53 protein-coding genes (2 of these 53 cut by a window edge) are annotated in these 55,259 nt (G+C 69.3%); 18 read left to right on the top strand and 35 right to left on the bottom strand.

The annotated features are described in order from the left end of the window. The 11 genes from E3U26_RS07235 to E3U26_RS07185 all read right to left on the bottom strand — a co-directional run. On the bottom strand, window positions 1-824 hold the 5' portion of the coding sequence (locus E3U26_RS07235; protein WP_116221825.1) for a cyclodeaminase. Its footprint begins 154 nt before the window's first position; 824 of the gene's 978 nt are visible here — the first part of the coding sequence; the start codon lies at window positions 822-824; its stop codon lies beyond the left edge, outside the window. Then, the gene (gene eutB, locus E3U26_RS07230) at window positions 821-1,771 is read right to left on the bottom strand and encodes a hydroxyectoine utilization dehydratase EutB (protein WP_116221826.1); all 951 of its coding nucleotides are present in this window, start codon (window positions 1,769-1,771) and stop codon (window positions 821-823) included. Before eutB ends, E3U26_RS07235 begins: the two co-directional genes overlap by 4 nt. Then, window positions 1,768-2,511 carry an aspartate racemase/maleate isomerase family protein gene (locus E3U26_RS07225; protein WP_116221827.1) on the bottom strand — a complete coding sequence of 248 codons (744 nt, stop codon included), beginning with the start codon at window positions 2,509-2,511 and terminating at the stop codon, window positions 1,768-1,770. The genes eutB and E3U26_RS07225 overlap by 4 nt, the downstream gene beginning before the upstream one ends. Continuing rightward, window positions 2,508-3,167, bottom strand: a complete 660-nt coding sequence (gene ehuD, locus E3U26_RS07220) for an ectoine/hydroxyectoine ABC transporter permease subunit EhuD (RefSeq protein WP_243784751.1) — start codon at window positions 3,165-3,167, stop codon at window positions 2,508-2,510. Before ehuD ends, E3U26_RS07225 begins: the two co-directional genes overlap by 4 nt. Window position 3,168: 1 nt before the next feature. Next, a complete protein-coding gene (gene ehuC / locus E3U26_RS07215; RefSeq protein ID WP_036749849.1) occupies window positions 3,169-3,825 on the bottom strand; it encodes an ectoine/hydroxyectoine ABC transporter permease subunit EhuC in 657 nt (218 codons plus the stop codon). A gap of 59 nt (window positions 3,826-3,884) precedes the next feature. Then, on the bottom strand, window positions 3,885-4,706 hold the full coding sequence (gene ehuB, locus E3U26_RS07210) for an ectoine/hydroxyectoine ABC transporter substrate-binding protein EhuB (RefSeq protein WP_036749852.1): 822 nt from the start codon (window positions 4,704-4,706) through the stop codon (window positions 3,885-3,887). 23 nt (window positions 4,707-4,729) lie between these two features. After that, window positions 4,730-5,515, bottom strand: a complete 786-nt coding sequence (gene ehuA, locus E3U26_RS07205) for an amino acid ABC transporter ATP-binding protein (protein ID WP_499104658.1) — start codon at window positions 5,513-5,515, stop codon at window positions 4,730-4,732. Between the two features lie 97 nt (window positions 5,516-5,612). Continuing rightward, window positions 5,613-6,998, bottom strand: a complete 1,386-nt coding sequence (ehuR, locus tag E3U26_RS07200) for a MocR-like ectoine utilization transcription factor EhuR (RefSeq protein WP_036749858.1) — start codon at window positions 6,996-6,998, stop codon at window positions 5,613-5,615. Window positions 6,999-7,511: 513 nt separating this feature from the next. Then, entirely contained in the window at window positions 7,512-7,808 is a 297-nt protein-coding gene (locus E3U26_RS07195) for a hypothetical protein (protein WP_499104657.1), read from the bottom strand. Window positions 7,809-7,832: 24 nt separating this feature from the next. Then, a complete protein-coding gene (locus tag E3U26_RS07190; RefSeq protein ID WP_499104656.1) occupies window positions 7,833-8,258 on the bottom strand; it encodes a hypothetical protein in 426 nt (141 codons plus the stop codon). Between the two features lie 347 nt (window positions 8,259-8,605). Then, window positions 8,606-12,004 carry a Hint domain-containing protein gene (locus E3U26_RS07185; protein ID WP_499104655.1) on the bottom strand — a complete coding sequence of 1,133 codons (3,399 nt, stop codon included), beginning with the start codon at window positions 12,002-12,004 and terminating at the stop codon, window positions 8,606-8,608. 473 nt (window positions 12,005-12,477) lie between these two features. Between E3U26_RS07185 and E3U26_RS07180 the strand changes: the two genes are divergently transcribed. Together E3U26_RS07180 and E3U26_RS07175 are read left to right on the top strand one after the other, a co-directional pair. Continuing rightward, a complete protein-coding gene (locus E3U26_RS07180; RefSeq protein WP_499104654.1) occupies window positions 12,478-13,608 on the top strand; it encodes a LytTR family DNA-binding domain-containing protein in 1,131 nt (376 codons plus the stop codon). A gap of 112 nt (window positions 13,609-13,720) precedes the next feature. Next, entirely contained in the window at window positions 13,721-14,191 is a 471-nt protein-coding gene (locus tag E3U26_RS07175; RefSeq protein WP_036749867.1) for a MarR family winged helix-turn-helix transcriptional regulator, read from the top strand. A gap of 16 nt (window positions 14,192-14,207) precedes the next feature. Here the strand turns inward: E3U26_RS07175 and E3U26_RS07170 are convergent, their stop codons facing one another. The 6 genes from E3U26_RS07170 to E3U26_RS07145 all read right to left on the bottom strand — a co-directional run bounded on the left by E3U26_RS07170 (window position 14,208) and on the right by E3U26_RS07145 (window position 20,856). Further along, window positions 14,208-16,169, bottom strand: a complete 1,962-nt coding sequence (locus tag E3U26_RS07170) for a TonB-dependent receptor plug domain-containing protein (RefSeq protein ID WP_449043664.1) — start codon at window positions 16,167-16,169, stop codon at window positions 14,208-14,210. 102 nt (window positions 16,170-16,271) lie between these two features. After that, complete coding sequence (locus E3U26_RS07165; protein ID WP_449043663.1) at window positions 16,272-17,030, bottom strand: iron ABC transporter ATP-binding protein; 759 nt, start codon at window positions 17,028-17,030, stop codon at window positions 16,272-16,274. Beyond that, complete coding sequence (locus E3U26_RS07160) at window positions 17,027-17,986, bottom strand: iron chelate uptake ABC transporter family permease subunit (RefSeq protein WP_499104653.1); 960 nt, start codon at window positions 17,984-17,986, stop codon at window positions 17,027-17,029. Before E3U26_RS07160 ends, E3U26_RS07165 begins: the two co-directional genes overlap by 4 nt. Beyond that, the gene (locus E3U26_RS07155) at window positions 17,976-18,932 is read right to left on the bottom strand and encodes an ABC transporter permease (RefSeq protein ID WP_499104652.1); all 957 of its coding nucleotides are present in this window, start codon (window positions 18,930-18,932) and stop codon (window positions 17,976-17,978) included. The genes E3U26_RS07160 and E3U26_RS07155 overlap by 11 nt, the downstream gene beginning before the upstream one ends. Before the next feature lies 1 nt (window position 18,933). Further along, window positions 18,934-19,839, bottom strand: coding sequence for a siderophore ABC transporter substrate-binding protein (locus E3U26_RS07150; RefSeq protein WP_036749876.1), 906 nt, complete (start codon window positions 19,837-19,839; stop codon window positions 18,934-18,936). A 111-nt stretch (window positions 19,840-19,950) separates the two neighbouring features. After that, a complete protein-coding gene (locus E3U26_RS07145) occupies window positions 19,951-20,856 on the bottom strand; it encodes a LysR family transcriptional regulator (RefSeq protein ID WP_499104651.1) in 906 nt (301 codons plus the stop codon). Window positions 20,857-20,949: 93 nt separating this feature from the next. Here E3U26_RS07145 and E3U26_RS07140 point away from each other — a divergent pair, with 93 nt between their 5' ends. Then, window positions 20,950-21,390, top strand: coding sequence for a PACE efflux transporter (locus tag E3U26_RS07140; RefSeq protein WP_499104650.1), 441 nt, complete (start codon window positions 20,950-20,952; stop codon window positions 21,388-21,390). On the opposite strand, the gene E3U26_RS07135 is transcribed toward E3U26_RS07140, so the two are convergent. Further along, a complete protein-coding gene (locus E3U26_RS07135; RefSeq protein WP_036749882.1) occupies window positions 21,387-22,271 on the bottom strand; it encodes a LysR substrate-binding domain-containing protein in 885 nt (294 codons plus the stop codon). The two genes, E3U26_RS07140 and E3U26_RS07135, sit on opposite strands and share 4 nt — an antisense overlap. A gap of 104 nt (window positions 22,272-22,375) precedes the next feature. Between E3U26_RS07135 and E3U26_RS07130 the strand changes: the two genes are divergently transcribed. Further along, on the top strand, window positions 22,376-22,633 hold the full coding sequence (locus E3U26_RS07130) for a DUF1127 domain-containing protein (protein WP_036749884.1): 258 nt from the start codon (window positions 22,376-22,378) through the stop codon (window positions 22,631-22,633). Window positions 22,634-22,716: 83 nt separating this feature from the next. Here E3U26_RS07130 and E3U26_RS07125 read toward each other — a convergent pair whose 3' ends face one another. The 6 genes from E3U26_RS07125 to E3U26_RS07100 form a co-directional block, all read right to left on the bottom strand. Then, complete coding sequence (locus E3U26_RS07125; RefSeq protein WP_157034044.1) at window positions 22,717-22,881, bottom strand: hypothetical protein; 165 nt, start codon at window positions 22,879-22,881, stop codon at window positions 22,717-22,719. Window positions 22,882-23,093: 212 nt separating this feature from the next. Continuing rightward, complete coding sequence (locus E3U26_RS07120; protein ID WP_166435514.1) at window positions 23,094-23,249, bottom strand: hypothetical protein; 156 nt, start codon at window positions 23,247-23,249, stop codon at window positions 23,094-23,096. 146 nt (window positions 23,250-23,395) lie between these two features. Then, on the bottom strand, window positions 23,396-24,913 hold the full coding sequence (locus E3U26_RS07115; RefSeq protein ID WP_116221838.1) for a tripartite tricarboxylate transporter permease: 1,518 nt from the start codon (window positions 24,911-24,913) through the stop codon (window positions 23,396-23,398). A gap of 3 nt (window positions 24,914-24,916) precedes the next feature. Beyond that, a complete protein-coding gene (locus E3U26_RS07110) occupies window positions 24,917-25,411 on the bottom strand; it encodes a tripartite tricarboxylate transporter TctB family protein (protein WP_036749888.1) in 495 nt (164 codons plus the stop codon). Further along, window positions 25,408-26,349, bottom strand: a complete 942-nt coding sequence (locus E3U26_RS07105) for a Bug family tripartite tricarboxylate transporter substrate binding protein (protein WP_036749889.1) — start codon at window positions 26,347-26,349, stop codon at window positions 25,408-25,410. Before E3U26_RS07105 ends, E3U26_RS07110 begins: the two co-directional genes overlap by 4 nt. A 172-nt stretch (window positions 26,350-26,521) precedes the next feature. Then, a complete protein-coding gene (locus tag E3U26_RS07100) occupies window positions 26,522-27,601 on the bottom strand; it encodes an ABC transporter substrate-binding protein (protein WP_052095686.1) in 1,080 nt (359 codons plus the stop codon). 78 nt (window positions 27,602-27,679) lie between these two features. On the opposite strand from E3U26_RS07100, the gene E3U26_RS07095 reads away from it, so the two are divergent. The 5 genes from E3U26_RS07095 to E3U26_RS07075 all read left to right on the top strand — a co-directional run bounded on the left by E3U26_RS07095 (window position 27,680) and on the right by E3U26_RS07075 (window position 32,695). Then, on the top strand, window positions 27,680-28,351 hold the full coding sequence (locus E3U26_RS07095; protein ID WP_036749890.1) for a response regulator: 672 nt from the start codon (window positions 27,680-27,682) through the stop codon (window positions 28,349-28,351). After that, entirely contained in the window at window positions 28,348-29,778 is a 1,431-nt protein-coding gene (locus E3U26_RS07090; protein ID WP_072463560.1) for a sensor histidine kinase, read from the top strand. The genes E3U26_RS07095 and E3U26_RS07090 overlap by 4 nt, the downstream gene beginning before the upstream one ends. A gap of 134 nt (window positions 29,779-29,912) precedes the next feature. Further along, a complete protein-coding gene (locus E3U26_RS07085; protein WP_052095687.1) occupies window positions 29,913-31,007 on the top strand; it encodes a DUF475 domain-containing protein in 1,095 nt (364 codons plus the stop codon). Between the two features lie 90 nt (window positions 31,008-31,097). Then, entirely contained in the window at window positions 31,098-32,048 is a 951-nt protein-coding gene (locus E3U26_RS07080) for a cupin domain-containing protein (protein ID WP_499104649.1), read from the top strand. Window positions 32,049-32,182: 134 nt separating this feature from the next. Continuing rightward, a complete protein-coding gene (locus E3U26_RS07075) occupies window positions 32,183-32,695 on the top strand; it encodes an AmiS/UreI family transporter (RefSeq protein WP_499104648.1) in 513 nt (170 codons plus the stop codon). On the opposite strand, the gene E3U26_RS07070 is transcribed toward E3U26_RS07075, so the two are convergent. From E3U26_RS07070 to E3U26_RS07055, 4 genes are all read right to left on the bottom strand, one after another. Next, window positions 32,696-34,780 (bottom strand): NAD-dependent epimerase/dehydratase family protein, encoded by a 2,085-nt coding sequence (locus E3U26_RS07070; RefSeq protein WP_499104647.1) that lies wholly within the window; start codon window positions 34,778-34,780, stop codon window positions 32,696-32,698. A gap of 9 nt (window positions 34,781-34,789) precedes the next feature. After that, the gene (locus E3U26_RS07065; RefSeq protein WP_499104646.1) at window positions 34,790-35,752 is read right to left on the bottom strand and encodes a glycosyltransferase family 2 protein; all 963 of its coding nucleotides are present in this window, start codon (window positions 35,750-35,752) and stop codon (window positions 34,790-34,792) included. 89 nt (window positions 35,753-35,841) lie between these two features. Continuing rightward, window positions 35,842-37,026 carry an HPP family protein gene (locus E3U26_RS07060; protein WP_214273575.1) on the bottom strand — a complete coding sequence of 395 codons (1,185 nt, stop codon included), beginning with the start codon at window positions 37,024-37,026 and terminating at the stop codon, window positions 35,842-35,844. Window positions 37,027-37,132: 106 nt separating this feature from the next. After that, the gene (locus E3U26_RS07055; RefSeq protein ID WP_208021300.1) at window positions 37,133-37,810 is read right to left on the bottom strand and encodes a GntR family transcriptional regulator; all 678 of its coding nucleotides are present in this window, start codon (window positions 37,808-37,810) and stop codon (window positions 37,133-37,135) included. Window positions 37,811-38,106: 296 nt separating this feature from the next. Between E3U26_RS07055 and E3U26_RS07050 the strand changes: the two genes are divergently transcribed. The 7 genes from E3U26_RS07050 to E3U26_RS07020 all read left to right on the top strand — a co-directional run bounded on the left by E3U26_RS07050 (window position 38,107) and on the right by E3U26_RS07020 (window position 46,010). Continuing rightward, window positions 38,107-39,342 (top strand): NRAMP family divalent metal transporter, encoded by a 1,236-nt coding sequence (locus E3U26_RS07050; RefSeq protein WP_036749907.1) that lies wholly within the window; start codon window positions 38,107-38,109, stop codon window positions 39,340-39,342. Between the two features lie 68 nt (window positions 39,343-39,410). Continuing rightward, window positions 39,411-40,184 carry a LamB/YcsF family protein gene (locus E3U26_RS07045; RefSeq protein ID WP_499104645.1) on the top strand — a complete coding sequence of 258 codons (774 nt, stop codon included), beginning with the start codon at window positions 39,411-39,413 and terminating at the stop codon, window positions 40,182-40,184. Next, window positions 40,181-40,972, top strand: a complete 792-nt coding sequence (locus tag E3U26_RS07040; RefSeq protein WP_499104644.1) for a putative hydro-lyase — start codon at window positions 40,181-40,183, stop codon at window positions 40,970-40,972. Before E3U26_RS07045 ends, E3U26_RS07040 begins: the two co-directional genes overlap by 4 nt. A gap of 2 nt (window positions 40,973-40,974) precedes the next feature. Beyond that, window positions 40,975-42,528, top strand: a complete 1,554-nt coding sequence (locus tag E3U26_RS07035; RefSeq protein ID WP_499104643.1) for a 5-oxoprolinase subunit B/C family protein — start codon at window positions 40,975-40,977, stop codon at window positions 42,526-42,528. Next, complete coding sequence (locus E3U26_RS07030; RefSeq protein ID WP_499104642.1) at window positions 42,525-44,288, top strand: acetyl/propionyl/methylcrotonyl-CoA carboxylase subunit alpha; 1,764 nt, start codon at window positions 42,525-42,527, stop codon at window positions 44,286-44,288. The genes E3U26_RS07035 and E3U26_RS07030 overlap by 4 nt, the downstream gene beginning before the upstream one ends. 79 nt (window positions 44,289-44,367) lie before the next feature. Then, a complete protein-coding gene (locus tag E3U26_RS07025) occupies window positions 44,368-45,402 on the top strand; it encodes an AbrB family transcriptional regulator (protein ID WP_499104641.1) in 1,035 nt (344 codons plus the stop codon). 44 nt (window positions 45,403-45,446) lie between these two features. Continuing rightward, window positions 45,447-46,010 carry a HutD/Ves family protein gene (locus E3U26_RS07020; RefSeq protein WP_214273581.1) on the top strand — a complete coding sequence of 188 codons (564 nt, stop codon included), beginning with the start codon at window positions 45,447-45,449 and terminating at the stop codon, window positions 46,008-46,010. Here E3U26_RS07020 and E3U26_RS07015 read toward each other — a convergent pair. From E3U26_RS07015 to E3U26_RS07005, 3 genes are all read right to left on the bottom strand, one after another. Further along, window positions 46,007-47,782 (bottom strand): monovalent cation:proton antiporter-2 (CPA2) family protein, encoded by a 1,776-nt coding sequence (locus tag E3U26_RS07015; protein ID WP_499104640.1) that lies wholly within the window; start codon window positions 47,780-47,782, stop codon window positions 46,007-46,009. The genes E3U26_RS07020 and E3U26_RS07015 overlap by 4 nt on opposite strands. 70 nt (window positions 47,783-47,852) lie before the next feature. Beyond that, window positions 47,853-48,872, bottom strand: coding sequence for an LLM class flavin-dependent oxidoreductase (locus tag E3U26_RS07010; protein WP_499104639.1), 1,020 nt, complete (start codon window positions 48,870-48,872; stop codon window positions 47,853-47,855). Continuing rightward, window positions 48,869-49,843: a LysR family transcriptional regulator gene (locus tag E3U26_RS07005; protein ID WP_214273583.1), complete on the bottom strand. Its 975-nt coding sequence runs from the start codon at window positions 49,841-49,843 to the stop codon at window positions 48,869-48,871. Before E3U26_RS07005 ends, E3U26_RS07010 begins: the two co-directional genes overlap by 4 nt. Window positions 49,844-49,951: 108 nt before the next feature. Here E3U26_RS07005 and E3U26_RS07000 point away from each other — a divergent pair, with 108 nt between their 5' ends. Both E3U26_RS07000 and E3U26_RS06995 read left to right on the top strand, forming a co-directional pair. After that, window positions 49,952-50,896, top strand: coding sequence for a ring-cleaving dioxygenase (locus E3U26_RS07000; protein ID WP_499104638.1), 945 nt, complete (start codon window positions 49,952-49,954; stop codon window positions 50,894-50,896). A 151-nt stretch (window positions 50,897-51,047) separates the two neighbouring features. Continuing rightward, entirely contained in the window at window positions 51,048-51,452 is a 405-nt protein-coding gene (locus E3U26_RS06995; RefSeq protein WP_499104637.1) for a DUF1801 domain-containing protein, read from the top strand. A 31-nt stretch (window positions 51,453-51,483) separates the two neighbouring features. Here the strand turns inward: E3U26_RS06995 and E3U26_RS06990 are convergent, their stop codons facing one another. From E3U26_RS06990 to trpA, 4 genes are all read right to left on the bottom strand, one after another. Next, window positions 51,484-52,077, bottom strand: coding sequence for an NADPH-dependent FMN reductase (locus tag E3U26_RS06990; protein ID WP_072463580.1), 594 nt, complete (start codon window positions 52,075-52,077; stop codon window positions 51,484-51,486). Window positions 52,078-52,321: 244 nt separating this feature from the next. Continuing rightward, window positions 52,322-53,851: a VOC family protein gene (locus E3U26_RS06985; protein WP_499104636.1), complete on the bottom strand. Its 1,530-nt coding sequence runs from the start codon at window positions 53,849-53,851 to the stop codon at window positions 52,322-52,324. Window positions 53,852-53,863: 12 nt separating this feature from the next. Next, window positions 53,864-54,481 carry a glutathione S-transferase family protein gene (locus E3U26_RS06980; protein ID WP_499104635.1) on the bottom strand — a complete coding sequence of 206 codons (618 nt, stop codon included), beginning with the start codon at window positions 54,479-54,481 and terminating at the stop codon, window positions 53,864-53,866. A gap of 113 nt (window positions 54,482-54,594) precedes the next feature. Continuing rightward, a protein-coding gene (gene trpA, locus E3U26_RS06975; RefSeq protein WP_499104634.1) for a tryptophan synthase subunit alpha crosses the window boundary here: on the bottom strand, window positions 54,595-55,259 show its 3' portion. The gene runs 133 nt beyond the window's last position; only the last 665 of its 798 coding nucleotides appear in the window; the start codon falls outside the window, past its right edge; it ends in the stop codon at window positions 54,595-54,597.

Here is a 55,259-nt window from a genome sequence, read left to right as displayed (position 1 = left end):
CCCAGCTCGGGGAAATCCTGCCCGGCCAGCGGCGCGTGGTGGAGTTCCCCCAGCTCGCGGGTCTGCGACAGGCGATCGGCGACGTAATGGGCACGCTCGATCAGGTCCGGCGCGATCTCGTTCTTGTGCTGGGCATCCGAGCCCATGGCGGTGACATGGGTGCCGGGCGCCACATCGGCGGCGGCCAGGATAGGCTTTTCCGCGGGCGTGGTCGTGACTACCAGATCTGCGCCGCGCGCAGCCCCGGCCACAGTCGCGGCGGCGATCACCGGAATGCGCAGGGCGGCGGTCATCTCGGCCGCGAAGGCTTGCGCCTTGGCGGGATCGCGCGCCCAGACCCGCGCGCCGGCCAGCGGCCGCACCAGCGCCAGCGCCTGCAGCTGCATCCGCGCCTGCATCCCGGCGCCCAGGATCGCCGCCGTTGCCGCATCCGGCCGGGCCAGCGCATCGGCGGCCACCGCCCCGGCGGCGGCGGTGCGCACGTCGGTCAGATAGCCGTTGTCCAGCAGCAGCGCCTCGACCAGCCCGGTCGTTGCGGACAGCACCACCATCATGCCGTTGGTCGAGGGCAGGCCAAGCGCCGGGTTGCCGAAGAAGCCGGGCGAGATCTTGATCGCGAAATGCGTGAGGCCGGGGACATAGGCGGTCTTCACATCGACCTCGCCCCGGTGTTCGGGGATGTCCAGGCGCAGGATCGGCGGCATCGCCACCGCCTTGGTTGCCAGCGCCACGAAGGCGTCGCGGATGCAGGCCACGGCCTCGGCGTCCAGCGGCACCAGGGCGCGCAGATCGGTCTCGGTCAGGATGGTCACGGGCGGTCTCATGCGGCCTCCGCCATGATGCGCGCGTGCAGCGCGGGGTCGATATTCGCGCCGGAAAGGATGCAGACGGTCGGGCCTTGCGGGACGATCTTGCCCGCCAGCAGCGCGGCGGTCCCGACGCTGGCCGCGCCCTCGACGACATGGCCGGCGCGGCCAAGATGGCGGATGCCCTGGGCGATCTCGGCCTCGGTCAGCAGGATCACGTCGTCCAGCAACGCGCGGCAGAGCGCGAAGGTCACGCGGTTCTGCAAGCCGATGCCGCCGCCCAGGCTGTCGGCCAAGCTGGCGGTTTCCGCGACCTCGACCGGATGGCCGGCGGCCAGGCTCGCGGCCATGGCGGCGCCGTTTTCCATGGTCAGGCCGATGACCCGCGTGCCGGGGGCCAGCGCCTTGATCGCCACCGCGACCCCGGCGGCAAGGCCACCGCCGGACAGCGGCACCAGCACCGCCTCGGCCGTGCCGATTTCCAGGCCGATGGTGCCCTGGCCCGCCACCACCGCCTTGTGGTCGAAGGGCGGGATCTCGGTCATGCCTTCCTGCGCCACGGCGCGGGCGACCTCGGCCATGGCCTCGTCCTGGCTGGCGCCGGTGATGCGGACCTGCGCGCCCAGATCTCGGATCGCCTGCACCTTGTTGCCCGGCACCAGCCGCGACAGGCAGACGGTCGCCGGCACGTCAAGCGCGCGGGCGGCATGGGCCAGCGCCCGGCCATGGTTGCCGGTCGAGGCGGTGACGACGCCGCGCGCCAGCGCCTCGGGCGGCAGCGACAGGATCGCATTGGTCGCGCCGCGCAGCTTGAAGGCGCCGGTGGTCTGGCGATATTCGCATTTCAGCCAGATCGGCTGGCCCAGCCGCGCCGACAGCGCCTCGTCGCGGACCAGCGGCGTTTCCACCACATGGCCGCGGATGCGTTCGGCGGCGGCGCGGATGTCGTCCAGGGTCACGGTCATGCCAGCCTCATCAACTGGCCCGGAGCCACCGGCCCGGTCACGCCGCAGGCCCGCGCGGCGGCCCAGAGCGTCGCGGAATTGGCCGAGACCACAGGCACGCCGACCGCATCCTCGATCCGGTCGATGATCGCGCAAGCGCGCACGGCGGTGCAGGCGATGAACAGCGCCTGGCTGCCCGGCGCCAGCGCGGCACGCGCCGCCTCGATGATAGTGGCGTGCGCGATCCGCGCCATCTCGCGATCGTCGGTCAGGTTCAGGCAAGAGACGCCCTGCAGGGCAAAGCCGCCGGCCTCGAAGCATTCCGCCATCGGCTGGGTCGTGCGCGGGGTATAGGGCGTCAGCAGGGTGATCCTGTCCGCCCCCAGCGCCCTGAGCGCCGCGAAGCCGGCCGAGATCGGCGTGATCGGTTCCGCCGAGGGCTTGCCCAGCCGGATCGCGTCGCGCACCGCCTGGTCGCCGATCACCACCGAGGCCGAAGTGCAGCTGTAGACCACCGCATCCAGATCCTCCTCCGGCAGGATCAGCGCCGCCGCCGCGGTCACGTCCTTGGCCATGGCGGCGAGCGTTTCCGGCGTCACCGGGTTGGCAAAGGGGATGCGGGTGGCATAGACGCCCACGCCATGCGCCGGCAGGGCGGCGAAATCGACCTCGGTCGTGTGGTCGGTCGCCAGCGTCACCAGACCCAGGCGGCGGGGCAGGGGGCGGTCGTCCAGCGCGACCGGAACGGACAGGACAGTCACCGCGAAATCCTCCCATAACGGCGTTCCAGCCAGCGCAGCGCCACCACCGAGATCAGGCTGACGACCAGGAACATCACGCCGACCAGCGTCATCGGCTCGACATAGCGATAGGAGCTGTTGGCCACCGACTTGGCCTGGTTCATCAGCTCAAGCACGGTGATGGCCGACAGCAGCGGCGTTTCCTTGAACATGGCCAGCAGATAATTGGCCATCGCCGGGATCATCGGCGGCACCGCCTGCGGCAGCACCACGTGCAGCCAGGTCTGGCGCGTGGTCAGGTTGGTGGCCTTGGCCGCCTCCCATTGCCCGCGCGGCACCGCCTCGATGCCGCCGCGATAGACCTCGGCGGCATAGGTGGCGTAATGCAGGCCCATGCCGATCACGCCCGCAGTCAGCGCCGGCAGGCGCAGCCCCAGGTCGGGCAGGACGTAGAAGATGAAGTAAAGCTGCACCAGCAGCGGCGTGCCGCGGATGAACTCGACCACGAAGCCGGTGGTGCGGGCGACGGCGCGGTTGGCCGAGCGGCGCAGGATGGCGAAGACCAGCCCCAGCACGGCAGCGACCACGGCGCCAAGCGCGGTGGCGACCAGGGTGATCCGAAACCCGGCCAGCAGGGTCGGCATGATCGACCAGGCGAAATCCCAATCCCATTCCATCTCAGCGCACCCCGTCCAGGCCGCGCGTCACCCGCCGCTCCAGCCGGCGCATGCCGAAGGAAAGCGCCGAGGACATGGCGAAATACAGCAGCAGGATGGTGACGAAGGGCATCAGCGTGCTGCCGGTCTGCGAACGCACCACCTGCGCCTGGAAGGTCATGTCCGACAGCGAGATCAGCGAGACGACCGAGGTGGCCTTCAAAAGCTCGATGGCATTGTTGCCGAAGGTCGGCAGCATCAGGGGCAGCGCCTGTGGCAGGATGACGTGGCGCATGCGCTGGAACCGGGTCAGGTTGACGGCCACGCAGGCTTCGTGCTGGTCGCGCGGCACGGCCAGGATGGCGCCGCGCACCACCTCGGCCCCATAGGCGCCGACGTTCAGCCCCAGGGCCATCACCCCGGCCTGCATCGGCGTCAGTTCCGCGCCGGTCATCGGCAGCACGAAATAGATCCAGAACAGCTGCACGAAGATCGAGGTGCCGCGGAAGAACTCGATATAGGCGGTCGCGAGCCAGCGGACCCAGGCGTGGCGCGAGATGCGGCCGAGCCCGGCGATGAAGGCCACGACCAACGCCAATGCCGAACCCATCAGGGTCAGCTTGACCGTGACCCAGGCCCCCATAAGGATGAGTGTCAGATATCCTGCCCAGTCGCCCATGCGCCGAAGCCTGCCTTTGCCGTTGTCGGGATGGGCGGGGTCGGCCCCCGCCCCGGATATTACTGCGCGGCGCAGAGCGCGTCGCGGGTGGTGGACATGGCCGCGGCCGCCGAGAAGCCGTAGGGCTCGACGATCTGGGCGAATTCGCCCGATTCCTTCAGCTTGGCCAGTTCCACGTCGAAGGCGTCGCGCAGCGCGGTGTCCTTCTTGTTGAAGGCGGCGCCGTCGCAATAGACCGGGGCGCCCTCGACCGGGGCGAAGACTTCCAGGTTGGCGTCGCCCGATTTCGCCAGCAGGTCGTTCAGTGACAGGACCGGCAGCGAATAGGCGTCGATGCGGCCGTCCTGCACCATCTTCAGCCCCGATTGCGGGTCGGGCACCACGACCAGCCGGTCGCGCGGCACGCCGGCATCCAGTGCCAGCTTTTCCTCGGTCCCGCCGCCGGGGGCGCCCATCCTGGCCGAGGCGTCATTGGCGATGTCGGCATAGGACTTGAAGCCCTTGGGATTGCCCTTGGGCACCAGCAGCGCCTCGGCATCGCACAGGATCGGCTGGGAATAGGCGACCGCGTTGCAGCGCTCGGGTTTCATGAACAGGCCCGCGGTGATCGCATCGACGCGGCCGGCCTGCAGGCTGGGGATCATCGCGCCATATTCGGCGATCGAGGCCTCCAGGTCCTTGATCCCCAGCTTCTCGAACACCGCGCGCGCCACGTCCGGCGCCGCCCCCGAGACCTTGCCGTCCGAGGCGACGGCGGTATAGGGCGGCTCGTTGCCGATGGCGATGCGGACATAGCCCTGCTTTTGCAGGTCTTCCAGCTTGTCGGCCATGGCGGGCAGCGGTGCGGCCAGCAAGGCCACGGCAATCAGGCATTTCTTCATCGTTCTCTCCTGTCGGGTTGGCATCACACGCGCTGTCCGGCGGCGATGATCTTGCGCAGGAAGGACTTCGTGCGGTCCTCTTGCGGCGCGGTGAATAGCTGGGCGGGCGGGCCCTGTTCGACGATGCGGCCCTTGTCGAAGAACAGGACGCGGTCGGCGAAATCACGGGCGAAGCCCATCTCATGCGTGACCAGAAGCATGGTCATGTCGGTCTCGGCGGCCAGGCGCTTCATCACCTCCAGCACTTCCTCGACCAGCTCGGGGTCGAGTGCCGAAGTCACCTCGTCGAACAGCATGATCTGCGGCTGCAAGGCCAGGGCGCGGGCGATGGCGACGCGCTGCTTCTGGCCGCCGGAAAGCTGGCTTGGCATGTAATCCGCCTTGTCGGCCAGCCCCACCATGTCCAGCAGATCGCGCGCCCGCCTGTCGGCCGCGGCGCGGGCCTCGCCCTTGGTCAGCATCGGCGCCAGCGTGATGTTCTGCAAGACCGACTTGTGCGGGAACAGGTTGAAATGCTGGAAGACCATGCCGATATGGCGGCGCATCCTGTGCAGATGCGCCTCGTCCGCCGGCACCTCGGCGCCGTGCCGCTGCATGTGGTAAAGCGGCTCGCCGCAGACCTCGATGCGCCCGCCCGAGATGTCCTCCAGCGTCATCAGGATGCGCAGGATGGTGGTCTTGCCCGAGCCCGAGGGGCCGATCAGCGCCAGCTTTTCGCCCTTCATCACGTCGAAGTTCAGCCCGTCGATGACGGTCAGCGTCCCGAAGGACTTTCGCAGGTTCTGGATGCGAATGATCGGCTGGTCCAAAAGCGTCCCCCTTGCTGTCCAGAGGAACTTTGCAGCGAGATTAAATCAGGTCAATATTTAAATAATATCATGACAATTTTCCGGGGCAATCTGCCTGTCAAATCAGCGGCAGCAGGGGTTCCGCGCTGCCGCCCAGGGTTTCGGCCACCAGGGCAAGGCCGCGGCGCAGCTCTTCCGTCCCGGTCGAACCCAGCGCGATTCGCACCGCGTCGCGCCGACCCCGCTCGCTCAGCCGGAAGGCGCGGCCCGAGGCGACGGCGACGCCGCGCTGTCGGGCCTGGGCCACGAATTCCTCTTCGTCGCGGCCGGGGGGCAGTTCCAGCCAGATGTGCAGGCTTTGCGGATGGCTGCGGAAGGGGGCCGCGCCCAGAACCTCGCGCGCGATGCCATGGCGGATGGCCAGCGCCTCGCGCTGCCACAGGATCAGCCGGTCCACGGTGCCGTCGCCGATCCAATGGCTCAGCAATTCGACCATGGCGGGGGTGGCCATCCAGTTCGTCACCAGGTGCCGGTTGGCGGTGGCCGAGGCAAGCCGCGGCGGCGACAGCAGCCAGGCCACCCGCAGCCCCGGCAGCGTGGTCTTGGTGAAGCCGTTGATATGCAGCACCCGCTCGGGCGCCAGCACCGCCATGGGGGGCGGCCGGTCCGGGATCATCGCGTTCAGCATGTCGTTCTCGACGATCAGCAGGTCGTGGCGGCGGGCGATGGCGGCCAGTTCGGCGCGCCGCTCGGCGCTGCTCATGATCGCCATGGGGTTGATCGCGGCCGGCTGCATGTAAAGCGCGCGCAGGCTGCCCTTGCGCGCCAGGTGGTCCAGCGCCTCGGGCACGATGCCGTCCTCGTCCACCGGCAGCCCTTCCAGGTGCAGGCCCAGGTATTTGCACAGCGGCATCAGCAGGTGATGGGTCAGCGCGGCGGCGGCCAGCGTGCCGCCCGCGGGCACCGCGCTCATCACCGCGGTGGTGATGGCGGATGTGGCGCCGTCGGTAAGGGTGATGTTTTCGGGCGCCGCCTCGATCCCCTTGCGGCGCAGCCAGTCCGCGGCGATCTGCCGGTGCTGCGGCAGCACCGAGTTCGGCCGGAACGACAACGCCGCCGGGACGGGCAGGTTCTCGGCGACCCAATGCAGCCCCTCGCGAAAGGTCTCGACATGCATCCGCTCGGTGACGGGCTTGAGGATCGACAGGTCCACCAGCTCGCCCAGCCGCTCGGCCAGGTAGGGCGGGGTATTTTCCGAGCCGGGGGGCAGCACGAAGGAACCGCGCCCGACCTCTCCCACCACCAGGCCGCGGCGGATCAGCTCCTCATAGGCGCGCGAGACGGTCTGGACCGACAGGCCCAGATCGTCGGCCAGCCGGCGCTGGGGCGGCAGGCGGGTTCCGGCGGGCAATTGGCCGTCGCGGATCGCCCGCGCATATTGCTCGGCCAGGGAAAGATAGGCCGGGCGATGCAAGGCGCTGGGGTCGGGGGTCCATATTGTCATGAGCGAAGACCAAGGCAATCCTGTCGATAGGCAGGAATGTTATGATTTCACCGCCGCCCCCGCAATCGCTGTCTTGCCCTTCGGGGGGCTGAAAGGGCGGATCGCCGCCCTTCGACCTTCACCGGGAACTCAGGCTGCGGCAAAGGCCGAGCCCATGAAGTTCCGGGATCGCCAGCGCAAATTTCAGCCCGGCAAAAGCGAGGGACCGCCGCCTGTCCCGGACGCCGGCGGTTCGCCAGGCGCAAGATCTGGACATCGCCCTTGGCGCGCGCGTGCCCGATGCGGCGGGATGCAGCCCCGCCGCGACGACGGCGCCGGCTGCGGCGGCACGCAGGACCGCATAGCCATGTTGATGTTGGGCGGACCCTTTCGACCGGCGCCTGGGCCGGGCTGCCGAAGGGCTTGCGGGTGACGGCCAAGGGGCGCCCCGTTGCGCGTCTGGCGGGCCAGGCAACAGGCGGTATCGTTGCGCACTCGGCGCGCGCCCGCTGTCGCGGCCCTGCTTGCGGGGCGTTATCGCAACCGGCTTCCTGCGACGGCGGGGCGGGCCGGCTCTTCGGCCTCTCCCGCGCAAAGACGCCCGCAGCAGCCGGCATGATCACCGGGGACATGGTTCGCGTTGTGCCAGGCAAGCGCCACCAACGTCGCCGAGCCGGTCAGGCAATAGGTGACGATGATCCATACCAGCCCCCAGCCCATCCACCAGGCCAGTCCACCGGCCGCAAGGGCTGTCAGAACCGCAAGGATGACGGTCCCCATCGGAAAGCCGCCCGCGTGATCGCTGTCGAATCGGCAGAATTCATCGCGCATGACCTTTTCCATGGGGTGGCTCCTTCAATGCAAATGGGATGGACAGGGCGCCAGGACGCGCAGGCAGAACCCGCAGGACATCACGAAGCGGTCGCGTTCGGGAAAGATGGCGAACAGCATGGCGTCCTCTGGCAGCGGGATGCCGATCCGCTGGGCGGTCGGCGGGCCAAGGCGGGGCTGGTCCTCATTCCCCTCCGGCGCTCCCGGAACCAGGATCGGCCGGCGCCGCGATAGCGCAAGCCCGCGCGTGGGGCAGCCCGGACCCAGGCGGCCCTGCGCGACGCCGAAAAGCAGGCCCTGCGCCTCGAGCGAGCAGCAGCCGAAAATGCCCAGGATCTCGACATGATCGTCGGACAGCGGGTCGTAAAGGACATCTCCGGCGCGCAGGGATTGCACGGGCACCATGGCCCCGCTGCGGCGGATCTGGACGGGGGTGTGTTCTGCAAGCATGTCGGCCTCCGGTTCCGTATCGGCTCTGCGGATCTGTTCCGTGACAGCCGCGGTCTGCCGCGCCGCGCCGGTCTCCGCCGCAAGGCGATGCGAGGAGCGTGCCGCAGCCGGTTCGCACCGTGACGCTTTGGTGCAGCCGCTCCAGAACCGCCCCGCGCGGGGCGGTGCTGCCGGCCTTCCTGGTCCAGGCGGCAAGATGCCCCTGCCGCTTCGGTGATTGGGGCCCTGTCGGCGCTGCTCGGCCACCGCCAGGGCCTTGCGGTCGGTGCGACGGTTGTTTCCGTCCCATCCGACCGCCAGGTCGCCATGGTCCGGGGCGTGGCGCTGGGCCCGCGCCCCGGTCGGCATCAGCCCACCTTGCCCCAGGTGAACGGTTGCTTGCCATTGACGACCAAGCGCTGCACCAGGTGCCGTCCCTGCCGGCCGCGCAACAGCAGCCGGGCCGCGACGGGCACCTCGCGTTCGGGCTCGGCCAGTTCCGGGAAGAGCGTGAAGATCTCTTCCCGAGCCTCCGCCCCCAGCGCCTTCATCGCCTCGGGGCCGGTGAACAGGCTTTCCGTGGGCGCCCCGTTCGAGAAGACCACCTCGTGCCGGTCGAACATGAAGTGCCAGTATTCCACCTCCTGCATGTCCTCGACCACCTCGACGCCTTCCAGCCCGATCAGATGGCGCGCGGCCAGCAGAACCTCGGCCTCGCCGACCATCCGCCGCGCCACGACCGAGCGCAGCAGCACCCGGTGCTGGGGCGAGACGATCAGGTCGCGCTCAGGCAGGTTCTCGCCCAGGGCCTCGGCGCGGATGCGGATCGGGCGCAGCTTGGGCTGCTCGGCCAGTTCCGCGGCCGACAGCACGCGCTTGCCGATCCAGGAAAGCTCCTTGTAGCCGTGGTCCAGCGTCATCACCTTCATGCCCGGTTCCAGCTTCTCGACAGGAACCTCGCCATCCTCGGTCTTGATCAGGGTGCCGCGCAGGAAGCAGACGACGCCGGTGTTCTCGGTGGTCAGCTTGTCGGCCTGGACGGCATTGCCGGTGCCGTCCAGAATGCGCAGCCCGCCGACCGCATCCAGCACACCGTCGCCCTGGTCCGCGCGCAGCCAATGCAGGGCGTTCTTGTAGGTCTGCCCCGGATTGGCGGCGTTCCAGGTGGCCAGCGTGGTCTCGTTGTAGAAGGCGGCAAGATCGACGAATTCGTTGTTGTTGGCCTGCCCGTCGCCCATGCCGGTGTTGGCGTCGAAATCGGTGATCACGTCGCCCCCGGCATCGACGACGAAGCGGTCGATGCCCTGGCCGCCGGTCAGCCTATCGGCGCCGGCCCCACCATCCAGCAGGTCGTCGCCGGCCCCGCCATGCAGCGTGTCGTTGCCCCCGCCGCCCAGCAGGGTGTCGGTGCCGGCACTGGCTTCCAGGCTGTCGTTGCCCTCGCCGCCCTCCAGGCTGTCGTCGCCGGTGCCGGCAAGCAGCGTATCGTTGCCGGCGCCACCGTAAAGCGTGTCGTTTTCCGAGCGGCCGATCAGGTAGTCGTCGCCGTCCCCGCCATCGATGAGGTTGTTGCCATGGCCGGCATCAAGGTAATCGTTGCCCTCGCCGCCCTCCAGGAGGTCGTCGTCGTTGCCGCTGATCAGCGTGTCGTGGCCGGCGCCGCCCACCAGGGTGTTCTTGCCCTCGCCGCCGTCGAGCGAATCGTCGCCGGAGCCGCCGGAAAGGTAGTCATTGCCGTCGCCGCCATGCAGCGTGTCATTGCCAGAGTCGCCCGCCAGACGGTCGTTGCCTTCCCCGCCTTCCAGCAGGTCATCGTCGGCGCCGCCGGCCAGCGTGTCGTCGCCCAGCCCGCCGTTCAGCGTGTCGTTGCCGGCAACACCAGACATGAGGTCGTTGCCCTCGCCACCGTCCAGCGATTCGTCGCCGTCCCCGCCGCTAAGGATGTCGTTGCCCTCGCCACCCATCAGGGTGTTGTTGCTGTCCCCGCCGAACAGGATGTCGTTGCCAGCACCGCCTTCGAGAAGGTTATTGCCCGCTCCGCCGATCAGGGTGTCGTTTCCGTCGCCGCCGAGCAGTGTGTCGTCGCCCAGCCCGCCGTTCAGCGAGTCGTTGCCCAGACCGCCGTCCAGCGAGTCGTCGCCCTCGCCGCCCAACAACGTGTCCTTGCCGTCGCCGCCCAGCAGCGTATCGTTGCCGTCTCCGCCTTCCAGCGAGTCGTCACCGACACCGCCATCGAGCGAGTCGTCGCCCTCGCCGCCCATGAGGGTGTCGTTGCCGTCGCCGCCCGTCAGGGTGTCATGGCCGGCCCCGCCGTCGAGGCTGTCGTGGCCTGCGTCGCCGGTCAGCGAGTCATCGCCCAGCCCGCCGGTCAGCGTGTCGTCGCCGTCGCCGCCGCGCACGATGTCGTCGCCCGCGCCGCCGTCCATCAGGTCGTTGCCCAGCTCGCCATGCATGGTGTCGTTGTCGCCGCCGCCTTCCAGCAGGTCGTTGCCGGCCCCGCCTTCCAGCAGGTTGTCGCCGGCCCCGCCCCACAGGTTGTCATTGCCCTCGCCGCCGAGCAGGGTGTCGTTGCCCTCGCCGCCTTCGAGCGAGTCGTTGCCCAGACCGCCGTCCAGCGAGTCGTCGCCCTCGCCACCCAACAACGTGTCCTTGCCGTCGCCGCCGAGCAGGGTGTCGTGGCCGGCACCGCCGATCAGGGTGTCATTGCCCTTGCCGCCATCCAGGTAATCGTCGCCGGGCCCGCCGATCAGCAGGTCGTCGCCGTCGGTCGCCGTCTTGCCGTCGCTGGTCGAAACCCCGGTGTATTCGGTTTGCAGCCGGACGCCGGCGACCGCTTGGCCGGCATATTGAATGCGCAGGCCGCCGACCGCCTGAAGGACGCCGTCGTCGTCCTGGTCGGCAATCAGCCATTCCATCGGCGTAGCATAGGTCCGTCCCGGATTGGCAGCGTTCCAGGCCGCCAGCGTCTCATGGTTGTACCAGGGCGTCAGGTCGACATAGTCGTTGTTGGTCGGATCTCCGTCGAAATAGGTGTCCAGGGTGTTGAAATTCTGGATCAGGTCGCCGCCGGCATCGACGATGAAGCGATCATGGCCGGTACCGCCGTTGAAGGTGTCGGCGCCCGCGCCGCCTTCCAGCACGCTGTTGCCGTCGCCCGTGGCCATAAGAGAGTCATTGCCGTCCCCGCCGCGCAATGTACCCATGCCCATCACGACGTCATTGCCTTCGCCGCCGTCCATCAACCCAGTGCCGGTCAGCGTGTCGTTTCCAGACCCGCCAAGCAAGGTGTTGTTTCTGAACACGCCTTCTTCGGAAGCATGGAGTTGGTCGTCGCCTTCGCCGCCGTCCAGCAGGTTGGTGCCCGCACCGCCGTACAGCGAATCTTTGCCGCTGCCGCCGTACAGCGCGTCGTCGCCGGCGCCGCCTGCAAGCATGTCATCGCCGCTGCCGCCGTCCAGCCAATCGTCGCCGTCATCGCCATGCAAGTCGTCGGAGTGTTCGCCACCGATCAGCGTGTCGTTGCCGCTTCCTCCGCGCAGGGTGTCCGTGCCCTCGCCGCCGTCCAGATAGTCGCCGCCGCCGCCGCCGATCATGCTGTCGTTGCCGCCGAGGCCCTGGATATGGTTCGGATTGGTGCCGTGGACCGTATTGCCCTGGGCGTCGGTGTAGCCCGGCTCGATGTTAAAGTCGTTGCCGCTGGTACCGGTCACGGTGTTGGGGGTCGGGTTATTCGCAATATCGTTCGGCATACTCTTAACTCCAGGCACGGTTACGGCCGAGTGCGGGCGCGCGCACAGCGGGGAATGAAAGGGCGGGCTGCCCGAAAATCATGAAACGAACACCAATTTCCGACACAGCAGGCTCCGACCAGGTTTCACGGTGAAAGCTGGCCGCACTCGGGATGCGCCCAGCTTTAGATGAGAACTTGCTAGCGGAGGGGGGACGGCCTTCCCAGCGTGAAGCCGTGGATCGACATACCGAATGGATAAAATGTCGCCGATTACAGTTCGATTGTCATGAAATGACAGTAACGGGAAATAAAGACTCTTCTGCTACAGTTGGCGTGGCGTGAAATGGTATATCCTGGTAAAAAATGCCCAACTCATTGCCTTCAAACAAGGTTGTTGCCGGTGGATCGGGTGCGAATCCCCCGGCGAAACCGGCCCAAACCCCGCCTTATCCCCCGAGAGAATCTGCCCACAGGTTGAGTGCTGGCGCAAAATGGTTAAACAGCCAGCCCATGGCTAACAAGAAAACGGACCGGGAGACGACAGATATGCCGAATTCCGATCAATCGGCAGGGAACCTGCGAAACCGTCGCTCGGCCGATTCTCGAATCGATTTGGTCCTGGTGACGGGACGCAGGCTTCCGCTGACGTCGTCCCAGATCAGGCGTATAACGACAGATCGTCATTTCCTGATCTATTTTGGGATTTCCAGCGTCTTGATCACCTATCTTTACCCGGTGCAGCTTCAGCCATCGCCGCCGTGGTGGGAGTTCGTGATCGTGTTTTCCGCCATGGCCCTGTTCTTTTACTGCATCCTGGTCGGGACATTGCTGCTGATAGAAAAGTGTTGCCGCCGCTGGCCGCGGCTGATCGTGCCGGTGCCGTTGATCACCCTGATCGCCCTGCTGGCGACGCTGGGATTCGCGCGGGTCTACAACCCGATCATGGTCGGCCCGGTCTGGTCCAACTTCAGGCCGCTGACGGAAGAGTTCGTGCTGATCTATTTCGTCATCCTGAACCTGGAAATCCTGTTCTCGATCTTCGTGCTGCCGCATACAAAGGTTTTCATCCAGGCCACCCAGCTCCAGTCCCAACGCGAAGCGCCGGCCGCGGCCGAGCTGCGGGTCGCGGCCGACCCGGCCGAGGCGCTGCCCCGGCCGCCGCAGGTCGTGCTGCAGCCGCCCGCCCCGCAGCCGCCCGCGGCGCCGCAGGCTGCACCGCTGCCGGCGCCGATGACGCGTCACCTGCCGGTGCCGATACTGCGGCAGCCGCCGCGGCCGCCGCAGCCGCCGGTGCCGCCTCCGCCCCGCGCGGTGCGATTCGGCAGCTACAGCTGGCCCATCACCGCCCTGCGGCTGATTCGGGCCGAGGAACATTACATCCGCGTCGTCACCAAGGAGCAGGAGGTGCTGGTGCGCTATCGCCTGTCGGACGCGGTCACGCAACTGCCCGAGGATGCGGGGATGCGGGTGCATCGCTCTTATTGGCTGAGCTACGACGCCATCGTCGAGCATGCGCCGCTGCCCGACAGCCGGCTGCTGCTGACGCTGTGGAACGGGACCACCGTCACCGTGCCCCGCGCCCACCGCAAGCGGCTGGAGGCGGCCTTTGCGGCGCGGCGGCAGGCGACGGGCCAGGGGTGATGCGGGCGCCCGCGGGCCGGGCCCGGCGCGGGAAGGGGGCGGTTGGCATGGCCCCGTGTTCTCGACTAGGCAGGGGCAGCCGACGCCATTCCTCCGGGAGCTTGCCCTGACCGTGACGACCAACTCCGACGCCCAGCCGCAATTCGGCGACGACGACCCGCGGACCGCCTATAACCGGGTCTTCTTCGCCATCCTGCGCATCCATCGCACCCTGATGCCGCAGATCGAGAAGGCGCTGCGCGAGGTCGGCATCGCCGACCCGATCTGGTACGAGATCCTGCTGGCCACCGAGGAGGCGGGCGAGGCCGGCGTGCAGATGCAGGTGCTGGAGCGGCGGCTGTTCGTGCCGCAATATGCGCTGTCGCGCCATGTCGCCCGGATCGAGAAGGCGGGCCTGATCCGGCGCGCCGCGGCGGGTGGCGCCGGGCGCGGGCAGATCCTTTACATCGCCGAGGCGGGCAGGGGCCTGCCGGCGCGGATCTGGCAGATCTATGCCGACAAGATCCGCTCCGCCTTCGCCCCCGCCCTGACCACGGACGAGGCCTATGACCTGGTGCGGGTGCTGAACCGGCTTTACCGCTGACCGGCGGGACGGCCCGTCAGAACCGTTTCGTCGCCACCAGCGAAAGGGTGCGCCCCGGCTCGCGCAGCGGGGTGACGGTGGCATAGTCGCCGCCATAGGTGGCGCGGTCGGCGTAATCCTTGTCGAAGAGATTCGCGACCTCGGCCCGCAGCACCAGCCCCGGCACCGCGGTCGGCGCATATTCCGCGAACAGGTTCAGCACGGCATAGCCGGGGATGGTGCGGTCGGAATCGCCCTCGATGCGGTCGTATTTCGCCGCCGCCTCGATGCTGCCGCCATAGGTGAAGGGGCTGCCCAGCGGCGTGTGCTGCGCCTCGATGGAAAACACCCGGCCCAGCGGTGCGCCGAAATCCAGCGCCTGGTAGCTGGAGGCCGGGTCGCCGTTCACGCTGACCCGGCTGTCCGACATGCTGGCGCGCAGATAGCCGCCGTCCCAGCCATAGCCCAGGCCCAGGTTGTAGCCCCGGCTTTCGAAGTCGAAATTCTCGATGCCGGCATAGGCCCCGCCGCGGGCATTGTCGACCTGGGTCAGGAACAGCTCGCCATCCAGCCGCAGGTCGCCGGCCTGATAGTCGAAGCCCAGCGTATAGTTGCGCGCGCGCGCCGGCCGCAGCACGTCGTAGTCCCAGGCGCCGTTGAAGATGTAGTTGTCCTCGATGGCGATGCCGCCGAAGACGGTCGAGGCCCCGGCGCGCAGCACCAGCGCATCGGTGACGCCATAGGCGACCGAGGCATTGCCGCTGAAGCCGGCGTTCCGGTCCCTCCAGCCGCTGGTGCCGGTAAACTCCTGCCGGTCCCAGCGCAGGCCGAAGGACAGGTCCAGCCGCTCGACCGGCTCCAGCCGGGCCTGGGCGTAAAGCCCGATGTTGCGGGCGTTCTCGTCCAGCGCGCTGGCGGGATCGCTGTAGGTGCTTGAACGGTCGTACCAGTCGATCCCCGCCGTCACGCTGTCGGCGTCGTTCAGGTGGAAGCGGTTCTCCAGCTTGGCCGAGAAGGTGTCGCTGTCGCCTTTGCTGACATAGGGCGGCGCAGCGGTCGGCTGGTCGACGTGCACCCGGCTTTCCGAGCGGCCGATGACGAATCGGGGATCCCAGAAGCCGCTGGCCTGGGTGTTTTCATAGGACAGCGACCAGCTGGTTCGGGTGGTGTCGTAGCGGCGCAGCTCGGGGATCGGGCGGCCGCCCTCGATATGGCCGATGTTGGCGCGATAGGGGCGCAGCGCATCGTCGTGCAGCCGCTGGCCGGACAGCTCGATCCGGTGGCCATCGGGCGTCTCGTAGGCCAGCTTCAGCAGCGCGCTTTGCAGGTCGGCGGCCGAGCCGGTGATCCTGTCACCGCCGCCGGCCTTGTAGTCGTCGCCGGTCGCGGATTTCAGATAGCCCAGCCATTCGAAGCCGCCCGCCTGCCCGGCCAGCGTCGCCGCACGGCCGAAGGTCCGGCCGTTGTCGCCATAGGACAGGCGGATGTTGCCGCCGAAGCTGCGCCCGTCCTCGAGGATGTCGGCGGCGTCCACCGTCTCCATCACCACGGCGCCGGCGACGGCATGCGGGCCGGCATCCGCCGCCGCCACGCCGGCATCGACGCGGACGAATTTCAGCAGGCCGGGGTCGATGGCATTGGCGCTGACATGGTGGAAGGCGCGGTTGTTCTGTTCGACCCCGTCCACCGTCACCGACAGGTTCAGCATGTCCACGCCGTTGATGAAGATCTTTTGCGCCACCGGGATCGCGCCCCCGACCGAGACCGAGGCGATGCCGGTGAACAGATCCTTCAGATCGCCCATCCGCGCCCGCTCCAGCTCGGCCGCAGCGACATATTGGCTGGCGCCGCGGTCGGCGGCGCTGCCGTCGGCATCCAGCGCCTGCAGGGTGATCGGGTCCAGCAGGACCACGGTCTCTGCCGTCTCCTGGGCCGCGGCGGGCAGGGCAAGCGCCGCGGTGGCGGCCATGATCAGGCGGGGGGAAAAGGGTGCGGCCATCAGCAAGCTCCGTTCCGGGAAAGGCTGGCTGAGGCCCGCGGCCCTGGCTTTTCCACCGCCGGATAGCGGTTCCGGCTTAAACATGCAACTGCATGTTTAGACTCATTCGTAGAAAAGCGCGATGCGTTGCCCGTCGATCTCGCGCACGGCGATCTGCATCTCGTAAAGCTCGCCCAGCAGGTCGGGGGTGACGATCTGGGCCGGGGTGCCGGCGGCGAAGATGCGGCCCTGCCGCATGGCGACGATGCGGTCGGAATGGCACGAGGCGAAGTTGATGTCGTGCAGCACCACGATCACCGTCTTGCCCAGTTCCCGCGCGGCGCTGGCCAGCAGCCGCATCATCGCCTGGGCGTGCTTCATGTCCAGGTTGTTCAGCGGCTCGTCCAGCAGCAGATAGTCGGTGTCCTGCGCCAGCACCATGGCGACGAAGGCACGCTGGCGCTGCCCGCCCGACAGCTGGTCGATGAAGCGGTCGGCCAGCGGCGCCAGCTCCAGATAGTCCAGCGCCCGGTCGATGGCGGCGCGGTCCTGGGGCGTCAGCCGGCCGGCGGAATGCGGGAAGCGGCCGAAGCCCACCAGTTCGCGCACGGTCAGCCGGGCGACGAGGTGGTTTTCCTGCCGCAGGATCGCCAGCCGCCGCGCCAGCACCGGGCCGGGCGCGCGGGTCACGTCCAGCCCGTCCACCGTCACGCTGCCCGAATCCGGCGCGATCAGCCGGGCGATCAGCGACAGCAGCGTGGATTTCCCCGCCCCGTTCGGCCCGATCAGCGAGGTGATCCCGCCCCTTGGCAGGCTCAGCGACACGTCGTGCAGCACGGGTGTCGCGCCATAGCTCTTGCAGAGGTTGCTGATCTCGATCATCGGCGGCCCTTTCCGATCAATAGCGCGATGAAGGTGATGCCGCCGGCGAATTCGACCAGGATGCCAAGCGCGGTGTTGAAGGCAAAGACCCGCTCCAGCACGGTCTGGCCGCCGACCAGCATGATGATGCCGACCAGCGAGGCGGCGGGCAGCAGGTAGCGATGCGCCGATTGCCCGACCGCCAGATGCGCCAGGCTGGCCGCGATCAGGCCGAAGAACAGCACCGGCCCGACCAGCGCCGCCGAGACCGCGACCAGGACCGAAACCGCCGCCAGCACCGAGAGCACCTCGGCCCGCCAGCGGATGCCCAGGTTCACCGCCACCGGCCGGCCAAGCGCGATGACGTCCAGCCGCGACAGGCGCGGGACCAGCCACAGCGTCACCCCCGCGACCGCGGCGGCGGCGATGCCCAGGAGCGTCGGGGGGATGGTGCCGAAGCTGGCGAACAGCATGTCGGACAGCACCATGAACTCGTTCGGATCCAGCAGGCGCTGGACGAATTCCGCCAGCATGCGCAGGAAGATGCCGAAGACGACGCCGATCAGCAGCAGGCGGTGCAGGCTGCGCTCTTCGCCGCCGAAAAGCCACAGGTAAAGCGCCATCGAGGCCCCGACCATCAGCATGACGTTGAGGCCGAAGACCAGCCGCGGGTCCAGCCCCGCCACCGCGGCCGAGCCGAACAGCGCCACCAGCACGGTGCTGCACAGCACGAAAAGCGAATCGAAGCCCATGATCGCCGGGGTCAGGATGCGGTTCGCCGTCACGGTCTGGAACAGCACGGTCGAGCAGGCGACGGCATGGCCGACCAGCAGCAGGCCCAGCAGTTTCCTGCCGCGAAACGGCAGCACGAAGCCCCAGTTGCCGCGCGCGCCCAGCGTCATGAAGGCCAGGATCGCGCCCAGGGCCAGCAGGCCCAGGACCAGCAGGGCCAGCCTGGCGCGGCGCTCATGCGGCACGGTCGCGGCTCCGCAGGATCAGGACCAGGAAGACGCCGCTGCCCAGCACGCCCAGCACCGTGCCCAGCGGCACCTCGTAGGGCGCGCGGATCACCCGGCCCAGGATGTCGCAGGCCAGGACCAGCGCCGCGCCCGAGACCGCGACCCAGGGCACCGCCCGGCGCATGTTGTCGCCAAGCGCCAGGCTGACGATGTTCGGCACGATCAGCCCCAGGAAGGGGATCATCCCCACCGTCACCACCACGACCGCCGTGACCAGCGCGACGATGGCCAGCCCCAGCGCCACCACCCGCCCATGCGCAAGGCCCAGCGAGCTGGCGATGTCCCGCCCCAGCCCGGCGACGGTAAAGCGGTCTGCGGCCAGCCAGGCAAGGGCGGCCATGGCCGCGCCCAGCCACAACAGTTCATAGCGGCCGCGCAGCACGCCCGACAGGTCGCCCTGGGTCCAGGCCAGCACGGTCTGGATCAGGTCGAAGCGATAGGCGACAAAGGCGGTGCCGGCATAGATCACCCCGCTCAGCAGGATGCCGACCAGCGGCACCAGCATCGGGTCGCGCAGCGGCACGCGGCGCAGGATGGCCAGGAACAGCGCCGTGCCCGCCATGGCAAAGCCCGCGCCGGCGGTCATCTTGGCGATGATCGGCGCGCCGGGCGCGACTAGCGTCATCACCAGCAGCCCCAGCCCCGCCGATTCCATCGTGCCGGTATTGGCCGGCTCGACGAAGCGGTTGCGGATCACGATCTGCGTCAGCAGCCCGGCGATCGCCATCGAGGCGCCCGACAGCAGCAGGGCCAGCATCCGCGGCAGCCGGCTTTCGACCAGCACCAGCCAGTCGAGCTCCTGCCCCGCCAGGATGCCGCGCAGGCTGACATGGGACACGCCGACGAACAGGCTTGCCAGCGCAAGCCCGGCGGTCAGGGCCACCGCTGCCGCAAGCCGGGACATCTCAGGATCGCGCCGCCAGCGCCTCGGTCAACTGGTCCAGCAGCCGGTTCAGCGCGGTATAGCCGCCGAAGGCGATATAGGCGGCATGCGGGTCCAGATGCACGACATGCCCGTCCCGCACCGCCCTGGTCCGCGCCATCAGCGGATTGTCCAGCGCGGCGCGGGCGCCCGCGCCCGCCTCGCCCACGCCGGCATCGCGGTCGATGACGAAGATCCAGTCGGGGTCGCGTTCCAGGATATATTCGAACGAGATCACGTCGCCGCCGTGGAAGCGGTCGTCGATGTCCGGGGCGACGGTGGCAAAGCCCAGCTGGCTGTGGATCCAGCCCACCCGCGACTTGGGCCCATAGGCGCCCAGCTTGCCGCCGTTCGTGACCAGGATCAGCGCGGTCCCGGCCCCCGGCGCGATTTCCTTCAGATGCGCGATCTTGGCGTCCAGCGCCTCGACCATCCGGGCCGCCTGCTCGGGCTTGCCGAAGATCCGGCCCAGCGTCTCGACATTGCCGCGGACCGAGGCGAAGAGGTCGTCGCCCAGGCTCAGGTCCACGGTCGGCAGGATCCGCGACATTTCCGCATAGGCCGGTGCGGTGCGGGTGCCGACGATCATCAGCGCGGCGCCCGAGGCGGCGATGGCCTCGTAATCCGGCTCGAAGATCGTGCCGACCTTGGGCAGGGGGTCGGCATAATCCTGCAGGTAATCCGGCAGGTTGCTGCCCAGCACGCCGGCCGGCTGTGCGCCCAGGGCATGGGCGATATCCAGCGCGTTGATGTCCAGGATCAGCACCTTTTCGGGCGGCGCCGGCAGGACCGTTTCGCCCTGGGAATGGGCGATGGTCATCGGCTGGGCCCAGGCCGCGGCCCCCAGGACAAGCGCCGTTGCGGTCGCTGCGATCAATCTGCCAAACATGCCTGCCTCCTGCGGATCGTCGGGCGCAGGTAAATGCCCGGCGGGGACGGGGTCAAGCTTTGACCTTGGGTTTTTATCGGGATTGCCGGGCGCGCGCCGCCGTCGCGGCCGCTAGACCGCGTCCCGGCCCGGCAGGCCGTTGATGCGCATGGCGGCAAAGCGCTCGCGCAGCCAGCGCGCGGCGGGGCCGCTGGGGCGCTGCTTGTGCCAGACCAGTTCCAGCGCCACCGGCCAGTCGGCGCCGTCGAATTGCAGCGGCGGCGTCACCAGCTCGTCGCGGACCGGAGAGTTGTCGATGATATGGTCCGGCACCAGCGCCCAGCCGATGCCCTGCCGGACCATTTGCAGGATCACCCAGTGGCTTTCGACCCACCAGACCTCGGCCGCCGTGCGCAGGCGCTGCTTTTCCGGCCCCTCGCTGCGCACCGCCACCATCAGCTGGCGGTGGCGCTTGAGTTCCTCCCAATCGACCAGCGTGTTCGCCAGCGGGTGGTCCTTGCCGCAGACCAGCTTCAGGGGAACCCAGCCCAGGGTGTGAAAGGCGATCTCGGTCGGCAGGATTTCCTGGCGCCACATCACGCCGATGTCGGCCTTGCCGTCCAGCACCAGCCGGCTGACGTCCTCCATCATCGGGAACAGCAGCTCCAGCTCGACATGCGGGAAATGCGCGGCGAAATCGGCGAAAAGCGTGGCCAGCGGCTGTTCGGGGTAAAGCTCGTCGATGGCGACGGCCAGCCGATGCTCGACATGCGCGGTCAGGCTGGCGGCGACGCCGATCAGGTGTTCGCGGCGGTCCAGCACCACCCTGGCCTCGGCCAGCAGCCGCTCGCCCGCCGGGGTCAGCACCGGGTTGCGCCCCTTGCGGCTGAACAGCGCGACGCCCAGGTCGTCCTCCAGGTTCGAGACCTGGGTGCTGATCGCGGATTGCGCCTTGCGCAGCGCCCGCCCCGCGGCCGAGAACGAGCCGTGCTGCGCGGCGGCGACGAAAGCTTCCAGCTGGTCCAGCGATACGGTCATCGATCCATCTCGTTTTCAGATGGAAGCTAACTTTGCTCTGCTGAGAATCAAGATAGAAACGGCGCAACACGCAACAACGGAAAGATTCGGACCATGACGATGCGCAGTTTCCCCGACCGGGTGCGGCATGCGCTGATGTTCGAGACCATCGGACTGGCCATCATCACCCCGGCGACGGCCTGGCTTTACGGCAAGCCGCTGCTCGACATGGGCGTGGTGGGCGTGGGGGCGGCGACGCTGGCGACGGTCTGGACCTTTGTCTTCAACCTGGGCTTCGACCATGCGATGCGCTGGCTGCACGGCCATACCCGCAAGGCGCTGCATCACCGGCTGCTGCATACCCTGCTGTTCGAGGGCGGCCTGCTGGTCATGCTGCTGCTGCCGATGGCCTGGTACCTGGGCATGACGCTGTGGCAGACGCTGCTGCTCGACCTGTTCATCGTGGCCTTCTACCTGGTCTATAACTTCGTCTTCAACATCGCCTATGACCGGATTTTCCCGCTGCCCGACATGCCGCGCGGGCAGCCGGCCTAGCCGGGATCGCGGGCGATCTCGTCCAGCAGGAAGGCGCGGAACTTGCGGATGCTGGGGCGGTTGCGGCGGCCGGTGGGATAGACCAGCCAATAGCTGCGACCGTTCTGCGCCACCAGCGGGAAGGGCTGGATCAGCCCGCCGGTCGCCAGTTCGAAGCGAAAGAAGCGCGGCGTCAGCAGCGCGACGCCATAACCCTCCAGTGCCGCCCGCGCCTCGTGCAGGTCGGTCGAAAGCGTCAGGCCGGGCTTGGGCGGGATTTCCCGGAAATCGACGCCGGCCTCGCGCATCCAGACCGCCCAGTTCGGGTCCACCCGGTCCAGCAGCGGCAGCTTCAGCAGGTCGGCCGGTTCGCGCAATTCGTGCTTTTTTGCCAGTTCGGGCGACAGCATGGGCGTGTATTCGATGGGCATCAGGCAATGCGCCTCGAGGCCCGGCCAGCCGCCCTCGCCGGCGCGGATCGCGACCGTGATGTCCTCGCGCCCGAAATCGACCAGGTTGTCGGCGGTCTCCAGCCGCACCGCCAGGTTCGGGTGGTTCATCTGGAACTTGCCCAGCCGCGGCGACAGCCACGCCCCGGCAAAGGTCGGCACGGTCGAGATCGACAGGGTCGAGACCGAATCCGCCGAAGGGTCGGCATAAGCCTCGCGCAGCATGTCAAAGGCGTCGATGGTGGGGCGGGCGAACAGCGCCCCGGTCTCGGTCAGCACGATGCCGCGCGGCTTGCGCAGGAACAGCGGCGTCGCCAGCCGTTCCTCGAGCAGGCGGATCTGGTAGCTGACGGCGGCCTGGGTCATGCCAAGTTCCTCGGCGGCGCGGGTAAAGCTCAGGTGACGCGCCACCGCCTCAAAGGCGCGCAGGGCGGCGAGAGGGGGGATGGACATAAGGCTGCCTTATGGGTGCTTGCCGAGGCTTTGTTGGTCAAGCCGGCGCCAGACTAGCATGATCGCGTCATGGATCAACCATGACCACTGAAAGGAGGGCTGAAATGTCCGACCATCCTGCATGCGACCGTGAACGCCCTTTCCTGCCGATCCTGTCGCGGCTGTTTGCCATGCTGCGTGGCGATAAGCCCAGCCTATCGCCCTGCCTGGACCGGATGGCGGCGTTGGATCATCCGGCGACGCGCAAGGCGCTGGCCGACCTGCCCGAGCATCTGTTGCGCGACATCGGCGTGGCCGACACGCGCAGCGATGCGGCCGCCCCCTCGCAGGAAGGCGACGCGCTGCGCCGTCATCTGTGGTAGACCAGCCTGTGCCGCGCGCCCCTGATGCACCGGGTGCGCGGCAGTCGCATGCCGGTGCCTGACCTGTTCGTAAGGCGCCGGCGTCAGCCCGTATCGGATCTGCAGCGCGCCAGGGCCAGGACGAAGACCGTCGCCACGCCCGATCCGGCATAGAGCGCCAGGCTGCTGACCAGGCCGCAAATTCCGAACAGGCATCCTGCCAGGGCGGAAAGCGTCGCCACCAGCATCGAAACGATCAGGATGCCCATGCAGAACCGCACCCGCCGCGCAGGTCAGTCGAGGGTGCGGGAATTTTTCGTGCCGGTCGCCGCCTGTCGTTTCTTTCCATACCTGTCTGCACTGATTCGCGTATCTACGAAGCAGACTATATAGACAAAATCCTGACGGTATCCCGATAAAAGCGCCGAAACGCATCAGGGGCGTTTCGACGCAGGGGCAGGCGCGGCCTGCCCGACCCGGATCAGAGGTGGATCGCGGCGAATTTCGTCTCGTCGATGCCCAGGCGGCGCAGGTCGGCTGCGGCGGGACGGCGGTGCGCTTCGGCCGCCGAGGCGACGGCGATGGCGGCCCGCAGGGTCGAAAGGGCCGAGGTGAGGGAATGATAAGCGCGGTGCATTTTTCTGCCTGTCTTCTAGGTTTCATCGAACATGTCGATGACAGACAGATGGGCTTCGCCCAGCCTTTCTGCAACGCGGCAAAGCGGCAAGGCGGCCATGACGCCAGCACATGGCGGGCCCGGCCCTTGTCGGGCCGGGCGGCGGGTCAGTCCTCTTCGCCGGCCAGCTGGCTCAGCACCTCGCCCTTGCCGCGGGCGCGCAGGATCAGCGGCACGATCAGCGCCAGTGCGGCGATGCCCAGAAGCACCGCGGCGATGGGCGATTGCACCAGCGTCGTCCAGTCGCCCTGGCTGATCGCCAGCGCCCGGCGCAGCTGCTGCTCGGCCATCGGGCCCAGGATCAGGCCGACGACGATCGGCGCGATCGGATAGCCGAAAAGCCGCATCACATAGCCCAGCACGCCAAAGCCCAGCAGCATCCCCAGTTCGAAGGCCGAGGGGTTGGCGCCGATGGTGCCCAGCGTCGCGAACAGCAGGATGCCGGCGTAAAGCCAGGGCTTCGGCACCGTCAGCAGCTTCACCCACAGCCCGATCAGCGGCAGGTTCAGCACCAGGAGCATGGCGTTCGCGATCAGCAGGCTGGCGATCAGCCCCCAGACCAGCGTCGGGTTGGTGGCGAACAGCAGCGGGCCGGGCTGCAGCCCGAACTGCTGGAAGCCGGCCAGCATGATCGCCGCCGTGGCCGAGGTCGGCAGGCCCAGCGTCAGCAGCGGCACCAGCGTGCCGGCCGCGCTGGCATTGTTCGCGGCCTCGGGGCCGGCGACGCCCTCGATGGCGCCGTTGCCGAATTCCTCGGGATGCTTGGTCAGCTTCTTCTCGGTGGCATAGGACAGGAAGGTGCCGATCTCGGCCCCGCCCGCCGGCATGGCGCCGATGGGAAAGCCGATGAAGGTGCCGCGCAGCCAGGGCTTCCACGAGCGCGCCCAGTCGCGGCGGCTCATCCAGATCGAGCCTTTGACGGCCGTCACCTCGTCCTCGACCTGCAGGCGCTGGCCGGCGATGAACAGCGCCTCGCCCAGGGCGAACATGGCGACGGCCATGGTCGTCACCTCGATCCCGTCCAGCAGTTCGGGCACGCCGAAGGACAGCCGCGCCTGGCCGGTCAGCTGGTCGATGCCGACGCAGGCCAAGGCCAGTCCCAGGAACAGCGATGTCAGCCCGCGCAGCGCCGAATCGCCGAAGGCGGCCGAGACGGTGACGAAGGCCAGCACCATCAGCGCGAAATATTCGCGCGGGCCGAAGACCAGCGCCACCTTGACGATCCAGGGCGCAAGGAAGGCCAGCAGCAGTGTCGCGATCAGCCCGGCGATGAACGAGCCGATGGCGGCGGTGGCCAGCGCCGGCCCGCCGCGGCCCTTGCGGGCCATCTTGTTGCCTTCCAGCGCGGTGATGATCGAGGCGCTTTCGCCCGGCGTGTTCAGCAGGATCGAGGTGGTCGAGCCGCCATACATGCCGCCGTAATAGATGCCGGCGAACATGATGAGCGAGCCGGCCGGATCCAGCCGGTAGGTCACGGGCAGCAGAAGCGCCACGGTCAGCGCCGGGCCGATGCCGGGCAGCACGCCGACCGCGGTGCCCAGCGTCACGCCGATCAGCGCGTAAAGCAGCATCATCGGGTCGGCGGCGGTGCCGAGCCCCTGCATCAGGAATTCGAATGCGCTCATGGCTCAGCCCCGCGGAAAGACCAGATGCTCAAGCGGCCCGGCGGGCAAATGCAGCATCAGAAGTTGCGAGAAGATCGCCCAGACCACGAAGGCGAAGACGATGCCGATGGGAATGGTCATCGCCAGGTTGCGCTTGCCGAAGGCCCGCGCGGTAAAGGCGAAGAGGATGCCCGTGGCGATGGAAAAGCCCGCGACATGCAGCAGCATCAGCTGCGCGGCCAGGCCCGCGACGATCCACAGGACCGGCACGGCGTTCTGCGGCGGGCGCTGGGGGAAATCGCCGCGCAGCGCCTCGATGGCGGTCCAGGCGGCCAGGCCGATCAGCGCGAAGCCGACGACGCGCGGCACGCTGGCGGGGCCCACGCCGGAATAGCCGCCCAGGTCGGCCAGGCGCGCGCTGTCCCACAGCATCACGCCGCCGACCGCCACCAGCCCGGCGGCGATGATCAGCGCCGCCGTATCACGGCGGCGCGGCGGTTCGTGGCGGTTGCCGCTCATTTCACCAGACCGATGTCCTTGAGGATCGCCTCGGTCGAAGTGACGTCCTGTTCAAGCTGGGCCTCGAAGTCCGGGCCGGCCAGGTAGGTGTCCATCCAGCCCTTGTCCGAAAGCTGCTTTTGCCAGTTTTCCGACTTGGCCATCTTCTCGATGTCGGCGGTGACCTTGGCCTTCTGCTCGTCCGACAGGCCCGGCGCGGCGGCGACCATGCGCCAGTTCTCCAGCGTCACGTCCAGCCCGGCTTCTTGCAGGGTGGGCGCATCGACGCCCTCCAGCCGCTCGGGCGAGGTCACGGCCAGAAGGCGCAGCGTGCCGGCCTGGATCTGGGCCTCGAACTCGCCCAGCGAGGAAATGCCCGCCGTCACCTGGTTGCCCAGGATCGCCGCCAGGGCCTCGCCGCCGCCGGAATAGGCGATGTAGTTGATCTTGGTCGGATCGACGCCGGCCGCCTTGGCGATCAGGCCCACGGCGATATGGTCGGTGCCGCCGGCCGAGCCGCCGGCCCAGCTGACCGCGCCGGGATCGGCCTTCAGCGCCTCGATCAGCCCGGCGATGTCCTGGATGGGCGAGGCGGCGGGAACCACGATCGCCTCGTATTCGCCGGTCAGCCGGGCGATGGGGGTCACGTCCTTGAGCGAGACGGGCGAGTTGTTGGTCAGGATCGCCCCGACCATGACATAGCCGCCGACGATCAGCGTATCGGGGTTGCCCTTGTTCTGGCTGGCGAATTGCGCCAGGCCGATGGTGCCGCCGGCGCCGGGCACGTTCTGCACCTGCACCGATTTCGAGATGCCTTCCTCTTGCATCACGGTCTGCATGGTGCGGGCGGTCTGGTCCCATCCGCCGCCGGGGTTGGCCGGGGCGATGATGGTGTAATCGGCCATGGCCGGGACCGCGACGGCCCCCGCGAACAGGCTGGCGAGAACGAATTGCTTCATGGTCTTCCTTCGCATCGGCCGGACGCATCCGCGCCGGTCCCGTTATCCGCATTTTCTGGGTCTGGCCTGCATCTCTCCCGGAATGCAGGCGTCCTCCGCAAGCCCGCGCGCAGGCGGGCCCCGTGCCTTTCCAGCACAGAAAGCTGTCATGGACCTGACATCGCGGCGAAAATTATTCCCCGGCCAGCGCCTTGTTCCAGCGCGCCAGCAGCTTGGCCCGCGTCGCCTGGTCCAGATAGGCCAGAAGGCCGGGGCTGACCGGCACCGGCTTCAGCCGCAATCCCGCCAGATCCTGCATCCCGCCCGCGGGGCCGGGCTGGCCCGCGACCTCCAGGCTGACGGCCGAAAGCCGCAGGGTGCGCGACAGCAGGCTCTGCCCCTCGGGCGACATCAGGAAGGCCAGGAAATCCGCCCCCAGCCCCGGCTGGCGCGCCGCCGCCGGCACCAGCCCCACGCGCGAGACGACGACGGTGAAGTCGCGCGGCAGGATCACCCCCAGGTCGGGATGCCGCCGCGCCCAGTCCGCGGCGTAAGAGCCGAGCAGGTTGTAGCCGACCGCCAGCCGCCCGTCGGCGATCCGCTCCAGCAGCTCGGCCGAGGTGGGGAATTGCTGCACCCCCGCCCGGCCCATCGCCTGCACCACCGACCAGATGCCGGGATAAAGCTCCTGGTCGCGGGCCAGGAACAGATAGCCCACGCCCGAGCGCGCCACGTCATAGGTGCCGATCCGGCCCTGCGCCTCGGCCGGATGCTCGGCCATCCAGCGCATCAGGTCGGCGCGGGTGGCGGGCGGCGGATGATCGGCGAAGCTGGGCTTGTGATAGGCAAAGACCGCCGGCTCGAAGGTCAGCGCATAGGCGGTGTCGCGCCAGTTCGCCCAGCCGGGCCAGCCCGGCGTGTCCGGCGTCTCGACCGGGCGGGCGAAGCCGTCGTTCGCCAGCTTGACCTGCAGGTCCATGGCCGAGGAAAAGGCGAAATCCGCCGTGCCGCCGCCCGCCTGCGTCTCGGCGACGATGCGGTCGTGCAGCTGGGTCGTCAGCAGGTTCTCGTAGCGCACGGCGACGCGGGGATGGCGGCTCTGGAAGGCGGCGACCAGCGGCGCGGCCAGGTCGTCGTCGAGCGAGGAATAGACCGACAGCTCCTGCCCATCGCCCTGCGGGGCGGGAAACAGCGTCACCTGCGCCGATGCCGCGCCCGGCCACAGCGCGAGTGCGGCGGCGATGGCTGGCAAAAGGCGGGCGAGCGGGCGCATGATCGGCGACTTTGCCAAAGCGGCAGCCCGTTCACAAGCCCGCCGCGCCCCGCTAGGTTGCGGCCAAGGGGGGGAACCATGCGCATCCTGCTTGTCGAGGACAATTTGTCGCTGGCCGAGGGGCTGACCGCGCTGCTGCGGCAATCGGGCTATGCGGTGGACGTGGTCCATGACGGCGCCTCGGCCGAGGCCCTGGCTGCGGCGGAAAGCTTCGACCTGGTGATCCTGGACCTGAACCTGCCGCAGATGGACGGGCTCGAGGTGCTGCGGGCGATGCGGGCGCGGCGCAACCCGGCGGCGGTGATGATCCTGACCGCGCGCGGCGCCCCAGAAGAGCGGGTGCGCGGCCTCGACCTCGGCGCCGACGACTATCTCATCAAGCCCTTCGACATCGGCGAGTTCGAGGCCCGCATCCGCTCGCTGCTGCGCCGCCAGGCGGGCTTGCGCAATTCCACCGTCAGCTTCGGCGACCTGGTGCTGGACCAGGCGGCGCGCAGCTTCCTGCTGGCGGGCCAGCCGCTGGACCTGCCGGCGCGGGAACGCGGGCTGCTGGAGCTGCTGATCATGCGCGCCGGCAAGGTGGTGGCGCGCGAATCGATCGTGCAATCGCTGACCTCGCTCGAGGACGACCTGTCCGCCAATGCCATCGAGCAATATGTCAGCCGGCTGCGCAAGCGACTGGCGCCCGCCGGGCTGACGGTCAGGACCGCGCGCGGCATCGGCTATTTCCTCGACCGGGCCTCGCCGTGATCCGGCGGCCGTTTTCCCTGCGCCGCCGGCTGCTGGGCTGGCTGCTCATGGGAACGCTGGCGCTGGGCACCGCCGCGCTGATCGACACCTGGCGCGACGCGGTGCGCATGGCCAATGCGCTGGCCGACCGGGTGCTGGCCGGTTCGGCGCTGGTGATCGCCGAGCGCGCCTCGCTGGACGACCAGGGCCGCATCGCCATCGAGATCCCCTATGGCGCGCTGGAGATGCTGAGTTCGGCCGCGCAGGACCGGGTGTTCTATCGCGTGGACGGCCCGCCCGGCCATATCGTCACCGGCTATGGCGACCTGCCGATGGCGCCGGCGCGGCCGGGGGGCGAGCCGGCCTATGCCGACGGCGTGTTCCGCGGCGAGCCGGTGCGGGTCGCCAGCCTGGCCCGCGCCGCCTCGACCGGCATCGACGAGGTGCCCTTCGTCGTCACCGTGGCCGAGACCACCAATGCCCGGCGCGAGCTGACGCGGGCGATCCTGATGCGCTCGGCCCTGCGGCTGGCGCTGATGATCGCGGGCGCGGCGCTGATCGTCTGGATCGCGGTGACGCTGTCCCTGCGCCCGCTTTACCGGCTGAGCGAAGAGATCGCCGCGCGCAACCCCGACGACCTGAGCCCGATCGAAACGCCGGTGCCGTCCGAGGTGCGCGGGCTGGTCGGCACGGTGAACGGCTTCATGCGGCGGCTGGGCGCGGCGCTGGACGGGATGCGCAACTTCACCGGCAATGCCGGGCACCAGCTGCGCACGCCGCTGACGGTGGTGCGCACCCAGCTGGCGCTGGCGGCGCGGGCCGCGACCCTGCCCGAGGCGCAGGCCGCCGCGGCCAAGGGCGACGCCGCCGTGGCCCATGCCGAGCGCATCCTGGCGCAGCTGCTGCTGCTGGCGCGGGTCGATACCGCCGAGGGCGCGGCGCTGGCCGCGCCGCTGGACCTGGCGGCGCTGGCCCGCGATCTGACCGCCGAGCATATCCCCGCCGCCGCCGAGGCCGGCATCGACCTGGGCTTCGAGGGCGAGGGGCCGGTGACGGTCCGGGCCGAGCCGCTGCTGATGGGCGAGGCGCTGAGCAACCTGATCTCGAACGCGCTGCTTCATGCGGGCCGCGCGGCGGTGGTGACGGTGCGCGTCGGGCGCGCGGGCGGCGACGCGGTGCTGGAGGTCGAGGACAACGGCCCCGGCATCCCGGCCGAGGCGCGTGCCGCCGCCGTCAGCCGATTCGCGCGGGGCGAGACCTCGGGGCCCGGCATGGGCCTGGGCCTGCCGGTGGCGCTGGAGATCGCCAGCCTGTTCGGCGGCCGGCTGACGCTGGACGAGGGCGCCGGCGGGCGCGGGCTTCTGGCGCGCATCACCCTGCCGGCGCTGGCGCGGGCCGGGTCCGTGCAAGAAAATGCCGGGATCGATACGGAACCCTTGCAATCGTGACCCGGATTCGCCATCTTTTGCGCGTTCGCGTCTTCGTGAACGCAGTTTGATGGCCGGGCCCCTCTGGCGGACGTGGCGGCACGTTCGTGATGTCGGCATCGATCTTTGACCAGCCGCCTGGATCTTGTTCTGACATGCAGCAAGGAAACAACCCGCCCTTGGGGGGCTCGACGAGTGGAACCCATCGTCCCACCCTGCAATATTTCAAATGGTCCTTCATCGTCACCGTGCTTGGCCTTGCGCTGGGCGCGTTGCTGGGATGGCAGACCACCGGAACCGTCGGCGGCACGCTGACGATCTTCTTCATCTGCGCCGTGCTGGCGGTGCTGGAAATCTCGCTTTCCTTCGACAACGCCATCGTCAACGCCAACAAGCTGAAAGAGATGACCCCGAAGTGGCAGCGCCGCTTCCTGACCTGGGGCATCCTGATCGCCGTCTTCGGCATGCGGATCGTCTTTCCGCTGCTCATCGTGGTCGTCGCGGCCAATATCGGCCCCTGGCAGGCGATGGTCCTGGCCGCAAGCCAGCCCGACGAATATTCGCGCATCATGCATGACGCGCACCTGCCCATCGCGGCCTTCGGCGGCACCTTCCTGATGATGGTCGGCCTGAGCTTCTTCTTCGACCATGAAAAGGACGTGCATTGGGTGCGCTGGCTGGAACATCGCATGCAGCGCTATGCCACCGTCCGCGGCATCGAGGTCGCGGTGGTGCTGGTCACGGTGCTGATCTTCTCGCGCTTCCTGGAAGGGGCCGATTCGCAGGTGTTCTTCCATTCCGCGATCTGGGGCCTTCTGACCTTCCTGCTGGTCGAGGTGCTGGGCGGCCTGCTGGACAGCTCGCAAGAGGCGCTGCAGGCCGGCGCCAAGGGCGGCATCGGCGCCTTCCTCTACCTGGAAGTGCTGGATGCCTCGTTCAGCTTCGACGGCGTGATCGGGGCCTTTGCGCTGACGCATAACCTGTTCGTCATCGCCATCGGCCTGGGCATCGGCGCCATGTATGTGCGCTCGATGACCATCATGCTGGTCGAGCGCGGCACCCTGGCCGAATACCGCTTTCTCGAACATGGCGCCTTCTATGCCATCATCGCGCTGTCGGTGATCATGTTCGTCCAGCCCCTGGTGCATATCCCCGAGGTCATCACCGGCCTGGGCGGCGCGACGCTGATCGGCATCTCGTTCTGGTCCTCGATCCGCTGGAACCGCAAGAACCACGCGGTCGAGGCGTAAGCCCTTCGAAGCGACAGGAATGGCCGCCGCCTTTCGGGGCGGCGGCCTTTTTGCTATCCCTGAGCCCGTGGTTCGGAACGAGGGATGGACATGCGTTACCTGCTTGCCCTGCTGGTCGTCGTCGCGGTGGCGGCGCTGTTCTATTGGCGCCATGCGCAAAGGGCCGGGGCCGCGCAGGACGACGGCGCCGACGTGCAGGCGCTTTACCAGGCCGGCCGGGCGCTGCCGCAGGGGCCGCTGCGGGTCTATCACCTGGGCCACAGCCTGGTCGGGCGCGACATGCCGGCGATGCTGGCGCAGCTGGCCGGGCAGGGGCACGACTATGCGTTGCAGCTGGGCTGGGGCACCGCGCTGCGCGAACATTTCCAGGGCGGCGCGGCGATCAACGGCTTTGCCCAGGAAAACGCCACCCCCCGCTATCGCGACGCGCATCAGGCGCTGGCGAGCGGCGAATACGACGCCTTCGTCATGACCGAGATGGTGCGGCTGAAGGATGCGATCCAATACAAGGAAAGCCGCCTCTATGCCGGGAAATGGGCGGCCGAGGCGGCGGCGGGCAATCCGGCCGGGCAGGTCTTTCTTTACGAAAGCTGGCACGCGCTGGACGATCAGCCGGAATGGCTGTCGCGCCTGCCCGACGACCTGGAGACGATGTGGAAGCCCGGCCTGCTCTGGCCCGCCGCCCGCGCCGCCGGCAGGCCGGTCTGGCTGATCCCGGTCGGGCAGGTCATGGCCCGGCTGGTGGCCGAGGCCGAGGCCAGGGGCGGCATCGCCGAACTGCAATCGCGCGAGGATCTGTTCGCCCGCAGCCCGGACGGCACGCTGGACCCCATCCACCCCAACGACCTGGGCGTCTATCTGGTGGCGCTGACCCATTATGCGGTGCTTTACGGCCAAAGCCCGGTCGGCCTGCCGCATGCCTTGCTGCGCGCCGATGGCAGCCCCGCCGATGCGCCCTCGGCGGAACTGGCGCGGCGCATGCAGGAAGTGGTCTGGGAGGTGGTCAGCACCAACCCGCTGACCGGCCTGCAATCCCCATAATCCGAACGCTGTTTTTACGGATCGTTGAAAACATTTCAATTGATCCGGCGCGGGATTTGCCTTCTTGGCAGGCATGGGCTGATCGTATTCCGGGCAATTGCCCAAGACGCGGTCAGCCGTGCTGAGGAGGTCCGATGCTTACCGGGTTCGTGCTGTTCTATGTCGGCGCCGTGCTGTTTCTGAACGGGCTCTGGCTGATGGGCCGGATCGCCGATCGCGAGATCGTCGTCATCAACATCGTCGCTGCGCTGGTCTCGGGCGCGGCGGTGCTGCACGACGCCTTCGGCGCCGGGGCCAGCGCCGCCAGCATCCGCAACGGCGCGCTGAGCCTCTTGTTCTGCACCACCTATCTGTGGGTCGCCTATAACCGGCTCAGCGGGGCGGACAGGCGCGGCCTGGGCTGGTTCAGCCTGTTCGTGGCGGTGACGACGGTGCCGGTGTTCCTGCGCGCGCTGGCGGCGGCCGGCTCCGCGGCCGAGCTTTGGCTGGCGGCGAACTGGGCCGTCTGGGGCGTGCTGTGGTTCCTGTATTTCCTGCTGTTGGCGCTGGGCCGCCCGATCCAGCGGCAGACCGCCTGGGTCACGCTGCTGGCCGGGATCTTCACCGGCTGGCTGCCGGGCTTCCTGCTGCTCGACGGGCTGCTCTGATCACCAGAACAGATGCGCCTCGTCGATGGCGCGGCGCCAGAAGGCGTCGCGGTCGGCCTCCGGCGTCCAGCCCAGCAGGCGCTTGGGCTTGGCGTTGTCAAAGGGCGACAGGTGCCCGCGCGACTTCCAGTCCGCCAGCGAGGCGGGTGCCGCGCCCTTGCGGCGCAGGGCATGGCGCTTCAGCCCCTGCTTGACCGCATCGACCGCCCAAAGTGCGGTCAGGTTCGAGCCGCTGACCTTCAGCCGCGCCCCGGTGCGGCGGTGGATGGCGTCGAAATAGTCGCGCCCCGAGAACATCGGCTCGCCGATCAGGTTGAAGCTTTCGCCGATGGCCTCGTCCCGCTCCATCATCGCGATCAGCCCGTCCGAGACGTCGTCGGCCAGCACGAAAGGCAGGATGTTGCGGCCGTTGCCCCAAAGCCGCACCGCGCCGGCGCCGTGCCAGCGGCCGATGCCCCAATGCTGCAACGGCCCGCCGTCGCCCAGCACGATGCCGGGCCGGGCGATGACCAGCCGCAACCCCTGCGCCTGCATGGCGATCAGCCGCCGCTCGCCCTCGGCCTTGGAGCGGGCATAGATATTGCGGCTGTCCATCTGGCCGAAATCGCTGGCCTCGGTGATGGTGCGGGCGGGGTCGGACATGTCGTATGAGGCGATGGTGCCGGTATGGACCAGCCGCCCGACGCCGGCGCGGATCGCGGCGCGGCCGATGCGCTCGGTCGTGGCCACGTCGTTTTCCAGCGCCGCCTGCCAGCTCTTGTCGGTGGATTTCGCCAGGTTGAAGACGCAATCCATGCCCTGCATGGCGGCCGCCAGCCCGTCTTCGTCGCGCAGCGAGACGCCCAGCGTCTCGACATGGTCGGCGATGTCGGGGAAGGGGCCGTTGCGGCCGCGCGACAGCACGCGCACGTCATGGCCGCGCTGGACCAGCCGCCGGGTCAGGTTGCGGCCGATGAAGCCGGTGCCGCCGATCACCATGATGCGCGGCTGCGGCGTGCCGCTGGGCCGGGCCGGAACCGCGGGCAGGGCGGGCAGGCGGGCCAAGGCATCCTCGATCCCCTGCATCACGGCGCGGGCCGAGGCGGGGGCAAAGCGCGGGTCGGGCCGGCCGGCGCGGATGCCGTCGTAGAATGCCGCGACGGTGGCGCGGAAGCTCAGCCCATAGGGGCTTTTCTGGTTCAGCGAGGCGGCCTGGCGCAGGGCGTTCCGCACGCCCTCGCGCAGATGCGCCCCGGCGCGGGACAGTTCCTTGGCCAGCGGGTTCAGCACCAGGTCGGCGGTATTGTCGCGCGTGACCACCAGCGCATCCGCCGCATAATCCAGCCGCGCCATGCCGGACGAGCCGCGCAGCATGACCGAGCGGTCGTCGAAGGTCTCGACCAGCGACAGGGCGATGGTCACGTCCACCTTGCCGGCGCGGGCGAGGATGCGCCAGCTTTGCGGCCGCCGCTCGCCGCCGGGCAGGGTGATCCATTGGCCCAGGCCGACATGCTCGACCTCCAGCGCGCCGAACAGGTCCACGGCGAATGAGAAGGGGTGCGGGCCAAGCTCCAGCAGCAGGTTCTGCGTCTGCCGCAGCATCCACAGCGCGTAGGGCCCCGAGCGCAGCGGCACCAAGGGCAGCGCCCAGTTGACCTGCGCGCTGGAGACCAGCCCCAGGTTGCCCGCCTGCACCGCCTGTTTCAGCCGTTCGTAACCCGGCAGGCCCAGGAAGTTGTGGCAGGCGCCCAGCTGGCGGCCGGCGGCCTGGGCCGCGGCCTCCATCGCGTCGATCTCGGCCACCGACAGGGCCACGGGTTTCTCGACCAGCACATGCAGCCCGGCGCCCAGGCATTTCACCGCCAGGTCGCGGTGCAGGTTCGGCGGCGTCAGGATATGCACCACGTCGCAGACCCCGGCCGCGATCATCTGGTCCAGGTCGGCAAAGGCGGCGACGCCATGGCTGGAAGCCAGCGCCTCGGCCGCGTCAAGGGAGGGGTCGCAGATGGCCACCAGCAGCGCGCCCGGCGCCGCCTTGATCGCATCGGCGTGCCACGAGGCGATGTAGCCGGCCCCGACGATACCGACGCGCAAGTCCGAGGTCATGGCAAGCTCCTATTTATACTCGATAATATGCATGGCGTCGCCCCGCTGGCGGCGACGGAAATATGTCAGCATTCCCAGAAGGTTGGGGATCTTGGCCAGCGTCAGCAGCGCCGCCTGCCGGCCCGCCATCGGCTGGCCGCGCAGCCCGCGCCAGGTCTTCCACAAGGACAGCGCATAAAGCCCCAGCACCGCCAGCGAAAGCCAGGGGCTGGTGAACAGCCCCAGCAGGAAGAGCAGCGGCAGCGCCAGCCCATAGGCCCAGACGCGCAGCCTTTCGCGCTTGAAATGCGGCGGATGCATGGCGCCCACCTGCGCGAAGCCGTGGCCGTTGCGGATGGTGCGCTGCCACCATTGGCCGAATCGGGTCATGTCGGCGTCGTGCCAGGTCATCTGCACCGGCAGGCGCATCAGCCTCCAGCCGGCCTTGCCGAGCCGCAGGCAGAATTCGTCGTCCTCGGCCGCGATCACGGTCGGGTCGAAGCCGCCGACCTGGCGAAACGCCGCGGCGCGCACCATCATGTCGCCGCCGCAGGTGGTGATCGGCCCGGCGGGGCGGTGCCAGTCCACCTGGCACATCTGGTTGTAGACCGTGGCGGTGGGGTGGATCTCGGACCGCCAGCCGGTGACGAGGCCCAGGCCGGGGTCGGCCTGTAGGGCGGCGATGCCGGCCTCCAGCCAGCCCGGCTCGACCCGGCAATCGCCATCGACGAATTGCACCAGATCCAGATCGCCCCCCGCCAGCAGCGCCTCGGCCCCGGCATTGCGGGCGCGGGCGGCGGTAAAGGGAACCGAGGTGTCCAGCTCGACCACGGCGACGCCGAGGCTGCGGGCGAAGGCGACGCTGTCGTCGCCCGAACCGCTGTCCACATAGACCACCCGCTCGCAAAGCGGCACCAGCGAGCGCAGGCAGGCCTTGAGCCTGTCGCCCTCGTTGCGGCCGATGGCCACGGCGCCCAGCGTGGGACGGGTCATGTCTGCCCTCGTGCTTGTTCCGGCAGGGGCAGCCTATCCCCGCCGCCGCGCGTTCTGCAATGCGGCGCAGCCTGTCGTTATCGGCATGTTCAGGGCGTCGGCGGCTGTTGCCGCAGGCTTTGCCGCGCCAGGGCCGAGATCAGGTCGGTCTGGGTCACGATGCCGACGATGCGCGACCCGTCCAGCACCGGCACTGCCTCGCATTCGCCCGAGGCGAGCATCGGCAGCAGCGTCCCGATGGGCGCGTCGGGCGCGACATGCGGCGGGTCGGTCTGCATGATCTCGCGCGCGCGGGGCGGCGTGCCGCGCCTGGGGTTCATCAGGTCCGACAGGGCGGCCAGGAAGCGGCGGTTGTGGCGAAAGGCGTCCTCGCGGGCGCGGCGGATCAGGTGCAGCTGGAAGATCACGCCGCGGAACTGGTCGCCCGCCTCGACCACCGGCAGCGAGGTGAAGCCGTGCTTGCGGAAGATGTCGGCGACGCGCACCAGCCGCGTATGCGGCGCGACGGTGACGAGGTCGCGCGACATCACGTCCGCCGCGGTCAGCGGCCCGGTGCGATGGGCGGCGGCCTGCAATTCGGCGGCGCCGATCAGGCGCGCCAGATCCTCGACCCCCAGGTTCAGCGACTGGCGATAGCGCTGCAGGATCTCAGTCAGCTCGTCCTTGGACAGGCCCAGCCGCTCCATCGCCGGATGGTCGGCGGTGCCGTGCGGCCCCGGCTCCTCGAACTGGCGAAAGGGATAGCGCCGCCCGGTCAGCCGGGCATAGATCATCGCCAGCCCCACCAGCGCCAGCGTGCCGACCAGGACCGGCGCCAGCACGAAGTGAAAGCCAAGCTCGCGGATCGCCTCGGGGTTCAGCGCGGCGGTCATGGCGACCGCCCCGGCCGGCGGATGCACGGCGCGCAAGAGGATCATCGCGGTGATGCTGAGCCCCACCGCCATCGCGACGCAAAGCGCCGAATGCGGCGTCGCCATGCAGGCCAGCACGCCGATGGCGGCGGCGATGCAATTGCCGACCACCGCCGACCAGGGCTGGGCCAGCGGGCTGTTCGGGACCGCAAAGACCAGCACCGAGGTCGCCCCGAAGGGCGCGATCATCGACAGCCCCAGCCGCAGGTCGGTCGCGGGCGACAGCAGGAACATCCCCGCGACGCCCAGCCCGACCAGCGCGCCCACCCCCGCCCGCAGCGCCTCGCGCGGCGAGCCGGGCGCGATCGCCGGGCCAAGCGCCTGCGTGATCTGGTGCAGCACGGCCCCGGCCGGTCTGGTCATCCGAGCTTGTCCTTCGCGCCTGCCCGCAAAACGGGCTTCCGATGCGCCTAATTGTCGCAGGAATGGGCAGGTTGCAAGTCCCCGGAAAGGCTGAGCGGCGGCGCGTTCAGCCCAGCCGGGCAAAGGCTTCCAGCACGGCGCGCTCGGACTGGTTCAGGTAATCCTCCAGCATCCGGGCGGCGCCGGGCGGATCGCCGGCCTCCAGCCTGCCCAGGATCTCGGCATTGCGCGAAATATAGGGGCGGTGCAGCAGCTCGGGGCTGTCGAGCAGGCCGAAGGCCAGCCGCAGCTCGGCGATGATCTGGGTAAAGAACTGGATCAGCCGCGGGCTGTCGGTCAGCGCGACGATGGCGGCGTGGAACTCCATGTTGGCGCTGCCGACGCCGCGCCAGTCGGGGATGGCCTGCAGCGTCTCGGCCCGCTTCACCGCGGCGCGCATCCGGTCGACGGCGGCATGGCCGGGCCAGGCCTGGGCCAGGGCCGGCACCTCGATCAGCCGCCGCACCCGGTAGATGTCCAGGATCGAGGCCATCGAGGGCACCGCGACGAAGACCCCCCGGTTCGGTTCATGCCGCAGGATGCCCTCGCGCGTGAGCAGGCGGAACACTTCGCGCAGCGTATTGCGCGAAATGTCCAGCTCGGCCGCCAGCCGCGCCTCGGACAGGCGCTGGCCCGGCACCAGAGCGCCGCCGGTGACCTGGTCGCGCAGCCGGGCGGCGATGCCTTCGGCAAGGCTGGGGGCGGGTTCGCGGGCTTCGGCCATCGCGGCTGGTTCCTTTGTCATCGGGGCTGTCCCGTCCCTCGGGGGCCGCGCGATCTTGGCCGAGCGGCCGGGGGCAGGCAAGCCGCCCCGCGATGATTCGCCGGGTTTTTCGTCGCCCTGGCCTGACCAGCACCGCCGCCTGACAGGGCAGGATGCCGCTGGACTGCCCATCATCCGGGCATATCATCCCTGCTTTCTGTATGTTTTGTTCAACAATATGAGTGTGTATGTCAAATTATCATTGACGGATTGTCTTGTTGAATTCACAGTCGAGCCATTCCCAAGACGCACTCCACCCTTGCAGCAGGAGCAGACCGATGGCCGAATCCGTCACCTCCCCCTCTGCCGCCTCGGCCGCCGCGCGCGGCGGTTTCCTGGCGGCGATCTTCCTGATGGCGACCTCGGCCATCGGGCCGGGCTTCATCACCCAGACCGCGACCTTCACGGCAAAGCTGGGCGCTGCCTTCGCCTTTGCCATCCTCGCCTCGATCGTGATCGACTTCGTGGTGCAGCTCAACATCTGGCGCATCACCGCGTTGACCCGGCGCAACGCCTCGGACACCGCGAACGCCGCCATTCCCGGCGCGGGCTACCTGCTGGCGGTGCTGGTGCTGGTCGGCGGGCTGGCCTTCAACATCGGCAACATCGCCGGGGCCGGGCTGGGCCTGAACGCCATGTTCGGGCTCGAGCCCAAGATCGGCGGCGCGCTGTCGGCGGCCCTGGCCATCGGCATCTTCCTGTCGCGCCGGGCCGGGCTGCTGCTCGACCGTTCGCTGATCGGGCTGGGCTTGCTGATGATCGCCATGACGGTCATCGTCGCCCTTGTCTCTAACCCGCCGGTGGGCGACGCGATGCGGCAGATGGTGCTGCCCGAGATCGTCGATTTCGCCACCATCACCACCATCGTCGGCGGCACCGTCGGCGGCTACATCACCTATTCCGGCGCGCATCGCCTGCTCGACAAGGGACTGGTGGGCGAGCAGAACCTGGCCGCCGTCACCCGCGCCTCGCTGACCGGGATCGCGGTCACGGGGGTCATGCGCTTCATCTTGTTCCTGGCCATCCTGGGCGTCGTCGCCTCGGGGGTGACGCTGGACCTGTCGGGCCAGGCCGCGAACCCCGCCGCGCAGGCCTTTGCCGTGGTGCTGGGCGAATGGGGGATGCGCATCTTCGGCCTGATCTTCTGGGCCGCGGCCATCACCTCGGTCATTGGGGCGGCCTATACCTCGGTCAGCTTCCTGGTTGCCTTCCGCACCATGGGCGACCGCGACCGCAACATCGCGACGGTGATCTTCATCGCCATCTCGCTGGCGGTCTATCTGTCGCTGGGCACGGCGCCGGCCGCCATCCTGGTCTTTGTCGGCGGCTTCAACGGGCTGATCCTGCCCATCGGCCTAACCATCTTTACCTATGTCGGCTTCGCGCGGGCCGACCTGATGGGCGGCCATGTCTATAACCGCCCGCTGCTGATCGCCAGCGCCGTGGTCTGCGCCTTGACCTGGTACATGGGCTTCAAGTCCATCGGCCCGATCTTTGCCTTCCTGGGCGCCTGAGCCATGATCGCGGCAGGCCCCCCGCGGGCCCGCCGCCCCAATTCCCGCCCCAATTCCCGGAGGATCACATGACCCGCAACATCGACCTGAACAGCGACCTGGGCGAGGGCTATGGCGCCTGGAAGATGGGCGACGACGCCACCATGCTGGGCATCGTCAGCTCGGCCAACGTCGCCTGCGGCTTTCACGCCGGCGACCCGCTGACCATCCTGGCCACCGTGCGCGAGGCGGCGGCGCGGGGCGTGGCGGTCGGGGCGCATGTCTCCTATCCCGACCGGGTGGGCTTCGGCCGCCGGCCGATGGACGTGACCCATGCCGAACTTGTGGCGGATGTGATCTATCAGATCGGCGCGCTGCAGGGCATCTGCGCGAGCGCCGGCACCCGCGTCCGCTATGTCAAGCCGCATGGCGCGCTTTACAACACCATCGCCGTGGACCCGAAACAGGGCGCAGCGGTGATCGAGGGCATCCGCGCCGTCGATCCCTCGCTTGCCATGATGGGCCTGGCCGGGACGCAGATCCTGGCCCAGGCGGCCGAGGCCGGCCTGCCCACCATCGCCGAGGCCTTTGCCGACCGCGCCTATCGCCCCGACGGCCAGCTGGTCTCGCGCCGCGAGGCCGGCGCGGTGCTGCACGACCCCGAGGCCGTCGCCGCCCGCATGCTGCGCCTGGCGACCGAGGGCAAGATCGAGGCGGCGGACGGCTCGATCCTGCACCTTCAGGCCGACAGCATCTGCGTGCATGGCGACAGCCCCGGCGCGGTGGCCATGGCCGCCCGCATCCGCGAGGCTCTGCTGGCGGGCGGCGTCGCCATCGCCCCGGCCACGGGGGGCGCGGCATGACCCTGTTGCCCGATCCGGCCAAGGCCCGCGCCGCCCGCCTTGCCTGCCGTCAGGAAGCCCCGCGTCCCACCGCGGGCATGGCGCCGGGGTTCACGCAATGCAACATGATCTCGCTGCCCAAGGACTGGGCCTGGGATTTCCTGCTTTACGCGCAGCGCAACCCCAAGCCCTGCCCGGTGCTGGACGTGACCGATCCCGGCAGTTCCCGAACCGCCCTTGCGCCCGATGCCGACCTGCGCACCGACATCCCGCTGTATCGCATCTGGCGCGACGGCGTGCTGGCTGAAGAAACCCCCGACGCCACCGCCGCCTGGGCCGAGCATCCCGACCTGGTGACATTCCTGATCGGCTGTTCCTTTACCTTCGAGACGCCCTTGCAGCAGGCGGGGATCGAGGTGCGCCACATCGCCCAAGGCTGCAACGTGCCGATGTTTTTGACCGACCGCGACTGCCGTCCGGCGGGGCGGCTGCATGGCAAGATGGTGGTGTCCATGCGGCCGATCCCGGCGGGGCGGGTGGCCGAGGCGGCGATGATCTCGGGCCGCACGCCGGCGGTCCACGGCGCCCCGGTGCATGTCGGCGCGCCCGAAGCCCTGGGCATCGCCGACCTCATGCGTCCCGATTTCGGCGACCCGGTGCAGATCCGGCCGGGCGAGGTGCCGGTGTTCTGGGCCTGCGGCGTGACCCCGCAAGCGGCGCTGATGGCGTCGAAGCCGCCTTTCGCCATCACCCATGCGCCGGGCTACATGTTCATCACCGACGTGCCCGACACGCATTGGCAGGTGTGACCATGCGCTTCCTGCCCATCGGACCCCGGACCCTGCTGGTGGAACTGGACGACCTGGACCAGACGCTGGCGCTGTTCGACGCTTTGCTGGCCGATCCGGTGCCGGGCGTGGCCGAGATCGTCCCGGCCGCGCGCACGCTGATGATCCGCACCGCCCCCGGCGTCGCCGCCGACGGCCGGCTGGCCGGCGCGGTCCTGGCCCGCCAGCCCGCCCCCGGCACCCCGCCCAACGCCCGTGCCAGCGAGACGGTCGAGCTGCCCGTGACCTATGACGGCGAGGATCTGGCCGATGTCGCGGCCCATATGGGCCTGACCGAGGCCGAGGTGATCGCCGCCCATCAGGAGACCACCTGGCAGGTGGCCTTTTGCGGCTTCGCGCCGGGCTTCGCCTATATGACCTGCGACGATCCGCGCTTCGAACTGCCGCGCCGCCCGGCCCCGCGCACCCGTATCCCGGCGGGTTCGGTGGCGCTGGCCGGGCGCTTCTGCGGCGTCTATCCGCAGGAAACCCCCGGCGGCTGGCAATTGATCGGCCGCACCGAGGTGCCGATGTGGGATCTGTCCCGCGACCCGCCGGCGCTGCTGCGTCCCGGCGTGCGCTGCCGTTTCGTGGCGCGCCGGGCCGAGGTTCGCCCCTCGGCCGCCATCCCGCAGCCCCAGCCTCGGCAGGGCCTGCGCGTGCTGTCCACCGCCTTCCCCATCGTCTTTCAGGACGAGGGGCGGCCGGGGCAGGGCGGGCAGGGCGTCTCGGCCTCGGGTGCGCTCGACATGGGCGCGGCGCGGCGGGCCAATCGCGCCGTCGGCAATCCCTCGGACGCGCCGGTGCTGGAGATCACGCTGGGCCCGGTCCGGCTGCGGGCCGATCAGCCGATGACCCTGGCCCTGACCGGCGCGTCGCCGGCCAGCGTCGCCGGCCATGCCGTCCCGCGCGGCGCGGCCTTTGCCGTGGATGCGGGCGACGAGATCGCCATCGACCCGCCGCAGGCCGGGATGCGCAGCTATCTGGCGCTGCGCGGCGGCTTCCGGGTCGCGCCGGTGCTGGGCTCGGCCGCCACCGATACGCTGGCCCATGTCGGGCCCGAGCAGGTTGCGGCGGGCGCGGTGCTGGCCCCCGCGAACCGTCCCGCCACCGCCGCGGCTGCGGCCGAACCCGAACCGGCGCTGCCGAAACCCGGCGATCTGGTGGAATTGCCGGTGACGCTGGGCCCCCGCGCCGACTGGTTCACGCCCCAGATGGTCCAGCATTTCCTGACCCAGGAATGGCTGGTGACGCCGCAAAGCTCGCGCGTCGGCATCCGCCTGCAAGGCGAGCCGGTGACGCGCGAGGACGCGACCGAACTGCCCTCGGAAGGGACCGAGACCGGCGCCATCCAGATCCCGCATTCCGGCCAGCCGGTGCTGTTTCTGGCCGATCATCCGCTGACCGGCGGCTATCCGGTCATCGCCACCCTGCGCCCCGAGGCGCTGGATCTGGCCGGGCAGGTCCCGCCCGGCGCCCGCATCCGCTTTACCGCCAGCGCCGATTTCGCCCCCATCACGCCAGAGAGGCCCGCATGACCATTTTCGCCACGGGCCCCAGCCGCCCGATCCGCCGCCTGCTGATCGCCAACCGGGGCGAGATCGCCGTCCGCGTGATCCGCGCCTGCCGCGACGAGGGCATCGAAAGCGTCGCCGTCTATGCCGATGCCGATCGCGACGCGATCTTCGTGCGCATGGCCGACCAGGCCCATGCGCTGGGGGGCGACAAGCCCTCGGACACCTATCTGGATGCCGGCAAGATCATCGCCATCGCCCAGGCCGCCGGGGCCGATGCCATCCATCCGGGCTATGGCTTCCTGTCCGAGCGCGCCGATTTCGCCCAGGCGGTGCAGGATGCCGGGCTGATCTGGATCGGCCCCGACCCCAAGGTGATCGAGGCGCTTGGCGACAAGATCGAGGCCCGCCGCATCGCCGAGGCGGTGGGCGCGCCGCTGGTCGCCGGCACCCCCGGCCCGGTCGAAAGCGCCGCCGAGGCGCTGGCCTTCGCAAAGGAACACGGCCTGCCCATCGCCATCAAGGCGGCTTTCGGCGGCGGCGGCCGCGGCATGAAGGTCGCCTGGCGGCTGGAAGAGGTCGAGGAGCTGTTCGAATCCGCCACTCGCGAGGCGCTGACCGCCTTCGGCCGCGGCGAATGCTTCATCGAGCAATTCCTCGACCGTCCGCGCCATGTCGAGGCGCAGGTGCTGGCCGACAAGCACGGCACCGTCAAGGTGATCGGCACCCGCGACTGTTCCCTGCAGCGTCGCAACCAGAAGCTGGTCGAAGAGGCGCCGGCGCCGTTCCTGACCGACGAGCAGCGCGCCCGCATCCACGATTCCGCCCGCGCCATCTGCGCCCATGCCGGCTATTCGGGCGCGGGGACGGTGGAATACCTGCTCTCGGCCAATGGCACGATTTCCTTTCTCGAGGTGAACACCCGGCTTCAGGTCGAGCATCCTGTCACCGAGGAAACCACCGGCATCGACCTGGTGCGCGGCATGATCCGCGTGGCACAAGGCGCCAAGCTGGCCGACGAGACCGTGCCGGAGCCGCGCGGCCATGCCATCGAGTTCCGTATCAATGCCGAAGATCCCGCGCGCGGCTTCCTGCCCACGCCCGGCCCGGTCGAGGTCTTCGATGCGCCCTCGGGGCCGGGCATCCGGCTGGACAGTGGCGTCGCCCAAGGCTCGGTGGTGCCGGGCAGTTTCGATTCGCTGATGGCCAAGCTGATCGTGACCGGCGCCACCCGCGAGGAAGCCTTGCAGCGCGCCGACCGGGCGCTGCGCGAGTTTCGCATCGGGGGCGTGGCCTCGGTGCTGCCCTTTGCCCGCGCCGTGCTGGCCCAGCCGGATTTCCGCGCCGAGGACGGGGATTTCCGCGTCCATACCCGCTGGATCGAGACCGATTTCGCCGAACCGCTGGCCGAGGCGGTCGCCCCCCATGCCCGCGTCGCGCCGGCCGCGCAGGCGCCGCTGCTGCGCCTGGCCATCGAGATCGACGGCAAGCGGCACGAGCTGGGCCTGCCCGCGAACCTGCTTGCGGCCTTGCCCTCGGGCGGCGCCCCCGCGGAGGCTGCGCCCGAGACGGACGAGGCGGTGCTGGCCGCCCCGGTCCCCGGCACGCTGACGCTGTGGCAGGCCGAGGACGGGGCCGAGGTCGAACAGGGCCAGGTCGTCGCCGTCATCGAGGCGATGAAGATGGAGACCCGGATCGAGGCGCATCGGGCGGGCCGGCTGACCCGCATCGCCGCGCAGGGCGAGGTGCTGGGCTTTGGCGCGGCCCTGGCGCGGATCGGCTGAGGCGCTTTGACATTTCCCGGCGGGCCGTGCCAATTCGGCCCACCGGCCCCTGGCCGCCGGATACCTGCCGGGAAAGACGATGAGCCTGCTGAACCGCCGCCTCCTGACCTTTGCGCTGGCCGCCCTGGGCGGCGCGGCCTTTCTGCTGTTGCACCTGCCGCTGCCCATGCTGCTGGGGCCGATGCTGGCCTGCCTGGTCGCGGCGCTGGCCGGCGCGCCTTTGGCCGGGGCCGGGCAGTTCGGCATCTTCATGCGCACCATCCTGGGGGTGGCGGTCGGCGCCTCGATCACGCCCGGCGTGCTGGCGGAACTGCCGGACGTGGCGGCCTCGCTGCTGTTCGTGCCGGGCTTCATCGGGGTGATCGCGCTGGTCGGCTATCCGCTGTTCCGCCGCGCCTTCGGCTTCGACCACGCCACGGCATGGTATGGCGCCATGCCCGGCGGCTTGCAGGACATGCTGGTCTTTGGCGAAGAGGCGGGCGGCGATGTCCGCGCGCTGTCGCTGATCCATGCGACGCGGGTGCTGGTGATCGTCACCGTCGCGCCGCTGATCCTGACCGGCTGGTGGGGCGTGGACCTGTCGCAGCCGCCCGGCGCGCCGATGCGCACGACCGGTGCGGCCGAGATCGCGCTGATGGTCGCCGCCGGGCTGGTCGGCTGGAAGGGGGCCGAGCGGCTGGGCATCTTCGGCGCCTCGATCCTGGGGCCGATGGTGCTGACGGCGGCGCTGTCGCTGTCGGGCCTGATCACCCAGCGCCCGCCGGCCGAGATGATCCAGGCCGCGCAATTCTTCATCGGCATCGCCGTCGGAGTGAAATATGCCGGCATCACCCTGCGCGAGTTGCGCCTGCATGTGACGGCCGGGCTGGTCTATGCGCTGCTTTTGGCGGGGATCAGCCTGGTCTTCATCAAGGGGATCGTGCACCTGGGGCTGGCGCCGGGGCTCGACGCCTTCCTGGCCTTCCTGCCGGGCGGGCAAGCCGAGATGGTGGTGATCGCGCTGATCGCCGGGGCGGACATGGCCTATGTCGTCAGCCACCACCTGCTGCGCATGGTCATCGTGATCGTGCTGGGTCCGGTGGTGGGCAAGGTGCTGGGCCGCCGCCGGGGCTGAGGCAACCGCGGCCCCGAGGGGCCGGAACCAAGGGGAGGAACCGCATGAGCCATCGCATCCTGAAAGCCGCCGACCATCGCCGCATGCCGTGGAAGAACGGCCGCGGCGAGACGGTCGAGATCGCCGTCCACCCCGCGGGCGCGGGCCTTGCCGATTTCGGCTGGCGCGTCAGCATGGCCGGCGTGACCGAGGACGGCGATTTCTCGATCTTCCCGCAGATCGACCGCACGCTGGCGGTGCTGACCGGCGCGGGGGCCGCGTTGCAGGTGCAGGGGCAGCCCGCCCAGCGGCTGACGCCGGAGAGCGCGCCGCTGGCATTCCCGGCGGATGTGCCGACCTCGGCGCGGCTGCTGGCGGGGCCGATCACCGACCTGAACGTGATGACCCGGCGCGGCGCCTTCACCCACCGGCTGGCGCGGCTGACCCAGGCGGCCGAGGGCGCGCCGGGCTGGCGGCTGTTGCTGGCGACCGCGCCGGTGGTGCTGGATTTCGCCGGCGGGACCGTGGCGCTGGACCAGCTCGATGCGCTGTTCTGCGAGGGGCCGGAGGCGGCGCTGCCGGTCGGTCCCGCGCCGGATGTCTGGCTGATCGAGATCGCCCGCGCCTAGTCCCGGCGATTGCCGAGCAGCAGGTCGCGGCCGGCGAAGATGCCGCCGACGCATTCCATCTCGAAGCGTTCCATGTCGCGGCCGCGGATCTCGGCCATGACCTCGTCGACCTCGTCGGGGTCGTCGCCAAGCTGCAGCAGCGCCTCGCGGCCCAGGGCGAAGGCGCTTTCCAGCGTCTCGCGCAGTTGGTAGTCGGCGCCGGCCTCGACCAGTTCGCGCGCATGTTCGCGGTCGAAGGCGCGGGCGATGACCGGGACCAGCGGGAATTCGTGCTTGGCCAGCTCGACGATGCGGGTGGTGGCCTGCCTGTCGCCGGGCACGGCGACGATCAGGCTGGCGTTGCCGGCGCCGGCGGCGTGCAGGATGTCCAGCCGCGCCCCGTCGCCATACCAGACCTTGAAGCCGAACTCGTCGGCATCGCGGATGGTCTGCGGATCGCTTTCGACGATCGAGATGGAATGGCCGCGCGCGATCAGCGGCTGGCTGACGATCTGGCCCATGCGGCCGAAACCGATCATCAGCACCCGCGCTTGCAGCCCCTGCGCCGCCTCGACCCCGTCGAGCGAGGGGGCGGGCTTGGGCGCCAGCCGGTCGTGCAGGATGATCAGCAGCGGCGTCAGCACCATCGAGACGATGACGATGGCGGTCAGGATGGCATTGTCCTGGCCGCTGATGATGCCGAACTGCATGGCGCTGGAATAAAGCACAAAGGCGAACTCGCCGCCTTGCGCCATCAGCACCGCGCGCTCCAGCGCCTCGGCCCGGCTGGCGCGCAGCACCCGGCCGACGGCATAGATCACCAGCATCTTCAAGAGCATGTAGGCCGGCACGCAGATCGCGATCAGCGCCCAGTTGGCGGCGATGACGGTCAGGTCCAGCGCCATGCCGACGCCCAGGAAGAACAGGCCCAGCAGCAGGCCGCGGAACGGCTCGACATCGGCCTCGAGCTGGTGGCGGAAACTGGATTCGGACAAGAGCACCCCGGCCAGGAAGGCGCCCATCGCCATGGACAGCCCGCCCCATTGCATCAGCAGCCCCGCGCCCAGCACCACCAGCAGCGCGGCGGCGGTCATCACCTCGCGCCCGCCGAAGCGCGCCAGCAGGCCGAACATCGGGTTCAGCAGATAGCGCCCGGCCGCGACCAGCGCGGCGATGCAGCCCAGGCCGATGGCGATGCCGGCCAGGCGCTGGGACAGGGTCACTTCCTCGCCGCCCGGCGCCAGGAAGGCGACCAGCGCCAGCAGCGGCACGATGGCCAGATCCTCGAACAGCAGGATGGCGATGATGCGCCGGCCCTTGGGCAGGGCGATTTCGCCCCGCTCGGCCAGCATCTGCATGACGATGGCGGTTGAGGTCAGCACGAAGCCGGTCCCCGACACGAAGCTGGCGGCGACCGGAAAACCCAGCGCCAGCCCGACGCAGGTCAGCGCCGCGATGGCCAGCAGCACCTGGGCAAAGCCCAGCACGAAGATCTCGCCCCGCATCGCCCAAAGCCGCGAGGGCTGCATCTCCAGCCCGATCACGAACAGGAACAGCACCACGCCCAGCTCGGCCACATGGATGATCGCCTGCGGGTCGTCGAAGAAGCCCAGGCCGAAGGGCCCGATCGCCAGCCCCGCCGCCAGATAGCCCAGCACCGAGCCCAGCCCCAGCTTGCGAAACAGCGGCACCGCCAGCACCGCGGCCGCCAGCAGCACAACCACCCCCACAAGCGGCATCCCGCCGCCACCATGCCCCGCCGCCTCGGCGGCGGCCGTCATCTCTGTCGCCATCCGGTCCCCGTTCGCGCTGGTTTCCGGGGGTAAGCCTATACCCGGCGCCCCCGATCACAAAGCGCCGCGCTCAGCGCCAGCCAAGCGCCGGGGCGACATGGGCCAGAACTGCCTCGATCACATGCAGGTTGTAATCGACGCCCAGCTGGTTCGGCACGGTCAGCAGCAGCGTGTCGGCCTCGGCGATGGCCTCGTCCTCGCGCAGATCCTCGACCAGCCGGTCGGGCTCGCCGGTATAGCCGCGGCCGAAGATCGAGCGGGTCTCCTCGATGAAGCCGATCTGGTCGGCCTCCTTGCCGCCATGGCCGAAATACATCCGGTCGCGGTCGTCCATCAGCGGAAAGATCGAGCGGCTGACCGAGACGCGCGGTTCGCGCTCATGCCCCGCCGCCGCCCATGCCTCGCGATAGGCGCGGATCTGCTCGGCCTGCTGGACGTGGAAGGGCTTGCCGCTCTCGTCGGTCTTGAGCGTCGAGCTTTGCAGGTGCATGCCCAGCTGCGCCGCCCAGCGGGCGGTGTCGTTCGAGGCCGCGCCCCACCAGATCCGCTGGCGCAGGCCGGGCGAATGCGGCTCGATCCGCAGCAGGCCGGGCGGGTTGGGGAACATCGGCCGCGGGTTCGGCCGCGCGAAGCCATGCCCCTCGATCACGTTCAGGAACACCTCGGCATGGCGCCGCGCCATGTCGGCGTCGCTTTCGCCCTCGGCCGGGGAATAGCCGAAATAGCGCCAGCCCTCGATCACCTGCTCGGGCGAGCCGCGCGAGATGCCCAGCTGCAGCCGCCCTTGCGAAATCAGGTCGGCGGCGCCGGCATCCTCGGCCATATACAGCGGGTTTTCATAGCGCATGTCGATGACGGCGGTGCCGATCTCGATACGGCTGGTGCGCGCGCCCACCGCCGCCAGCAGCGGAAAGGGCGAAGCCAGCTGGCGGGCGTAGTGATGGACGCGGAAATAGGCGCCGTCCGCGCCCAGCTGCTCGGCGGCGACGGCCAGCTCGATGGATTGCAGCAGCGTGTCCTGGGCGCTGCGGGTGTGCGAGGCGGGCTCGTCCGACCAATGGCCGAAGGACAGGAAACCAATCTTCTTCACGGGACCACCTTTGGGATTGCGGGTTCCTGGGATATGGGACCGCTGCGGCCCCCACCCCAGCCCGCCTGCCACGAGGGCTGGCGCAATTCCGCCGCCACATGGTCGATGAAGCGGCGCAGCTTGGCGGGCATGGGCAGGACCGGCGGCCAGACCGCGACGATGGGCAGCGGCCTGGTGCCAAAGCCGGGCAGCACCCGTTCCAGCCGCCCGTCGGCCAGCGCCGGCGCGACGATGAAGCCGGGCAGGATGGCCAGCCCCAGCCCCTCGACGGCCATGTCGCGGATCGCCTCGCCATTGTTCATCGACAGCCGCCCCTGCACCAGCGGCGAGACGAAGCGGTCGCGGTCCTGGAACTGCCACAGCTGGCTGTTGGGCAGGTGGCTGTAGCCGATCACCTCATGCTCGCGCAGGTCGGCCAGGGTTTGCGGCCGGCCCTTGCGGTCCAGATAGGCGGGGCTGGCGCAGGCGACGCTGGCGTCCTCGCACAGCTTGCGCTGCATCAGCGCCTTGTCGCGCATCTTGCCGATGCGGATGCCGATGTCGAAGCCCTCGCGCGCCAGGTCGCGGCTGCGGTCGTCGTAGTCGACGCTGATCTCCAGCTCGGGGTTCTGGGCGGCGAAGCGGGCGATGATCGGCCCCAGGTGCAGCACGCCAAAGCTCATCGGCGCGGCGACGGACAGGCTGCCGCGCAGGGGCGCCAGCCCGTCCATGTCCCAGGCGGTGCTTTCGGCCGCCGCGACCAGTTCGGCCAGTGCGGGACGCAGCCGTTCGGCCAGGCGCAGCGCCGCCTCGGTCGGGGTGATGCGCCCGGCATTGCGGCGGAACAGGGCGGCGCCCAGCGTCGCCTCCAGGTCGGTGATCCGCTTGCTGACCACCGATTTCGACAGGTTCAGCCGCGCGGCGGCGGCGGTGACGGTGCCCAGTTCCATCACCGTCAGGAAGGTTTCCAGGTCGTTCAGGTCATAGCGCATGGCCCGAGCTTACCCGTTCGTCGGGGCCGAACACAAGGTTCGCAGCCGGTGCCGTGGCGCAAGAGCCGCCCATGGCCGATATTGGTGCCGACAGAAAGGAGGCCCATCATGGAGCTGACCGGAATTCACCACCTGACGGCGATCACCGCCGATGCGCCCGGCAACAAGCGGTTCTATACCGACACGCTGGGGCTGCGGCTGGTCAAGAAGACCGTCAACCAGGACGACACCAGCGCCTATCACCTGTTCTATGCCGACGGGCTGGCACGGCCCGGCACCGACCTGACCTTTTTCGACTGGCCGGCGGCGCGGGAACGGCGCGGGACGCATTCGATCAGCCGCACCGGGCTGCGGGTCGCGGGCGACAGCCTCGACTACTGGGCCGGGCGGCTTCAGGACCGCGGCCTGACCGTGGGGCAGATCGCCCGGATCGACACCCTTGCCAGCCTCGATTTCGAAGACCCCGAGGGCCAGCGTTTCCGCCTGACCGAGGACGCCGCCGATGCCGTGGCCGCGCCCTGGGAAAAAAGCCCGGTGCCGGCGCAGCACCAGATCCACGGGCTGGGGCCGATCACCATCTCGGTGCCGGAACTGGCCCCGACCGAGGCGGTGCTGACCCATGTCATGGCCATGCGCAAGGTCCGCGACTATGCCAGCCCCGACGGGCACGGCACCGTCCATGTCTACGAAATGGGACAGGGCGGCCCTGCGGCCGAGCTGCATGTGGCGGTCCAGCCCGACCTGCCCACGGCGCGCCAGGGTGCCGGCGGGGTGCATCACGTCGCCTTCCGCGTGCCCGACAAGCCGGCGATCCACGCCTGGGCCGCGCGGCTTTCCGAGATGCGGGTGCCCAATTCGGGCGAGGTCGAGCGCTATTATTTCCGCTCGCTCTATTTCCGCGAGCCGGGGGGCAACCTGTTCGAGATCGCCAGCGACGATCCCGGCTTCGCCGTGGACGAGCCGCTGGAAAGCCTGGGCGAGACGCTGTCCCTGCCGCCCTTCCTGGAAGGGCAGCGCGCGCAGATCGAGGCGCGGCTGAAGTCGCTGGACTGAACCCTACCGAACCGAACGAAAGGCCGCCGGATCGCTTCGGCGGCCTTTTTCCTGCGCGCAAGAATCCGCCCGCGGCCGGCAGCCCTGTTGCCGCATCGGGGGTTTCGCCCCATGCTCTGCTGCGCGACAGGACGAAAGGGAGCGATACCCCATGAGCCAGCCGGAAACGGACAAGCCCGCCTCGGAACTGATCGACGCACGGATCAAGGAGCTGGGCGACTGGCGCGGCGAGACCTTGGCGCGGCTGCGCGCCCTGATCCACGAGGCCGATCCCGAGGTGGTCGAGGAATGGAAATGGCGCGGCGTGCCGGTCTGGTCGCATGACGGCATCCTCTGCACCGGCGAGACCTACAAGCAGGTGGTCAAGATGACCTTCGCCAAGGGCGCGGCGCTCGCGGATCCGGCGGGCCTGTTCAACGCCAGCCTGGAAGGCAACACCCGCCGCGCCATCGACCTGCGCGAGGACGAGCGGATCGACGCCGAGGCGCTGAAGGCGCTGATCCGCGCCGCCGTGGCGCTGAACACGACCAGCAAGAAAAAGGGGCGGTCGAAGTGACCGCCCCGTGAACTGATTAACAAAGATAATATCAGGCGGTCTTGGCTCGCTGCGCCATGGTCGCCTCGGCCCACCAATGCAGCTCGTCCAGCATGGCGTCCAGCGCGGGCAGCAGGTTCGCCTCGACCTCGGCCATCTCGCCATTGGCGCCCAGGGGCGAGACCTTGAAGAAATCGCCGCCGCCCAGGTGCACGGCATTGCGCAGCGGCACCATCTGCAATTCGACGGCGATGCCGCGCAGATGCTCGATGGCGCGGGCGGCGCCGACGCCGCCATAGCCCATGGCCGCCGCCGGCTTCCTGTTCCATTCCTTGTAGGCCTGGTCCAGCGCATTCTTCAGCGAGCCGCTGACCGAGTGGTTGTATTCCGAGGTCAGAAAGACATAGCCGTCGAACTCGGCCAGCTTCTGCTGCCATTTCACCGCACGCGGATCCTGCGACGGCACCCAGAGGTTCGAGGCGACCTCGTCGAACAGCGGCAGGTCATAGTCGCGCAGGTCCACCAGCTCGAAGCTCATGTCCTCGCGCTTCCGGGCGTTTTCCAGTAGCCAGGCGGCGGGCTTGTCGGCAAAGCGCGCGGCGCGGGTCGAGCCGATGATGATGGCGATATGCGGTTTCCGGGTCATGGTCTGGTCCTTCGTCATGGTTTGGCGGGCCGGACGCGGCCCTTCTGGTTGAATGTCGTGGCCTCAAACTGGGCCCTGCGAGGCTTTCGGACAAGCCAACCGAAATCGGAAGCGGCGTTCGGAAATCGGAAACAGGCCGCGCCGGAAGGAAGCAGGCGGGCTTCGCGACCCGCCTGTCCATCTTCTCTGTTCCACAAATACCCATGCGGCAGCGCGGACAGGCGCCGCGCTGCCGGCCTGGGCGTCAGTCGCGGCCCAGCCATTCGCCGGCCAGCGACACGTCCTCGGGCCGCAACTCGTGCCCCGCATCGACGGTCCGCGCCTCCAGCGCCGCGCCGCCGCCCTGCAAGGCGCGCTCCAGCGCCGGGGCCATGCGGGCAAAGGGATCGCGGGCGCCGGTCAGCATCAGCACCCGGCTGCCGGCCAGGGCCTGCGCGTCCAGCGCCGGCGGCGCCTCCAGCACCTGCACGGCGCGGATCAGCACCGCGCGCCCGATCAGGCCGGGATGGAGTTGCAGCACCGCGCCCAGCAGGTTCGCGCCGTTGGAATAACCCAGGTAGACCAGCGCCTCGGGGTCCAGGCCATAGGCCCGCGCGGCTTCGTCGATGAAGCCGGCAAAGGCCTCGGCCTCGCCCCGGACATCCGCCTGATCGTAGGTCACCGCGTCATAGCGGCGGAACCAGCGGTTGATCCCCTCTTCGGTCGAGCGGCCGCGGACGCCCAGCAGCGTGGCGCGGGGCGCGATGCGATGGGCCAGCGGCATCAGGTCGGTTTCGTTGCCGCCGGTGCCATGCAGCAGCACGATGGTGCTGCCGTCCGGGTTTTCCGGCCGGTGGAAGCGGTGGATGAAATGCAGATCGCGCATCGGGCTCCTTTCCTCGCCCGGCAGGGCGAATTGCGGCAGGATCACGCGCAGGTCGTCGGCGCGGGCCGCGTCATCGGGCGGGACGAACAGCGTTCGGCCCAGATCCTCGGGCGTCTCGTCCAGGGTGAAGCCGGGCGCGTCGGTGGCATATTCCAGCAGCGTTCCCGCCGGCTCGCGCACATAAAGCGACAGGAAATATTTCCGGTCATGCACGCTGGTCGCATCGGTATCCTGCAACGCCAGCCGCATCCGGCGCAGCGCATCGGCCTCCGGCGCGCGAAAGGCGACGTGATCGAGGATGCCGGTGCCGGGAATGCCCGGAAAGAAGCCGGTGGCGTCGCGGATGTCGACGACATCCGTGTCCGAGGCCATGCGCTGCACCGCGCCCTCGGCCGTGCCGGGGCGATAGCCGAAGCGGGTCAGAAAATTGCGCGTCGCCGCAGGCTGCTCGGTCAGGATGGTGACGCCGCGCAGCCGCGTCGGCGCGATCGGGTCGGGCAGGGGGGCCGCGGCGGGCAGGTCCGCCCCCACCAGCTTGACGATCACGCCGTCGGGGTCTTTCAGCCGCAGCACGGTTTCGCCCCGCTCGCGCAGCGGCCCCTCGACCGGCACGCGGGCGGTCATGGCGCGGGTCAGCCAGTCGCCGATGCTGTCGGGCGGCACGGCCAGCGCGATCTCGGCGACCTGGCCATGGCCGACCCGGCCCCTTGCCCCGTCCTCCCACACCAGGAAGGTGACGAGCGAGCCGGGCGAGCCGAGCGCGTCGCCATAGAACAGGTGCAATTGCTCGGCATCCTCGAAGCCGCCGGTGCGCTTGACCAGGCGCAGGCCCAGGAAGCCGGCGTAGAAATCGACATTGGCCTGGACCCGGCGGGTGATGCCGGTGACGTGATGGATGCCGCTGGGCATGGCTTTCTCCCTTTATGCGCCCTCTTCGCGGGCAAGGACGGTCTGCACGGCCGGATCGGCCGCGATGCGGTCACGCAGGGCCTGCACATTGGCCCAGCCCTGGGTGCCCTCGGGCAGCAGCTTCCCGGCCCAACGCAGCATCGGAAAGGCATAGGCGTCGATCACCGAGCGGCGGCCCAGGATCCAGTCGCGGCCGTCCAGATGCGCGTCCAGCAGCGCCAGCCGCTTGCGGACCAGCTTGCGCGCGGCCTCTTGCACCGCTTCGCGGTCGGCCTCATCGCGGCGGGTGGTATAGCGCTGCGGCGTGAACAGCGGGAAGAAGGCCGGATGCAGGTCGCCGGTGAAGAAGCTCGACCAGCGGTCAAGTTCCGCCTGCGCCCGCAACTCGTCGCCGCCGGCCAGGTCGGCCTCGGGATGCTTGCGGGCCAGGTGGTGCAGGATCGCGCCCGCCTGGGTCAGGGTCCAGCCGTCATCCTCGCGCAGCACAGGCACGGCGCCGGCCGGGTTCACCGCCATCAGTTCCGCCGAGCCGAATTCGACCGCCACCGCCTCATAGGGCGCTTGGGTCCATTCCAGCACGATATGGGGCGCGAGCGAGCAGGCGCCGGCATGGTAGAACAGGGTGGGCATGGGATCCTCCGTCTTGCGATGCGTCCAAGATAGCGTCGCGCCGCGTTTCCCCAACCGGCAAAGGCTGGAACGCGGCGTTCTGCATCATCGAACGCGCCGGGGCGGGGATCGGTTCAGGCGCTATGCGCGCCCTTGGCCAGGTCCGCGACGAAGGACAGGATCTCGGGCACCGGGCGGCCCTCGCCGATCAGCTGGACGATGGCCGAGCCCACGACGCAGCCGTCGGCCACGCCCGCCACCGCCTGGGCCGCCTCGGGCGTCGAGATGCCGAAGCCGACCACCACCGGCAGCCTGGCGCTGGCGCGGATTCGGGCGACCTCGGGCGCGACCTCGGCCGCGTTCGCCGCGGGGCCGCCGGTGATGCCTGTGACCGAGACGTAATAGACGAAGCCGCTGGTGTTCTGCACCACGGCGGGCAGGCGCCGGTCGTCGGTGGTCGGCGTCGCCAGGCGGATGAAGTTCAGCCCGGCCTCGCGCGCCGGCAGGCATAGCTCGGCATCTTCCTCGGGCGGCAGGTCCACCACGATCAGCCCGTCCACCCCGGCCTCGACCGCCTCGGCGATAAAGCGGTCCACGCCGCCCTTGCGGGCATAGATCGGGTTGTAATAGCCCATCAGCACGATGGGCGTGGCGTCGTCCTGGGCGCGAAAGGCGCGCACCATGTCCAGCACGCGGGTCACGCTGCCGCCCGCCGCCAGCGCGCGCTGGCCCGCCGCCTGGATGGTGGCGCCGTCCGCCATCGGGTCGGTGAAGGGCATGCCCAGCTCGATGATGTCCA

Origin of the sequence: Paracoccus ferrooxidans, assembly GCF_029909815.1 — a bacterium.
Taxonomy (GTDB): domain Bacteria; phylum Pseudomonadota; class Alphaproteobacteria; order Rhodobacterales; family Rhodobacteraceae; genus Paracoccus; species Paracoccus versutus.
The sequence above is the reverse complement of the archived record's forward strand: the minus strand, read 5'-3'. Positions and strand labels throughout refer to the sequence as shown.

Coding starts and splice junctions, on each gene's coding strand:
- E3U26_RS07155 (WP_499104652.1), bottom strand. CDS start 18,932: ATGTCCCGGCTTGCGGCAGCGGTGGCCCTGACCGCCGGGCTTGCGCTG.
- E3U26_RS07085 (WP_052095687.1), top strand. CDS start 29,913: ATGCAGCAAGGAAACAACCCGCCCTTGGGGGGCTCGACGAGTGGAACC.
- E3U26_RS07110 (WP_036749888.1), bottom strand. CDS start 25,411: ATGAGCGGCAACCGCCACGAACCGCCGCGCCGCCGTGATACGGCGGCG.
- E3U26_RS07165 (WP_449043663.1), bottom strand. CDS start 17,030: ATGATCGAGATCAGCAACCTCTGCAAGAGCTATGGCGCGACACCCGTG.
- E3U26_RS07115 (WP_116221838.1), bottom strand. CDS start 24,913: ATGAGCGCATTCGAATTCCTGATGCAGGGGCTCGGCACCGCCGCCGAC.
- E3U26_RS07060 (WP_214273575.1), bottom strand. CDS start 37,026: ATGACCAGACCGGCCGGGGCCGTGCTGCACCAGATCACGCAGGCGCTT.
- E3U26_RS07130 (WP_036749884.1), top strand. CDS start 22,376: ATGTCCGACCATCCTGCATGCGACCGTGAACGCCCTTTCCTGCCGATC.
- eutB (WP_116221826.1), bottom strand. CDS start 1,771: ATGACCGTGACCCTGGACGACATCCGCGCCGCCGCCGAACGCATCCGC.
- E3U26_RS07100 (WP_052095686.1), bottom strand. CDS start 27,601: ATGCGCCCGCTCGCCCGCCTTTTGCCAGCCATCGCCGCCGCACTCGCG.
- E3U26_RS06985 (WP_499104636.1), bottom strand. CDS start 53,851: ATGCCCAGCGGCATCCATCACGTCACCGGCATCACCCGCCGGGTCCAG.
- E3U26_RS07045 (WP_499104645.1), top strand. CDS start 39,411: ATGACCCGCAACATCGACCTGAACAGCGACCTGGGCGAGGGCTATGGC.
- E3U26_RS07150 (WP_036749876.1), bottom strand. CDS start 19,839: ATGTTTGGCAGATTGATCGCAGCGACCGCAACGGCGCTTGTCCTGGGG.
- E3U26_RS07190 (WP_499104656.1), bottom strand. CDS start 8,258: ATGCTTGCAGAACACACCCCCGTCCAGATCCGCCGCAGCGGGGCCATG.
- E3U26_RS07070 (WP_499104647.1), bottom strand. CDS start 34,780: ATGACCTCGGACTTGCGCGTCGGTATCGTCGGGGCCGGCTACATCGCC.
- E3U26_RS07015 (WP_499104640.1), bottom strand. CDS start 47,782: ATGGCGACAGAGATGACGGCCGCCGCCGAGGCGGCGGGGCATGGTGGC.
- ehuR (WP_036749858.1), bottom strand. CDS start 6,998: ATGACAATATGGACCCCCGACCCCAGCGCCTTGCATCGCCCGGCCTAT.
- E3U26_RS07170 (WP_449043664.1), bottom strand. CDS start 16,169: ATGGCCGCACCCTTTTCCCCCCGCCTGATCATGGCCGCCACCGCGGCG.
- ehuD (WP_243784751.1), bottom strand. CDS start 3,167: ATGGAATGGGATTGGGATTTCGCCTGGTCGATCATGCCGACCCTGCTG.
- E3U26_RS06980 (WP_499104635.1), bottom strand. CDS start 54,481: ATGCCCACCCTGTTCTACCATGCCGGCGCCTGCTCGCTCGCGCCCCAT.
- E3U26_RS07055 (WP_208021300.1), bottom strand. CDS start 37,810: ATGACAAAGGAACCAGCCGCGATGGCCGAAGCCCGCGAACCCGCCCCC.
- E3U26_RS07095 (WP_036749890.1), top strand. CDS start 27,680: ATGCGCATCCTGCTTGTCGAGGACAATTTGTCGCTGGCCGAGGGGCTG.
- E3U26_RS07075 (WP_499104648.1), top strand. CDS start 32,183: ATGCTTACCGGGTTCGTGCTGTTCTATGTCGGCGCCGTGCTGTTTCTG.
- E3U26_RS07080 (WP_499104649.1), top strand. CDS start 31,098: ATGCGTTACCTGCTTGCCCTGCTGGTCGTCGTCGCGGTGGCGGCGCTG.
- E3U26_RS07005 (WP_214273583.1), bottom strand. CDS start 49,843: ATGCGCTATGACCTGAACGACCTGGAAACCTTCCTGACGGTGATGGAA.
- E3U26_RS07020 (WP_214273581.1), top strand. CDS start 45,447: ATGAGCCATCGCATCCTGAAAGCCGCCGACCATCGCCGCATGCCGTGG.
- E3U26_RS07065 (WP_499104646.1), bottom strand. CDS start 35,752: ATGACCCGTCCCACGCTGGGCGCCGTGGCCATCGGCCGCAACGAGGGC.
- ehuB (WP_036749852.1), bottom strand. CDS start 4,706: ATGAAGAAATGCCTGATTGCCGTGGCCTTGCTGGCCGCACCGCTGCCC.
- E3U26_RS07035 (WP_499104643.1), top strand. CDS start 40,975: ATGCGCTTCCTGCCCATCGGACCCCGGACCCTGCTGGTGGAACTGGAC.
- E3U26_RS06990 (WP_072463580.1), bottom strand. CDS start 52,077: ATGACCCGGAAACCGCATATCGCCATCATCATCGGCTCGACCCGCGCC.
- E3U26_RS07145 (WP_499104651.1), bottom strand. CDS start 20,856: ATGACCGTATCGCTGGACCAGCTGGAAGCTTTCGTCGCCGCCGCGCAG.
- E3U26_RS07105 (WP_036749889.1), bottom strand. CDS start 26,349: ATGAAGCAATTCGTTCTCGCCAGCCTGTTCGCGGGGGCCGTCGCGGTC.
- E3U26_RS07180 (WP_499104654.1), top strand. CDS start 12,478: ATGGCTAACAAGAAAACGGACCGGGAGACGACAGATATGCCGAATTCC.
- E3U26_RS07040 (WP_499104644.1), top strand. CDS start 40,181: ATGACCCTGTTGCCCGATCCGGCCAAGGCCCGCGCCGCCCGCCTTGCC.
- E3U26_RS07050 (WP_036749907.1), top strand. CDS start 38,107: ATGGCCGAATCCGTCACCTCCCCCTCTGCCGCCTCGGCCGCCGCGCGC.
- E3U26_RS07000 (WP_499104638.1), top strand. CDS start 49,952: ATGGAGCTGACCGGAATTCACCACCTGACGGCGATCACCGCCGATGCG.
- E3U26_RS07135 (WP_036749882.1), bottom strand. CDS start 22,271: ATGTCCATCCCCCCTCTCGCCGCCCTGCGCGCCTTTGAGGCGGTGGCG.
- E3U26_RS07030 (WP_499104642.1), top strand. CDS start 42,525: ATGACCATTTTCGCCACGGGCCCCAGCCGCCCGATCCGCCGCCTGCTG.
- E3U26_RS07120 (WP_166435514.1), bottom strand. CDS start 23,249: ATGCACCGCGCTTATCATTCCCTCACCTCGGCCCTTTCGACCCTGCGG.
- E3U26_RS07125 (WP_157034044.1), bottom strand. CDS start 22,881: ATGGGCATCCTGATCGTTTCGATGCTGGTGGCGACGCTTTCCGCCCTG.
- E3U26_RS07025 (WP_499104641.1), top strand. CDS start 44,368: ATGAGCCTGCTGAACCGCCGCCTCCTGACCTTTGCGCTGGCCGCCCTG.
- E3U26_RS07140 (WP_499104650.1), top strand. CDS start 20,950: ATGACGATGCGCAGTTTCCCCGACCGGGTGCGGCATGCGCTGATGTTC.
- ehuC (WP_036749849.1), bottom strand. CDS start 3,825: ATGGGCGACTGGGCAGGATATCTGACACTCATCCTTATGGGGGCCTGG.
- E3U26_RS07195 (WP_499104657.1), bottom strand. CDS start 7,808: ATGCGCGATGAATTCTGCCGATTCGACAGCGATCACGCGGGCGGCTTT.
- E3U26_RS06995 (WP_499104637.1), top strand. CDS start 51,048: ATGAGCCAGCCGGAAACGGACAAGCCCGCCTCGGAACTGATCGACGCA.